This is a genomic window from Kribbella sp. NPDC002412, assembly GCF_053592935.1.
Genome location: NZ_JBSFBL010000060.1, coordinates 1 through 45,364, shown reverse-complemented (window position 1 = coordinate 45,364; position 45,364 = coordinate 1). Strand labels below are relative to the sequence as shown.

The following is a 45,364-nucleotide window of genomic DNA, read 5'->3' as shown; positions in this document are numbered from 1 at the left end:
ACCGCGCCGAGCAGCAGCAGTACGACGGCCACGGTGATCGTCGGCCCCGCCGGGGCGTGCGTCGCCAGGTGGGAGGCGAACTTCCGGTCCAGCTCGATGATGCGGGCGTGCACCTCCGGCGGCAGGTTCGGCGGGATCGGGTGGCCGCCGCTGAAGTCCCACGCCCGGTCTCCGTTGAAGAACGAGAGTTTCAGGCCCGAACCGATGTGGATCCCGTAGAGCTCGTCGGCGTACTTGTGCCCGAGTTGCCCGGTGACGAGTGCGCCGACGTCACAGCCGCCGGCGGCGTACCGGTCGTACCCGAGGACTTCGGTCATCAGCTCGTGCCAGACGTCGGCGATCTTCCAGAAGTTCATGTCCGGCCGCCCGGTAAGCGGGGTGGAGAAACCGAACCCGGGCAGCGACGGCACGATCACGTCGAACGCGTCGGCGGGATCACCGCCGTATGACGCGGGGTCGGCGAGCGGATCGATCACCTTCGACCAGTGCCAGAACGTCCACGGCCAGCCGTGACTCAGGATCAGCGGCGTCGGATCCGGGCCGACGCCGGGCTTGCGCATGAAGTGCACCGGTACGTCGGAGACGTCGACGCGGTACTGCTCGTAGGCGTTCATCGCCCGCTCCGCCGCGCGCCAGTCGTACCCGTCGGCCCAGTACTCCACGAGCGCTTGCAGGTCGGTACGACGTACGCCGTAGAAGCCGTCCTTGTTGCCCACGTCGAGCGGCCACTTGGTCGCGCGCAGCCGGTCGCGCAGGTCGTCGAGCACCTCGTCGGGCACGTGGATCGGGGTCTGTTCCAGATTCTTCATGGTTGCCTCAGGCATCCTCGGTGGCGATCTCGGCGGCGATCTCGGTCAGGCGGGTCAGGACCTGCATCGAGCCCGCGAGCACGGCGCGTTCGTCGTCGGTCAGCTGGTCGATGAGCCGGGTCAGCTCGGCGACCCGGTTCGCGTGCCGGGACCGGACGATGTCGCGGCCTTCCCGGGTGAGCGACAGCAGCATCGCGCGGCCGTCGGTGGGGTCCGGGCGGCGCGTGATCAGCCCGTCCTGCTCGAGCTTCCCGACCAGGCTGGTCAGCGCGGGCTGCTTGAGCTGCTCGGTCTTCAGGAGATCCGTCAGCCGCAGCGGCCCGCTCCGCGCCAGCGTGTGCAGCACGGACAGCGTCGAGAAGTTGAACCGCTGCACCGAGGGCAGCCGGATGAAGATCGTGTTGAAGTCCTCGATCACCGTCGTCAGCCGGTCGACGTCTACTGTCACCCGGTGAACTATATCAATTTTCGATGTTGTTCTGGTTGGTGAGGTCAGTTGCTGAGGGCGAGACCGGGGACGGCGATCGCGGGGTTGCCCGAGCGCAGGGTGAGAGTGGCGGCGGTCAGGCCTTCGGGCAGGTGGCCCTTGAAGGTGATCGTGCCGTGCTCGACGGCGCCGGCGGCGATCGAGTCCGGCCACTGGCTGCGGAAGCCGTCGGCCTTCAAGGAGTTCCCGTCCGCGCCGGTGAAGGCGGCCTGGCCGTCGAGGGGGAGTCTCAGCGGCTGATCGCTGCCGTTGCTGATCGCGACCTCGACCCGGGTGAAGTGGCTCGTGTACGTGACGTTCTCGACCGTGACGGTCACTCCGGCGCCGGTCCGGGCGACGGGTTTGATCAGGCGGTCCTCGCCCGACTCCTTGCCGGTCACGTAGGCGGCGGCGTACTCGACTCCTGCGGTGAGCGCGAACCCGCCGACGCCGACGGCGAGCAGTACGGCGCCGATCGCAACCAGCACCGGTACGTCGAGCCGGCCGGCGCGGGGGCGGTCCTCGGAGGCGATCGCGTCGAGCAAGGCGACGACCATGGCCGCGATCAGTGCGATCGCCGGTGGGACCAGCCAGCGCAGAGAGCCGCCGACGCCGTCCGCGAAGAACGTCGCGACCACGTTGATGACGAGGCCGAGCCCGAGTACGGCGGCCCCGACCAGGAGCGCACGTACCAGCCGCACACGGCCGACCGCCGACTCCTCGGTCGCTACCGGGCCACGCCGTACCGGCTGCTCCGGCTGGCGGGGCGTCGGGGCAGGCGTCGAAGACTGCTGCTGGTCGAACGCCGAATCCGGCCAGCCGGACGACTCGGACCAATTGGCCGGCCCACCTTCAGGCCGCACCAACGCCGGCCGCTTCCCCTCCGACCAAGGCGACCGAGCCGGCTCCGGATTGTCCGCCGAAGGATAAGCCGCCCAAGCCGCCCCGGACGCGTTCTCGTCGGCATCCACCCAACCGACCTGGACCCCGTCCTCCCACTCGTCCCGCGGCCCGGCCTCACCAGCCAGGTCATCCCAGAACGCAGCGTTCCCCTCACCAACAGACTCCGAGCCACCCTGCGCCAAGTTGCCAGAAGCCCCCACCCGCCCCGCGGCGGCACTACCCGCCCCGTCCCGAGCCGCCTCGCCAGCCGCATCCGCCGACCACGTCGTCCGCGGCGAGCCAGCCGCACCGACCGACGGCGCCGTGCCTGGTGCATCGGCCGCCCGGTGAGGTGCTGCTTCGGGGCTGTACCCCGCCTCACCCCGAGCCGCCGGGCCGCCTGCCTCGCCTCGGGCCGTCAGGCCACCTGACTCGCCTCGAGCCGCCAGGCCACCTGCCTCGCGCTGGGCTGACGCGCCTGCCTCGTCTCGTGCCGACGGGCCTACGACCCCGCCTTGCGGTTGGGCGCCCGGGACGTCGCCGTACGGCGGCATGCCGCCTTGCCCGGCTTGGGCCGGGGGCTGGCGCGGGGGAGCCGGGGTGTTGCCGGCAGCTAGACCGTCGGTGGATGCGTGGTCGGGCCGGGATGCAGCCGGCGGCGTCGACGAGGTGCCGCCTGCGGCCGGCGCGGTTTGAGCTGGGGGAGCTGCGCGTGGTGGTTCGGGTGGAGGAGCCGGGGTGTCGCCGCTCGCCAGGCCGCCCGCGGATGCGGACGTATCGGGGCGGGGTGTGGCGGGCGGGGTCGTCGAGGTACCGCCCGCGGTCGGCGGGAGTACGGAGGCACCGCCTGCGGCCAGGCCACCGGCGGGCGTCGTAGGTGCAGCGGGGACGCGAGCCGGCGTCGGTGCGGGAGCTGAGGACGCGGGGGTGGAGCGGGTGGTGGATTCGTGGAAGGTGAGGACTGAGCGGCCGATGTGGATTCGGTCGTTGTTGGTGAGGGCGGTGGGCGCGGCGAGGCGGCGGCCGTTGAGGGCCGTGCCGTTGCGGGACTCGTCGACGAGGGTCCACGTGCCGCCGGAACGGTTCAGGCGGGCGTGGATGCGGGAGATCTGGTCGTCCGACGGCAGCCTGATGTCGGCGTTCGAACCGCGGCCGATAGTGAACGTGTCGCCGTCGGCAGGCAGCGTCCACCGCTGCGAACCGAGCGACAGCGCGAATTCGGTTTCCACTAACACCCCACCCGGCAGCCAACCCGTCTGCGCGATTGTGCCTGCCCGACCCACACCAGGTCCAGACCGCCCCGCCCGCATGAGCCGCGTCACACCCAGATCCACCCCAACCCCCGCCTCACCCCCACCAAAAGTCACACCCAGATCACGCCCCAGCAGGACCAGCCCGCCGTCCGACACCCTCGCCAACACCCGCCGCCCGCCGCACGACGACTCCGAAGACCAGCAAGTCGTACGGCGGTCCTGCCGAGAGCAGCACGCCGTACGACGCCAGCATGCGACATGCACGTCGTACGCCAGTCCCGTCGAAGCCAGCGCCGTACGGCGATCCCCCGGCACCTGCACGCCGTACGACGCCAGCGTGCGACATGCACGCCGTTCGGCCGGCAGTCCCGTCGAAGACAGCAGCTCGTACGACGGCCGCGGGAGTGCAGTTGTCGGGTGGGAAGTGTGCGCGGTGAGGTGGTCGGGTGGGAGGTGGGGTGTTCCGTGAGGTCAGCGCCGTCCGGCGGCCTCGGGGTGAGGCCGCCGTACGCAGGTTCCAGGCGCCTGTTAGTTGAGGACCATCCGCGGCTCGCCGTTGAGTAGGCCGGGGCCCGAGATTGTGCAGGTGCCTCCTCGGTTTTGGGTGTAGGTCTGGCGTATGCAGGAGCGGGTGGCCAGTTGGGCCCAGTAGTTGGGGTGTAGGGATTCCTGGATGTAGTAGTTGGAGCCGACCGTTGTGACCGTGCGGATCTGGTTGACCCACTCGGTCTTGTCGACCGCGGTCGACTGGGTCCACGAGCTCAGCCCGACCTCCTCGTACAGCCCGACGCTCTTCTCGCACAGCCGCCGCCCGTTGAACGCCGACTGCAGCTCAAGCAATCGCGTGTTGCTCAACCCCGACTGGCTGATCGCCGCGCGGACCGTGTTGTTGATGGTGAGGAGGGCGGTGCTGTTCGCCCAGTCGGCGTCCGCGTTCCAGAAGCCGCAGCCGCCGACGCTCTGCCGCGTGAAACCGCTCTGCCCGTACCGGATCCCGCTGCCGGCCGGGATCGGCGACGGGTACGTCTGCACGAGCAGCGTCCACCCGTTGTCGGCGTACCCTGCGTTCCGCATCGCGGTCCGGACGTTCTGGAACGCAGCGGCGATCCGACCGCGTACGGCGGTCACGTTGGCGGTCGTGAAGTTCGCGACCACCGAGGAGTCGTCCTTGCAGTAGTCCGGGTTCCACGACGGCGACAGCAGGAAGTTGCTCACGCACTGCGTGACGATCGAGGCGAAGTTGAAGTCGTTGCCGCCGATCGACACGACCACTTGCCGCACGTTGTGGTTCCCGGCGAACTGCTGCAGCAGTTTCGCCTGGCCGAGATGCCCGGCGCCGTCGTCGTAGAAGTCGAGCCCGGGTTTGAAGTAGTCGCCGGTGCTGGTGGTCGTGCGGGCGCCCGAGCAGGCGAGGTTCAGACCGCCGACCCCGCCGCCGATGTACGCCTCGGCCGAGCGGCTGCGGTGGCAGCGTGGGATCACCTCGGCGGTGCCGCTCGCGTTGTCGTGGTAGGCGTGTGCGCCGAGCGCGTCCGCGGGTGCTTCGGAGTTGTTGGAGCTGCCGGCCCAGCGGCCGGCTTCACCCGAGATGTACGAGTCGCCGACGGTCACGACGTACGGCGTACCTGTCCCGGGTCCGTCGGCGTGCGCGGGGGTTGCGACCAGGCCAAGGCCGGCCATGGAGAGCACGAGAACTGCGGGCACCGAAAAAGAGCGGGGCGGAATCTTCACCGGAGGGCCTCTCTCGCCGGAGGTCGGTGACCGCCCGGACCCCCGTGCCGGCCACCGTGGCGAGAATGTACTCCCGGGTAACCACGAAAAGAAGACCGAGAGTGCTGACACCTTTGCGCACTGTCACGACCGTGTCAGCCGATGTGTGAAGATATTCTGCAGATGAAGCAGGTGCGTCGCGTCGTGGAGGACGAAGCCTCAGCCGCCGAGGTCAAGCGGGACCGGGTAGCGCTCCTCCCACCACGCCTTCCACCGCTGCTCGAGTGCGTCGCGGTCCACGTCGCCGTACAGGGAGAGGACCGCCATCGAAGCGCCGTCCGGTTTCTTCTCGTTCGGCGGGACGTGGCTGACGACCAGCAGTCCGTTGCCCCACCCGTCGACGGTCAGCCCGACCTGGTGGTCAGACGTGAACCACACCTGCCCCTTGGCCTGCTCGCCAACCAGATCCAGCTCGTACGGCGTCCCGGCCGGCCGCACTTCGATCCCCAGCTCCGTGATCGGTGAGCGGGCGCCGGCGCCCGAGTAGAACAGCGTCCGCCGCGGCTCGCCCGGGTGGATCTCGACCGCGAACCGGAGCTGGTTCATGAAGGTGATCCAGCCCTCGGTGATGTCGTCGTAGTACGCGTCCCACTCGGGGTTGGCGCCGTACGCCGCTCTGGTCAGCGTGATCCGCGATCCGCCCTCCACCGGCTCGATCACGAACTCGTCGCCGTTCCCGAGCGTCAGGACCGCATGCGCTGCGTCGGCCGTGACCTCGGTGAAGTAGATCAGGTCGATCTCCTCGTCGAGCCCGCCCTGGGTCCCCTCGTACTCCCAGCCGTGCCAGTGCCGGATCTTCTTCTTGTCCCGCAGCGCGTCCCAGACCGCCTCGACCGGCGCGGCCACGGTCACCACGATCCGGGGTCGTTCCTCACTCATGCCTTGTCTCCTTCGGTACGACGGGACGCCGGGTGGCCGCCCGCGATCAGCCGGTACGGGCGACCGCCCTCGCTGTCGAACTCCTCGACCGTCCGCCGGATCGCCTCGGTCAGCGCGTCGGTGAAGCGGTGCACGTCGCCGGGCGCGGCGAACCGCACCTCGGCCTCGAGCGTGAACGTCAGCAGTCGCTTGCCCTCGGCATCGGCCGCGGTCTGCATCCGGGCCACGTCCCGAACGGCGCCGGCGGCGACTTCCACCAGGTGCTCGGCGGCGTACTGGTCCTGGATGGTGCTGAACGCCCGGCCCATCACGCCCGGGTCGACGACCAGGGTCGCGGCGGACGCCCGCAGGATCCGCTCGGTGAACCCGCGCCGCCGGCGCTCCTCGACGAGCTCGACCAGGCCGGCCTTCTCCAGCTCCCGCAGGTGGTAGTTCACCCGCTGCCGGGGCAGGTCCAGCGCGGCCGCGAGCTGAGTCGCCGACGACGGCTCGCGGAGCAGGTCGAGCAGCTGCCGCCGGATCGGCGACAGCGCCATCCGGACCTTCTCCGGCTCCTCCACGTATCCGAGCACGCTCTCAGATTCCACTTGACAGGAAAATTTGTCAATAGGGCCGCGGACCGCCACCCCATCGCAATGCCGGCTCAAGCGGTGCGGGCACGCTCGGCGTGGGCAGGGCGGCGGGATTGTGATGGCCTGGACGTCCGGCGTGACAGCATGCGGGCATGGCGTTGGTCGGACCGCAGTTGCCGGTGGGGACCCAGGTGGTGATCCGGGTCGCCGCGCCCGACGACCACGGCGGTACGGCGCAACGCGGAGCGACCGGCCGGGTCGCCGGAGTCACGCCCGACGGCCGCTACACCGTGCGCCTCGCCGACGGCCGGGAGACCGTCGCTCGTCGCGACCAGCTCAGCCTGCGTACGGCGTACCAGGACGAAGCGATCGAGTTGGACCAGCCCGACGGCGACCGGCTCGTGCTCGACCACACCATCTACGCGGCGGTCGTCGGGTCCCGGGCGTTCGGCCTGGACACCGACGCGTCGGACACCGACACGCGCGGCGTGTACGTCGCCCCGACGGAGTCCTTCTGGTCGCTCGCCAAGCCGCCGACCCATGTCGACGGCCCGGAGCAGGAGTGGTTCTCGTGGGAGGTCGAGCGGTTCTGCGAGCTCGCGCTCAAGGCCAACCCGAACCTCCTCGAGGTGCTGCACTCGCCGCTCGTGGTCCGGCAGACGCCCCTCGGCGCGGAGCTGATCGAGCTGCGCGAGGCCTTCCTGTCGCAGCTCGCCTACCAGACGTACTCGGGCTATGTGCTCAGCCAGTTCAAGAAGCTGGAGGCGGATTTCCGCCGCGACGGCGCGCCGAAGTGGAAGCATGTCATGCACCTTCTCCGGTTGTTGCTCGCGGCCCGCGCTCTGTTGCTGGAGGCAAAGCTGGTCGTGGACGTCGGCCCGGACCGGGAGCGGCTGCTCGCGGTGAAGCGTGGTGAACTGTCCTGGGACGACGTCGAGCGCTGGCGGCTCGGGCTGCACGAGGAGCTCGACGACGCCTTGCAGAGAACGGTTCTCCCGGCGACACCGGACGTCGCGCGGGTCGATGCCTGGCTGAGGTCGGTCCGGAAGAGGAGTCTCGGTGACGCGTGACATGCGGCAGCTCGACTATGCCGAGCTGCGGGCCATCATGGGCGAGCAGCCGTACCGCTTGCTGTTCGCAACGGTCTCCGGCGCGCACCTGTACGGCTTCCCGTCGCGCGACTCCGACGTCGACCTGCGCGGCGTCCACGTCCTCCCGGCGGCCGAGGTGGTCGGTCTGCGGACCGGTCCGGAAACCCTGGACCGGACCTGGTTCGAGAACGAGGCCGAGGTCGATCTCGTCACCCACGACCTGGCGAAGTTCGCCCGGCTGATGCTGCGCCGCAACGGGTACGTGCTGGAGCAGGTGCTCTCCCCGCTGGTCGTCGTGAGCACTCCCGAGCACGACGAGCTCAAGGCGCTCGCCGCGGACTGCGTGACGAAGTGGCACGCCCACCACTACCGCGGCTTCGCGAACACGCAGTGGGACTTCTTCGAGAAGAAGTGCGAGCTCAAACCGCTGCTCTACACCTTCCGGGTGCTGCTCACCGGCATCAGCCTGATGCGGACCGGAGTCGTCCAGGCAGACCTGCGCGAACTGGTCGACCTGAGCGAGGCGCCGGCGTACCTGCCGGAACTGATGGCCGCCAAGGCCGAGGCCGAGCACGGCTCGTTGGAAGGGATGCCGGCGGAGCGGCTGGCCGAGGATGTCAGCAGGCTGCACGCGGCCCTCGGCGACGCCGAGGCCGCCAGCCGGTTGCCGGACCGGCCGTCGGCCGAGCCGGCGCTGCACGACTTCCTGGTGCGCGTGCGCCTCTCCGCCTGACTTCGGGGCGGATAACGGTTGCCCACCCTCTGGGATGACAACGCTGACGCGTCTAGGCTATTTACTTAACTTCGTGAAGCATTGACATCCGGGCTGGCGGGGTAAATAGTTCCGTCCTGAAATCAATCAGAAAGCAGAGTGAATCAACAGTGTCGAACATCGAGGTACTGCAGCTCCGGGCTGCCGGGGTCAGTCTGGTGCTGGACTGCTCGGGTCCCGCCCTTCCGTCCGTCCTGCACTGGGGCGCGGACCTGGGTGAGCTGACCGCGCAGGCTCTGCTGGATCTGCGGCGTGCGGCCGGCGCGGCTCAGGTCGGCAACGGCCTGGACGACAACCAGCCTGTCGCGATCGTGCCCGAGTACGCCACCGGCTGGTTCGGTCTGCCGGGCCTCAGCGGCCACCGCGACGGCCAGAACTTCTCCGCGGCCTTCCGCCTGACCAGCGTCGCCCAGACCGGCAACACCGTGCAGGCCGACGCTGTCGACGACGAGGCCGGCCTGGCGATCCGTCTCACCATCGAGCTGACCGACTCCGGCCTGGTCCGGGCGAAGGCGGACCTCACGAACACCGGTGCGACGCCGTACACGATGGATGGGCTCGTGCTCGCGCTGCCGGTCCCGACCGAGGCGACCGAGCTGCTCGACATGACCGGCCGGCACATCGGCGAGCGGCACCCGCAGCGGCACGCGTTCACCCAGGGCGCGCACATCCGCGACAACCGCCGTGGCCGCACCGGCGCCGACGCCACCCTCCTGCTGATCGCCGGCACCCCCGGCTTCGACTTCGGCACCGGCGAGATCTGGTCCGTCCACACCGCGTGGAGCGGCAACCACCGCTCCTACGCCGAGCGCGGCATGAGCGGGTACGGCGTCATCGGCGGCGGCGAGCTGCTGCTGCCCGGCGAGGGCCGCCTCGAAGCCGACGGCACCTACAGCTCGCCGTGGATCTACGGTTCGTACGGCGTCGGGCTCGACGAACTGTCGGCCCGTTTCCACGAGTTCCTCCGGGCCCGGGACAACCACCCGAAGACCGAGCGTCCCGTCGTACTGAACACCTGGGAAGCGGTCTACTTCGACCTCGACCTGGACAAGCTGAAGGCGCTCGCGGACGCGGCCGCCGAGGTCGGCGCCGAGCGGTTCGTGCTGGACGACGGCTGGTTCCGCGGCCGGCGCGACGACCACGCCGGGCTCGGCGACTGGTACGTCGACGAAGAGATCTGGCCGAAGGGCCTGCACCCGCTGGTCGACCACGTGAAGGGTCTCGGGCTGCAGTTCGGGCTCTGGGTCGAGCCGGAGATGGTGAACCCGGACTCCGACCTGGCCCGCGAGCACCCGGACTGGATCCTTGCCACCGGCCACCGGATGCCGCCGACCGCGCGGCACCAGCAGGGCCTGAACCTCGGCGTGCCGGCGGCGTACGACTACATCCTCGAGCGGCTCGACGCGCTGCTGACCGAGTACGACATCGCCTACCTGAAGTGGGACCACAACCGGGACTTCGTCGACGGCGGCAACCAGCTGACCGGCACGGCCGGCATCCACGCGCAGACGCTCGCGGTGTACCGGCTGATCGACGAGCTGAAGCGGCGGCACCCGGGCCTGGAGATCGAGTCGTGCTCGTCCGGCGGCGCCCGCGTCGACCTGGGCATCCTCGAGCGCACCGACCGGGTCTGGGGCAGTGACAGCAACGACGCGCTGGAGCGGCAGAAGATCCAGCGCTACACGCAGCTGCTGCTGCCGCCGGAGCTGATCGGCTGCCACGTCGGCCCGCCGCGGGCGCACACCACCGGCCGCACCCAGGTGCTGTCGTTCCGCGCGATCACCGCGCTGTTCGGCCACTTCGGGATCGAGTGGGACATCGCCTCGGCGAGCGCCGAGGAGCGCAAGGAGCTGGCCGGCTGGGTCGCCCTGCACAAGGAGCTGCGGCCGCTGCTGCACACCGGACGCGTGGTCCGCGCCGACCGCGGCCCGGACGACTTCCTGCTGCACGGCGTGGTGGCGCAGGACGGCTCACGGGCCGTCTACGCCGCCGTACAGCTGACGCAGTCGATCACCTCGGCCGTCGGCCGGGTCCGGCTGCCCGGGCTCGACCCGAACCGGACCTACCAGGTGCGCAAGACGGCGACACCCGGACCGGAGTCGCGCGCCGTCTCGTGGTGGACCGACGGCGGACAGGTCGAGCTGACCGGTGCAGCACTGGGCGCGGTCGGGGTGCAGATCCCGGCGCAGTGGCCCGAGAACGCGATGTTGCTGGATGTGACTGCGATCGACTAGCCGTCCAGGGCCTAGGCGATCGCCGATCGAGAAGGAGATCCCCGTGACCGCGACCACCAACGCACCACCTAGAAGCAGCAGACGAAATCACGGGGAGCAGGCTGCGCCGCCGCCCAGACGGCGCAGCCTGGGGGACCTGAAGGTCGCGATGATCTTCCTGGCTCCGGCGTCGCTCGGCTTCGTCGTGTTCTACATCTGGCCGACGCTGCGCGGCGCCTACCTGAGCTTCACCGAGTACAGCCTGCTGTCGGCGCCCGACTTCAACGGCCTGGCCAACTACGAGCGCATGGTGCAGGACAGCCTGTTCTGGAACGCGCTGGTGGTCACGGTCGAGTACGTCGTGATCAACATCGGAATCCAGACCGTGCTGGCGGTCGGGATCGCGATGCTGATGTACCGGCTGACCCAGTCGATCACGGTCCGGGCGGTGGTGCTGCTGCCGTACCTGGTCGCGAACGTGGTGGTCGCACTGGCCTGGTACTGGATGCTCGACTTCCAGGTCGGCATCGTGAACCGCGGCCTGACCTGGATCGGGGTCGACCCGGTCGCCTTCTTCGGCGAGTCGCAGTGGGCGATCCCGACGATCGCCGGGATCAACATCTGGCGGCACATGGGCTACACCGCGCTGCTGGTGTTCGCCGGGCTGCAGATGATCCCGAAGTACGTCTACGAGGCCGCCGAGGTGGACGGCTCGACCGAGTGGCGGACGTTCTGGCGGATCACGCTGCCGCTGCTGCGGCCCGTTCTGGTGATGGTCCTGGTGGTCACCATGATCGGCTCGTTCCAGATCTTCGACACCGTCGCGGTGACCACGGCCGGTGGCCCGATCAACGCGACCCGGGTCATCTACTACTACATCTACGAGCGGGCGTTCACCCGGTTCGACTTCGGGTACGCCTCCGCGATGGCGATGGTGCTGTTCGCCATCCTCGCGGTCGTCTCGCTGCTGCAGCTGCGGCTGCTCCGGGCGAAGGAGAGTGACCTGGCATGAGGAAGGATCTGAACGCCGGCCGGGTCGTCGCCTGGGCCTGCCTGGTCGTGCTGATGCTGGTCACGCTCTTCCCGTTCTACTGGATGCTGCGTACGGCGCTGTCCGACAACACCCAGCTCGCCGGGCACCCGAACTCGCTGCTCCCGGTCGAGACCACGCTCGGCGCCTTCAAGCGGGTGCTCGGGCTGTCCACGCTGGAGGAGGCCCAGGCGCAGGGTGGTTCCGGCGCCTCGGTGAACTTCTGGCTGTACCTGCGCAACTCGGTGATCGTGGCAACGGTCACCACGATCTGCCAGGTGTTCTTCAGCGCGATGGCGGCGTACGCGTTCGCCCGGCTGCGCTGGCCCGGCCGGGACAAGGTGTTCGCGTTGTTCCTGGCCGCGCTGATGGTGCCGCCGATCTTCACCACGCTGCCGAACTTCGCGCTGATCAAGAGCCTCGGGCTGCTGAACAGCTTCGCCGGCATCATCCTGCCGAGCGCGTTCATGACGCCGTTCGCGATCTTCTTCCTGCGCCAGTTCTTCCTCGGCATCAGCCGGGAGCTGGAGGAGGCGGCGATGATCGACGGCGCCGGGCACCGCAAGATCTTCTTCCGGCTGATCATCCCGATCAGCGCGGCGCCGATCAGCACGCTGGCGATCCTGACCTACATCAACTCCTGGAACGAGTACTTCTGGCCGTTGCTGGTCGGGCAGCAGGAGAACGTCCGGGTGCTGACGGTCGCGCTCGGCGTGTTCCGGTCGCAGACCCCGCAGGGCGGTCCGGACTGGGCCGGGCTGATGGCCGCCGCGCTGGTCGCGGCGCTGCCGATGATCGTGCTGTTCTGCGCGTTCGCCAGGAAGATCACCAACTCCATCGGTTTCTCCGGGATCAAGTGAGGTGTCTCCAATGACCATGACGAGACGCACGTTGCTCAAGGCGGGACTGGCCGGACTGGCGGCGTCGGCGGTGGCCGGGTGCAACAACGGCGCGGCCGCGCGCGGCGAGGGCGAGGTCATCTACTGGCTGTGGGACTCCGCCCAGCTGCCGATGTACACCGAGTGCGCGAAGGTGTTCCACGAGCAGAACCCGCAGTACACCGTGAAGATCGAGCAGTACGGCTGGAACGACTACTGGTCCAAGCTGGTGACCGGGTTCATCTCCGACACCGCGCCGGACGTGTTCACCGGGCACTCGTCGAAGTACCCGCTGTTCGCGGACAAGGGCCAGGTGCTGGCGATCGACGACTTCGTTGCCAAGGACAACGTCGACCTGAGCATCTACCAGAAGGGCCTGGCGGACCGCTGGATCGGCGCCGACGGCAAGCGGTACGGACTGCCGAAGGACTGGGACACCGAGGTCTACTTCTACAACAGCGCGTTCACCGAGCAGGCCGGGATCAGCGCCGAGCAGCTGAACTCGATGACCTGGAACCCGCGGGACGGCGGCACGTTCGAGGAGATCGTCCGCCGGCTGACGGTCGACTCCAAGGGCCGCCGCGGCGACCAGCCCGGGTTCGACAAGGACGACGTCAAGGTCTACGGGCTCGGGTATGCCGACGCCGGTGGTGGCGACGGCCAGACCAGCTGGAGCTGGTACGCCGCGATCAACGGGTGGAAGTACTCCGAGGGCGAGCCGTGGGGGACGAAGTTCTTCTACGGCGACCCGAAGTTCACCGAGACGATCGGGTGGTGGCGCGGCCTCATCACCAAGGGGTACATGCCGACGTACGCGCAGGCGAAGTCCGGCGTGGACGTGACCACGTCCTTCGGTGCGGGGAAGTACGCGATGACCCCGAACGGGTCCTGGATGCTCGCCACCTACGCCGGGCTGAAGCAGGTGAAGACCAAGCTGGCCCGGCTGCCGATCGGGCCGGTCGGCAAGCGGATGTCGATGATGAACGGGCTCGCGGACACCATCTGGGCCGGGACCACCCGGCGGGACGCGTCCTGGGCCTGGGTGAAGTTCCTCGGCTCCAAGACCGCGCAGGACATCGTCGCGAAGGCGGGCGTGGTGTTCCCGGCGGTGGCGGCGAGCATGCCGGCCGCCAAGGAGGCGTTCGCGAAGAACGGCTGGGACGTCACGCCGTTCCTGGAGCCGGTCGAGGCCGGTGACGTGTTCCCGTACCCGGCCAACCCGAACGCGGCGGACGTCACCGCGGTGATGACACCGGCGATGGACGCGGTGATGTCGTTCGAGGCCGAACCCAGCTCACTCACGAAGGCCAACGACGAGGTGAACAAGATCCTCTCGGCGAACGCCTGAGGGTTTTCCCGGGGCGGGCCTACGCCCGGGGGAGTACGTCGTACTGCGTCCGAGGGCGCAGCGTGCTCCTTCGGGGGTAGGTGAGGTGTCGCCGCCGAGGCGACGCGGTGAGGGTGCGGTCGAGGACAACCTTGGTGCAGTCGAAACAACTGCGAGCACCGAGGAGTGTCTGAGATGAACGACGAGAGGCCGGGCGGGCCGATCCGCATCGGCGACAAGGAACGCGAGGACGCGGTCAAGCGTCTGGGCGAGCACTACGAAGCCGGCCGGCTGACCGCCGAGGAGCACACCGAGCGCATCGGCCGAGCCCTCGAGGCGAAGACGGACGCCGACCTGACAGCCCTCTTCTCGGACCTCCCAGGCGGACACCGGGCCGGTGCCGAGACCGGCGAAGCCTGGGGCGGCCCTTGGGGCTGGACCAAGCCGCCGTGGACGGCGCCGGAGGGCGCGGCGCAGAGCGCCGGGCCGGGCGGTCCGGGGCGTCGCCCGCCGTGGGCGGCTCGGGGGCCGTTGGGGAAGGTGCCGTTCCCGCTGCTGATCGGGCTGCTGGCGATCGGGCTGGTCCTGTCCGTCGGCTGCGTGGTGGGTGGCGGGCACCCGCCGATCCTGCCGTTGCTGCTGATCGGGGCCGCGGTGTTGTTCGTGCGGAAGAGCCGGCAGGAGCGTCGGGCATGAGGACGGCCTACCGGGTTCTCAGCCTGGCCATCGCGATCGCCGTCGTCCTGCAGGTCGCGGCGATCGCGCTCGCCGGGTTCACGGTCTCGAAGGACGCCGGCGACGGCGTCGTGATCGGGGCGGACTACAGCAACTTCGGCCAGAGCTACCACAGCATCGCCGGCACGGCGATCGGCCTGGTCGCACTCCTCCTGCTGATCGTGTCCTTCCTGACCGACGTCCCGCGCGGCCGGTCGCTGGCCGGCATCATCGTCGCCCTGGTCGCGGTGCAGTTCGTCCTCGCGGTGGTGTCGTTCGGCATCCCGGCGCTCGGCGTCCTGCACGGCATCAACGGCCTGGCGATCGCCGGCGTCGCGGGTACGGCGGCCCGTCGCTCGACCGAGGTCTCGGCGCAGCAGCCGGCCAATGTCTAACCGGAGACGGCAGCTGATCGCCCTGGGGGTGACCCTGGCGGTGCTCGCACCGCTGGGGTACCTCTGGGCGACCAGCCTGGTCCCCAACGACTACTCGGCCATGGACATGGGGTACGCCGACTACGGCGGCGGACCCGCGTCGAGCGGACACGAGCACCACCACGGTGGGACGAACGTCGCCGACCTCACCGGACCGAAGACCGGCACCCCGGACGTCGACGTCACGCTGACCGCGCGGAAGACGAAGTTCCAGCTGGCCAGTGGTGAAGCCATGGACGGCTACACCCTCAACGGGACGTCACCCGGCCCCCTCATCCGGGCGAAGGTCGGCGACCTGGTCCAGGTGACGCTGGTGAACGACAACATCCCGGACGGCGCCACGCTGCACTGGCACGGGATCGATGTGCCGAACGCCGAGGACGGGGTGGCCGGCGTGACGCAGGACGCCGTACCGATCGGGCAGAAGCATGTGTACCGCTTCACGGCCGAGGAGGCGGGCACGTACTGGTACCACTCGCACCAGGTGTCGAGCGAGGAGGTCAAGGGCGGCCTGTTCGGCACGATCGTGATCGCGCCCGAGCAGCCTGGTGAGGTGATCGCGGCGATTCACACGTACGACGGGAAGCGGACGATCAACGGCCGGACGGGGACCCAGCAGGTCGACCTGCCCGTCGGCACGAAGGCTCGCGTGCGGGTGATCAACACCGACAACGCGATCCTGCGGGTCGGGCTGCTCGGGACGCCGTACAAGGTGGTCGCGGTCGACGGACGGGATGTGCACGGGCCGACGCCGGTCACCGCTGCCTTTCCGTTGGCGGCCGGAGCCCGAGTGGACCTCGAGGCTGTGGTGCCTGCCGGCGGCATGCGGTTGGTGGCGGGATCCTCGACGCTGTCGTTGGGGATCGGCGCCAACGCGCCGACCGGTGAGCTGCCGGGCGAGACCGTGGACTTGCTGACCTACGGCACCTCGGCGCCACTGGGGCTCGATCCGGCGCAGGCGGACCGGAAGTTCGAGTACCGGATCGGCCGCCGGCCCGGGTTCCTCGACGGGATGCCGGGGCTGTGGTGGACGATCAACGGGCACAAGTTCCCCGACGTGCCGATGTTCATGGTGGCCGAGGGGGACGTCGTGCGGATGACGATCTCGAACACCAGCGGCCAGGCGCATCCGATGCATCTCCACGGGCACCACGCGGTCGTGCTGTCCCGCAACGGTGTCGCGGCGACCGGTTCACCGTGGTGGGTCGACACGCTCGAGGTCGGTGACGACGAGACGTACGAGATCGCCTTCCTGGCCGACAACCCGGGCGTCTGGATGGACCACTGCCACAACCTGCCGCACGCGTCGGAAGGCCTGATGACGCACCTGATGTACGAAGGCGTCAGCACGCCGTACCGGATCGGCGGCCCGGCGCAGAACGAGCCGGAGTGATCAGGAGGCCTGTTCGCTGAGTCGTGTCGTGTTCGCCAGTTGCATCGCCGCGATCCGCGCGCACGCCGCGTCGATCGCGGCGCGCTGGGAGTGGTAGGAGCCACACCAGAACGGGTCGTCCGGCTGTGGGTCGAGCTCGTCGTCGACGTCGGCGTACCACTCGCCCGCCGTACGGAACACCCGTGCGTGCAAGTGCACCTCAACACCCAGATCGTTCACCGCAACACTCCTACGAGAGTGAGACCGTGTACGTCTCCAGGATGTGACGGCCGAGCCCGGGAACGGCCGAACGACACGCCTTTCAGGTGACCAGAACCGTGATCCGCTGCGCGGTGTTGTTGGCGAAGCCGCCGCGGTTCCAGTCCGCCTCGATCGGTTGCTCGCGGCCGCTGGCGTCGATGGCGCGGACGGTGATGACGTGCTCGCCGGGAGTGGCCTCCCAGTCGTGGCTGAACCCCCGCCAGGCCAGCTCGTCGTTGCCAGCGGCATCCAACTTCGCGGTCTCCCAGCTGACCCCGGCGTCCACGCTGATCTCGACCCGCTCGATCGGCGCCCAGCCGGACCAGGCCCGGCCGTGCAGCGTAACGGTGCCGGCGGCAACGAACCGGTGGCGGCTCATGAAGTCCGGGAAGCCGGGCGGGACCAGCAGCGCCCGCGGCTGGATCCGGGTCACCGGCTCACCGGGGTCGTCGGCGGTCTTCCTGATCCGGTACGCCACCGCGTTCTGGAAGCCGTCGAACTCGTGGTCGATCAGCTCGATCGAGCGCAGCCACTTCACACTCGCCATCCCGTACCACCCGGGTACGACGAGGCGCAGCGGATACCCGTGCTGCGGCGGCAACGGCTGACCGTTCATCTCCCAGGCAACGATCGCACCGGAGTCGATCGCCTCGGTGACCGACAGGCCACGCTGGTAGTCCTGCTCGACACCGCGCTCGACCCCGTGGTCCGCGCCGGTGAACACGACGTCCACGGCGTCCCCGCGGATCCCCGCCAGCCGCAACAGGTCGGACAGCAGCACGCCGGTCCATTCCGCCGTACCGACTGCCTCGTTCAGCCAGGGCTGGCTGATCGGCCGCGGCTGCAGGGCCGCGCGTCCGTTGCCGGCGCACTCCAAGGTGACCCGCACAGTACGGCGGCCCATCGCCCGCAGCCCGGTCAGCCCGAACGACAACGGTTGCTCGACGCACCCGTCGATGCTGAGCGACCAGGTGGTCGCGTTCGTTGCCGGGATGTCGTAGTGCACCAGGACGTAGTGCAGTCCGGGTGGTGTCACGTCGTACCGCAGGCCTTCGAGTGGCATGCCGTGGTTCCGCGCTGCCAGTTGCAGCTCGTCCGCGGTGATCCCCTCGCCGGTGTCCGCCAACCGCCCCCGCACGCTGAATTGCTCGATCGACATCGTGATCCCCTCCCCTTGGCCAACCCTATGCTGGGCGGAAGCTTCAGAGCCAGCCGTTGTCGACCGCGATACGCGCCGCCTCCGCCCGGGTGCGGGCGCCGGTCTTGCCTATCGCCGCCGAAAGGTGGTTCCGGACGGTGCCCTCGGACAGGTGGAGCTCCTTGGCGATATCGGCGACCGTCCCGCCCTCCAAGGCTGCCCGGAGTACGTCGGACTCCCGGGCGGTGAGCGGGCTCGTGCCGGCGACCAGCGTCTCCGCAGCCAGTGAGGGGTCGACCACGCGGAGGCCTTGGTGCACCCGCCGTACGGCGTCGGCCAGCTGGGCCGCGGGCGTGTCCTTGACGACGAATCCGGCCGCACCGGCCTCCATCGCCCGCCGCAGGTACCCGGGCCGCCCGAAGGTCGTGACCATCAGGATCCGCACCCCGGGTACGGCGCTGCGCAGCGCGGCGGCCGCCTCGATCCCGTCCAGCCCGGGCATCTCGACGTCGAGGAGCGCGACATCGGGCTTGGCCGCCCGCGCGGCCTCGATCACCTCGTCGCCGCGCCCGACCTCGGACACCACCTCGAGATCGGCTTCGAGATCCAGCAGCGCGGCCAGCGCCCCGCGAACCAGGGCCTGGTCGTCCGCGATCAGCAGTCGGATGGTCACGGGCCCACCCTGACAGCCAGCAGGAAGCCGCCGCCAGGCGCCTGGCCGACCTGCACACTCGCGCCGGCCTGGTCGGCCCGCTCCCGCAGTCCCATCAACCCGTGACCGGACGCGCCACCGCCAGGCGTCGGCCCTTTCCCGTCGTCCAGAACCTCGATCTGGTTGGCACTCAGCCGGATCGTGCAGCGCTTGGCGCCCGAGTGCCGTACGACGTTCGTCACGCCCTCTCGCACCACCCACGCGAACAGCTCGCGGTTCTCCTCCGGGACCTCGTCGACCGTGGTCGGCAGCTCGGCCCGGATCTCCGCCGCCCGCAACGCGGCCCGCGCGGACACCAGCTCACCAGCGAGGCTCAGCTCCCGATACCCCGCAACCGCAGCCCGTACGTCGGCCAGCGCCGCCCGCGCGAGGCTCTCCACGTCGGCCACCTCCGCGCTCGCGCGTTCGGGGTTCGCCGCGATCAGCCGCCCGGCCAGCTCGGCCTTGACCGTGATGACGGTCAGCGAGTGCCCGAGGATGTCGTGCAGATCGCGGGCGAACCGGTTCCGCTCCTCCTGGACGGCGAGCTCGGCCATGTCTTGCCGGGTCTTGGCGAGCTCCATACTGCGCTGGATCGCCCGCCGCATCCCGAAGACGGCCAGCGCCCCGAGGAAGATGGCGAACCCGTAGCTGTTGTCCGTCGTCCAGTCCGGCACGACCCGCATCGACAGCTCGGCGCCGACGAGGAGCACCAGCACGACGGCGACCCCGGCCCGCGCCTCCAGCGCCATCATCGCGACCGCGGCGATGTACACGCAGCAGGTCAGCGCCTTCTGGCCGGCTGATGGGATCAGCGCCAGCGTCAGCGCGAGCATCGCGCTCAGGTACGCGAACCGTTGCCAGGTCGCCAGCCCGCCCGCCAGCCCGATCCGCCGGACCCAACCGAAGAAGCCGAGGTACGAGAGGGCGAACAGGGCCAGTGTGACCAGACCGAACACCCGAGTCGCGCCCTGCTGGTCGAGGATCGCGTTCAACGGGCTGGACAGGTAGAACAGCCAGACCGCGGCAGCGATCCAGCCCCAGCGCCCCGGCCGGGTGTTGTCACGCAAGGCCAAGGCCTCGACCAGGGTTGGGGTCCGCGTCACATCAGTCACGCTAATGCACGAACCTCAGGCGCGTGCGGTGTCGGCCCGGAACCGGCGGAGCCCGATCAGACCGAGTACGACGGTCCACCCCAGCACCACGAGCAGGGCGTGCGTGTCCAGACCGCTCTGCGTCAGCGCGCTGCGGGAGGTCTGCCCGGTCCAGTACGCCGGAGTCAGCTGGGCGATGTGCTTCATCAGCGATGGCATCTGGTCAACTGGCAACCACAGCCCGCCAAAGGCCGCGATCAGCATCGTCGCCAGGCCCGTGATCGGCTGCACGCTGTCCGGCTTGGCGACGTACCCGATGACGAGGCCGAGAGCGGCGAACGGCAGCGCGCCGAGCCAGGACACCAGGGCGACCGTCGCCCACTGGCCGGCGTCCAGGTGGACGTGGCCGAAGATCATCCCGGACAGGAACACCACGAGCAGCGGGGGCAGCGCCAGCAGCAGCGACAGGATCACTTTGCTGGCCACGTAGGCCTGTGGCTTCAGCGGAGTGAGTCGCAGGGTGCGGTTCCAGCCGCCGTCGCGTTCGGCCGCGATGACGCCGCCGCTGCTCATCGCGGCGGACATCGAGCCGAACATCGCCATACTCACCATTACGTAGGCGACCGCGGAGATCCCGCCCTCGCTGGCGTCCTTCGGCAGCGTGACGCCGAAGATGACGAACAGCACCAGCGGCATCAGGATCGCGAAGATCAGCACCCGGCGGTTCCTCAGCGTGCGGCGGATGTCGAAGATCAGGTAGTCGCGGTTCATGCCAGGGTCTCCCGTTCAGATTTGACATGGCCGGCGATGGCGAGGACGGCGTCCTCGAGGTCGGCGGAGGTCACTTCGATGTCATGGGCCCGCGTGTTCGCGAGCAGGTAGCGCAAGGTGTCGTCGGAGTCGGCGCACTGCATCAGCACCACGTCGCCGCGGGTCTCCACGTTGCGAACGCCGGGCAGCGACGCGAGGGCCGCGAGGTCGGCGCCGGGCACGGTCGCCCGGATCCGGCGGCCGGACACGCTCGCCTTGATCTGCGCCGCGGTGCCGTCGGCAACGACCTTGCCGTTGCGCATCAGCACGACGCGGTCGGCGTACGCGTCGGCCTCCTCCAGGTAGTGCGTGGCGAACAGCACGGTCCGGCCGCGCGCGGTCTCGGCGTGCATCGACGCCCAGAAGTCCCGCCGGGCCTCCACGTCCATCCCGGTCGTCGGCTCGTCCAGCACGATGAGGTCCGGCTGGGGGATGATCGCCATCGCGAACCGCACCCGCTGCTTCTGGCCGCCGGACAGACCCTTCATCTTCCGGCCGGCCAGGTCGCCGATCCCGGCCCGGTCGAGCGCCTCGCCGACCGGCATCGGATCCTTGTGCAGGCCGGCCACCAGGTTGACCAGCTCGCCGACCTTCGCGTCCTCGATGATGCCGCCGCTCTGCAGCATCACCCCGACCTGCCCCTGCGCGATCGCGTCGACCGGCGTACCGCCGTACACCTGGACGCTGCCCTGGTCGGGCCGGACCAGCCCGAGCAGCATCTCGATCGTGGTCGACTTGCCGGCCCCGTTCGGACCCAGCAACGCCACCACCTCACCGGTCCGGATGCTCAGATCCACCCCGGCGACCGCCTGCACCGCCCCATACCTCTTGGTCACACCCCTCAGGCTGACCGCAGTCTGTGTCGTCATACCGAAAACCTTCGCCGGGTACGGCGTGGTGACCCTGGATCGAGCGTCACGACGTACCCATGACATCCGTCAGCCGGAGAACGCTCGGACAAGCTTCGGGGAAGGACAACGCTTCGCGGTGGCTGTTTTGTTGCCGCCTTCGGCGGGGGTGCGCGGCTCGGTGTGCGATCCGACGTGGTCGGCGCCGGAGGCACCTGGTCGACGTGGAAGGCAGAGCCAGCTACGCCGGCCGATCATGACGGACTGAAGTAGATGCTGAATGTGCAGGCGGAGCGTCGGGCGTTGGGCTGCCGTCCGGGGTGAGGTGAAGCGGGCCAGTCGCCGAGCGTGGGCCTCCCGGTGATCCGCATGCAGGATCGCGGCTGCGACGTGACTGCCGTCGACGGTGTGACGCTGTCCGACCGCCGGCCAGTGGAGTGCACGCCCCGGCGCTCCTGGGATTGCGGCCCGGGTTGGGTGGGAACGGCGGGGGTATGGGCGAGGTGCGGGTGCTGACCTGGAACGTGTGGTGGCGGTTCGGGCCGGTGTGGGTTGCGCGGCACGAGGTGATCGCGCAGACGTTGCGTGCGGCCGGGCCGGATGTCGTTGCGCTGCAGGAGGTTTGGGGGACGGGGGCAACGAACCAGGTGGCGGCGCTGGGCGCCGAGTTGGGGATGTTCGCGGCGTACGGCGGACCGTCGTACCCACCGGCCACGGACGTGGCGCGGGACCCGCGGGACGCCAGGGTGGAGGTGGGGATCGGGCTGCTGAGCCGATGGGAGATCACGGGCTGGCGGGTGGTGCGGATGCCGGCCCGCCATCGTGACTTCGATCCGGTGGCGGCGGTTGCCACGGTTGCGCATCCCGTTGCGCCGCTGCATGTCGTGGTGGGGTGCTTGGAGTACGACGCGGCGTACAACGATGACCGACTGGCGCAGGCCGGCTTGCTGGCTTCGTTGGCCACCGAACCGTCGCTGGATGGGCCGTTGCCGGTTGTGGTCGCCGGCGACCTGAACGCGCCGCCCTCGAGCCCGCTGCTGCGTCCCTTGACCGACCTCCTCACCGACGCCTGGGTGGCTGGTGATGGCGATCCAGATGCGGTGACAGCTCCTGCCGAGGCCGGGCCTGAGCTGCTCGGTCAGCGGATCGACCACATCTACTTCCGGCCGGGGATGTTCAACCGTCCGGTGTCGGTCACCGAGTGCGCGACTCTGGGGGATGCCGTCGACGGCATCACGGCGTCGGACCACCGTGCGGTGGCGTGCACGCTGCGGTTCTGAGCCGCCACCAGAGCTTGCGGCCGACACCGCGCTCGGCGAACCCGCCGACGCCGCGCTCGGCCGCACCGGTCGACGCCGCGCTCGGCCGCATCGGCCGACGCCGCGCTCGGCGCATCGGCCCACACTGCGCTCGGGCGCATCGGCCCACACTGCGCTCGGGCGCACCGGTCGACACTGCGCTCGGGCGCACCGGTCGACACTGCGCTCGGCCGCCCCGGTCGACTCGGCGCACCGATCGAGTCGGTGGGCCGCGAGCACACCTGGTTTCAACTGGCCCCACGCGCCAGGGGCTTCTCTTGCACTTTGTTCAAATGGGTTGGTATCGTACTTGAACTTAGTTCAATTCATGCTAGAGGGGTGGAGGATGGCGGTTTCGGTGGTTGTGGCGGCGGGGTTGCAGGTGCTCCTGGCGGGTGGGTTCGTGCTGCTGACCTGGGTTGCGCGGCGGGATGGGGACGCCGCCGAGCGGGCGGCGGAGGTGGAGGTGGTGCGGCAGGGGCACTCCGCCGGGGTGCTGGCCGCGCATCGCGTGCAGTTCAAGGAGAGCGCTCGGGAGGCCTTGTTTCCTTACGGAATCGCGGCGTGCCTGACCCTGGTCGCCGTACTCCTGCTGGCCGGCTACGCCCCGGCGCGCATCGCGTCCTACGTGCTGGCCGGCCTGGCGATCGTCGGCGGTGGCCTGGTGATGACGAGTCAGGTCTTCGCCGAGCAGGTGGTGCAGTCGGCGTTCCGCAAGTCAGCCGATCCCGGGGTGCACTCGCTCGACGGGCGCGCCGTGGTTGCAGCAGCCAGGACCGAGTTCCCGTCCTGGACCCGCGCCGTGCAACTGGCCCGGCTCCTCGTCGCGACCCTTGGCTCGGTCGCGGTGATCGTCCTGCTCTCCTTGCCGTCCGCCGACGCGCACTTCCGGTGAACCTATGCTCGATCGGGTGACCGCACCGGTGCCGCTTCGCCTCGATCGGATCCAGCGCGCTCTCGGTGCCAGGATCGTTGGTGTGGAACGCCGTACGGCGTTGAGCGGCGGCCAGGTCTCACCTACGGTCGAGCGAGTCACACTGATCACCGCGACCACCGCGAACACCGCGAACACCGCGAACACCGCGAACAACCCGTCCGCCGCGGGCGCCGCGAAGGCCGGGAAGGCCGGGAAGGCCGGGAAGGCCGGGAAGGCCGGGAAGGCCGGGAGTGCCCCTGCTGATCGACTGGGGCAGTGCCCGCATCGGCGCCGCTCTCCTCGACGTCACCTTGGCCGCCGGCCCCACCGGCCTGAACGCCTACCGCCAAGCCATCCCCGCGACGACCACCAGTTCGTCATCGGCACCACCTGGTCAACCGCTGTCAACGACGCCATGTTCCTCGGCGTCGCCGCCCAACGCTCCCCACAAACCGCCCTCCAAATGCTCACCCAAGCCGAAGCAGCCATCACCGCGCTAGGCAAGCACTTGGCAGTCAGCCCAACGAGCCACGCGGAACCACCCAAAGGTGAGGCTGCCCGGTGACGGCCGCAACCAGATGGAGCTTGCTACGGGAGTTGCTGCGCTCGACGGCATGCCTTGCGCATGACACCCGGGTTCTGGTCGTGCTGCTGGCATCGACCGTGTGTTGTCGCCGTTCGTGGCTTCGGCAGGCTTGCCGAGGCTCTCTGTCTCCACGCCAGCTTGCGCCAGTGCGTTGAGCCGCGATCCCAGTTCGCGGGCCGCCGGAGGCGGCTGGAAGGACAGCCGCCGCGAAGCGGTGTCCGATTGGTGCGACTCACCCGGTCGCTTGGTAGTCGCCCGGGTCGCGGTGGCTTCGAGCCCCGGGGTCCACAGGACGCGGCGCCAAGGTGGTTGCCCGTGGCTGCGGTGTGCGCGGGCCGCCGGAGGCGGCCTACAGGACAGCCGCGGCGGAGCGGTGTCCGATTTGTGGGGTGCTAGGGGGTGGTGCGGAGGGTGTTGAGGCCTTGCCAGAGGAGGTCTTGGAGGGTTCGGGCCACTTTTTGCGGCGTGGGTGGGGTGGGGGTGCGGCTGCGCCAGATGGCCAGGCGTTCGGTGGCGCCGGAGATGCTTTGGGCGACGATCTGGATCTCGTCCTCGTCGGGGGTGCGGCCGGGTGGGAGGTTCATCCGGACCATCGCGGCGATCAGTTCGATGAAGGCGGCGCGGACCTCGTCGGTGGCCGCGGCGGCGGGGCCGGCGGCCGGGCTCATGCCGAGCATGCCCTCGTCGATCAGCACCGACCACGCCTGCGGGTGGTCGTCCAGGAACTCGAACCAGGCGACGAACCCGGCGTACAGCGCGTCCTCGGCATCCGGCGCCGCCAGCACCGCGTCGGACACCGTGTCCAGTAACTGGGTCCGCAGTCGGGCCAGGCAGGCGAGGAACAGTCCGTCCTTGGAGCCGTAGTACTGGTAGATCAGCGGCTTCGACACCCCGACCGCGGCGGCGACGTCGTCCATCGACGTGCCCTGGTAGCCGCGTTCGCCGAAGATCCGCTCGGCCGCCTCGAGAATCTCGCGCTCCCGAGCGGCCCGGTCCCGACGCCGCTTGACCACCCCACCCGCAGGCTCGTCGGTCTGGGCAGAGGGCGTGGTGGAGGTCACTTGCGCAGTCTAACTGACTCCGAGTAACTTACTCCGAGTAAGTTCTTCTCGGCAGGCTGGAGGTCCCGATGGCGCAGCAGAGCACTCACCACCGGATCGTCGTGGTCGGGACCGGGTTCGCCGGGATCGGGATGGCCGTCCGCCTCAAGCAGGCCGGGTACGACGATTTCGTCGTACTGGAGCGGGCCGGCGACGTCGGCGGCACCTGGCGGGACAACACCTACCCGGGCTGCCGGTGTGACGTCCCGTCGCACCTGTACTCCTTCTCCTTCGCGCCGAACCCCGAGTGGTCGTCGACGTTCTCCCCGCAATCCGAGATCGAGGACTACCTCCGCGACGTCACCGACCGGTTCGGCGTCCGTCCGCACATCCGGTTCGGTCACGCGGTCGAGTCGTCGCGCTGGGAGGACGGTCAGTGGCGGATCCGCACCAGCCAAGGCGAGTTCACCGCGCAACTGCTGCTGTCGGGGATGGGTCCGCTCGCTGAGCCGTCGTACCCGAAACTGCCGGGGATCGAGTCCTTCGAGGGCGCGGTCTTCCACTCCGCGCGGTGGGACCACGACCTCGACCTCAGCGGCCGCAAGGTGGCGGTGATCGGGACGGGCGCGTCGTCGATCCAGTTCGTGCCGGCGATCCAGCCCGAGGTCGAGGAGTTGCACCTGTTCCAGCGCACGCCGCCGTGGGTGATGCCGCGGCCCGACCGCAAGATCACCGCGGCCGAGAAGGCGGTCTTCCGGCGGTTCCCCCTGGTCCAGAAGGCGATCCGGGCCGGCATCTACTGGGGCCGCGAGTCGCTGGTGCTCGGGTTCGCCAAGCTGCCGGCGATCATGAAGCAGGCGCAGAAGGTCGCCGAGAAGCACCTCGAGCACCAGATCCGCGACCCGCTGCTGCGGGCCAAGCTGACGCCGGACTTCACCCTCGGCTGTAAGCGGATCCTGATCTCCGACGACTACTACCCGGCGATCGCGCAGCCCAACGTGGAGGTGGTCACCGACCCCATCGCCGAGGTGACGCCGACCGGGATCGTCACCGCGGACGGCGTGAAGCACGAGGTCGACACGATCATCTACGGCACCGGCTTCCGGGTCACCGACCTGCCGGTGATGGACATGGTCTACGGCCGCGACGGGGTCTCATTGCGTGAGGCGTGGTCCGACGGCATGGCGGCCCACCTCGGTACGGCGGTCTCCGGCTTCCCCAACTTCTTCATGCTGATCGGCCCGAACACCGGTCTCGGCCACAGCTCGATGGTGTTCATGATCGAGTCCCAGATCGCCTACATCCTGGACGCGCTCAAGACGATGGACACCGACGGGCTGCGCGAGGTCGACGTCCGGCCGGAGGTGCAGCAGGCGTTCGTGGACGGTGTCCGGTCGTCGATGCGCAACACGGTCTGGACCCGCGGCGGCTGCACGAGTTGGTACCTCGACTCGGAGGGCCGCAACACCACGATCTGGCCGTCGTTCACGTTCCGGTTCCGGCAGCTGACCAGCAGCTTCGACGCGAACGAGTATCAGACTCTCGCTATGTGACATCGACCGTGTTACATTCGATCAGTCAGATAGCCCCGGCTGATCGGAGGCGGTGCCGTGGTGGAACTGCTGGTTCCGATGCACGGGATCGGCGGCCGCGGCGACCTGCCGGTGCCGCTGTGGCTGGCGGTGTACTCCGCCGGCGCCGCCGTGGCCGTGTCCTTCTTCGCGCTCGCCGCGTTCTGGTCGCGGCCGAAGTTCGACGCCGCCGGCGGTCGGCCGCTCGCCGCGCTGACGCGGATTGTCGACAATCGACTGACGCGCGCACTACTCAAGCTGGCCGGACTGGCCGCGCTCGCGCTCCTGCTCGGGGCCGCCTGGTTCGGTAGCAGCTCGCCGGCGCTCAACCCGGCGCCGACCTGGCTGTACGTCTGGATCTGGGTCGGCATCATCCCGCTCTCACTCGCGTGCGGCCCGATCTGGCGCCTCGCGAACCCGTTCCGCACGATCGCAGGCCTGGTACGGCGTACGTCGTACCAGCAACTGCCCGAGGGGATCGCCTACTGGCCCGCGGTCGCCGGGCTGACCGGCTTCCTCTGGCTGGAGCTCGCGTATCCGGACGGCTCGGATCCACTGGTCGTCGCGACCTTCGTCACCGGCTACGCAGTGCTGAATGTTGCCGCAGGCATCGTCTATGGACCGGCCTGGTTCCGGATCGGCGACACCTTCGAGGTGTACGGCGAGGTGCTGGCACGACTGAGCCCGCTCGGACGCGGCGCGGACGGCCGAATCGCCCTGCGGAACCCGCTGGCCGGCCTGGCTACGATGCCGCAGGAGCCGGGCATCGTCGGGTTGCTGTGCTTGCTGCTCGGATCGACAGCCTTCGACGGAATCTCTCGCTGGTCGGCGTGGACTCAGCTGACTGGCGATCTCGGTCGGACGCAGCACATCGCCGTACACACGCTGGGGCTGATCGTCTCGGTGGCGATCGTGTCGGTGCTTTTCGTCCTGGCGGCGCGGACGACCGGGGCGGCCCGCGTACGTCCGCGTGCGGTCGGGCGGGCCGGCCTGCCGGGTGCGTTCGTGCACTCGCTGGTGCCGATCGCGATCGGGTACGCGGTGGCGCACTACTTCTCGTTCGCGATGTTCCAGGGGCAGGAAGGCGTGCTGCTCGCGACCGATCCGTTCGGGCGCGGATGGGACCTACTGGGGACGAGCGGGACCCGGATCGGCTACGCGTTCCTGTCCACCGGGGTGATAGCGGGGGTCCAGATCGGTGCGATCGTGCTCGGACACGTACTTGGGGTCGTGTCCGCGCATGATCGCGCTGCCGAACTGTTCCAGCGCCGGCAGTTGCGACGGGCGCAGTACCCGATGCTGGCCGCGATGGTCGCGTTCACAGCCGGTGGGATCGCGTTGGTGACGGCCTCATGAGCGCCCTGCACATGGGCGGGATCCCCGAGACCGCGATGGTGCTCGGGCCGATCCTGCTGATCGTCGCGTTCGTCCGGATCGCCCGCCGCAACGAGGCGGCGCTGCCGGACGACGAGCACGACGACTGGGACGCGGACCTCGGTGACCTGCCGGCCTCCGCCACGGAGGGGCATCCGGAGGTCAGGCGGCCTGCAGGACGTACTGCTCGCTGACGCGGGTGGGAGTGCTGAGGGCGAACTCGGCCAGCTGGGTGCAGCCGGCGGCGAGCGCGGCGTGCAGCGTGGGCCACTGGTCGACGCACCAGTACGGGTCGTCGGGCTGGCGGTCGTTGTCGTCGTCGATGTCGGCGCACCAGCCGCCGGTGAAGGTGCGGTGGACGTGCAGTCGGAGCTTCATGGTCGGACGGGTTTCTCGGGCGACTGGTCGGGTGGGATCAGAACGGCAGCGGCCGGCCTGACGGGGTACGAAGGTCGAGCGTCTTCGTGGTGCGGCGGGTTCGCAGTGGTCTGCGGCGAAGCTGGATCTGTCGGCTCATCGTTCCGGTCCTGCCTGTGCGGGGTGTTGTGCTTGGTTAGAACAACATCCCAAGTCCTTGGTTCGGACACATGCGGAAAATTACCGATATCGGTACCTACCCAGCCCTTAGCCACCGCTAGGGGACCTCTGAGGGTCCCGAGAGGGTCAAGTCGCCCCCGGCTACAGCTCGAAGCGACCGGTGACTCGGAGTGCGGCGTCCGCGTGGTGACGCCCAGTGGTGTGAGCGACGGCTTCGAGGATCAGGGGTACGTCGGCCGGCTCGAGATTCTTGAGCTCCTTACCGAGCGCAACGGCGTGCTTGACGCCGTCGGCCAGCGCGCACGCAAGCCGGAGGATGCTGCCCGCGGCAGGCGGCGCGTCGGTGTCCTTGGCTGTCGCTGTGACCGCGTCCCAGTCGATCGTCGCGATCGAGCAGATGGTGCCGTCGGGGCTCCAGCCCTGGTCGTCGGCGGTGATGCAGGTTGCTCGGAAGTCCGCTCGCTCCAGCCAGTAGCGGTGGGTGATCAGCAGCTCGACGCCGGCCTCGACGTTCTCCATGCCGGCCGCCCAGCAGCGCAGCATCGGCGCAAGTTGCTCCGGCGTCAGTGTGGAGGTGTCCAGCTCCGCCATTGCACGAGGTCCTCTCCTGCCCTCCGTGACCTCGGAACCCCCAGTTCCGCCCGCACCCCGGTACCCGCCGCTATGCGGAGCCGGGTGAGGATGGGCCGGTGGAGGAGTTGCTGAAGGCCTGGGGAGTCCGCGCGTCCGATGTTCGGGCGGCGGGGGAGGGGACGAACAACACGACCTTCTTCGTCGGGGACGAGTTCGTACTGCGGATCCACCGCAACACGACCGTCCCGGACTACGAGCACGCCGTACTGCGGGCGCTCGACGGTCTGTCCTTCGCGGTGCCGGTGCCGGTCATCGCCGACGACGGGTCGACCGTCGTACGGCGTGAGGTCGGCGGCGAGCTGCTCACGGCCAGTCTGAGTCGGCGGATCCGGGGAGAGCATCCGCGGCGCGGTGACGTCGTATAGTCCGAGGCTTGTGGCGCGGCGCCGGCCGAGCTGGACGAGGCCCTCGCCCGCCTCGACCCCCAGACGCTGCCGTCGCGGAACGAGTGGGACGGCGACCTGACCAAGGTGCACCCGCGGGTCCCCGACCCGAACGAGCTGATCGCGAGCCTGGACGGCGCCGTACGGCGGGCGCAGGTGCAGCGGATCTTCGCCGCCGTGCAGCCGCAGCGCGACCTGCCGCGGAGCATCATCCACGCCGACTTCTTCCCGACCAACGTGCTGATGGACGGTTCACGGGTCACGGCGATCCTCGACTTCGAGGTCAGGCCGAGCAGCGCGCCGTGCCCGAGCTCCAACTGTTGCGTGAGGCAACGAGCTTGGTGCACTGGTACGGCCGCCGCCCCGACGGACTCACCACCGCGGCCGACATCAGCGCACGAGCTGACCGCCTCCTGCAATTCGAGCTCGAACCACGAACGGCCGCGAGAGAATCGTGATCGCCAACGAAGTCGCGGCCAGGAGGGTGATCGTCACCGCGGTCGGTACCACCTGGGCGAGACCGCCCGCAATCGCGGCCCCGATGCCCTGCCAGGTCATCCGCCCGGCCGATTCCACGCCCTGTACCTGACCGCGGACGGCATCGGGCGTGAGCTCGAGCAACTGCTCCTGCAGCGGCAGGGTGGCGGCGTACCCGGCACTCGCCACGAACACGGCCGCGGCCGTCACCACGATCGGCGGCTCGAAGACGAACAACAGGTACGGCGCTGCCAGCAGCAACCGCAGTGCGAAAGCGCTGCGCCGCCGCTGCTCGCCGGTGAGCACTTGCCCGACGGTCAGGTCGCCGAGAAGCATCCCGGCCGATCCCGCGGCCAGCAGAATCCCGGCCTGCGCCGGGAGGTAGGAGACGAAGAGCGCGACACAGCCGACGATCAGCCCGTTCGGCACCCACAGATTCAGCAGCACCGCCCGGCGACCAGGCGATGAGAGCAGTACGACGTTCGTCGACCACGTCTGCCGCAGACCGGGCCGCGGTGTCAGCCGGATCGAATGCTCGCGAACGGTCGCAGCCACGACGACCAGCCCGACCCCGGTCAGTGCTGTGGCGACGACCAGCACGCCGGTCGGATCCAGCACCCGCAGGAGTACGGCGCCGACGGCGTACCCGAGGATCGCCATGCCGCCCGAGGTGATGTTCATCAGCGAACGCGCCAGCGCGTAGGACTCGGCCGGGACCACCTCGGCGAGCAACCCCAACCGCGTCCCGGTCCCGAGCGATTGGAAGAACCCGACCACGAGGAGCAGCACGAACCGGACGGCCAAGGGCAGCCCGGGAACCGCCTGCGCAGCCACGCCCAGCAGCGAGACGCCTTGCAGTACGACGAGGGTCCGCCGCGGCCGGTGCCCGTCGGCGACCGACATCAGCGTGAGCGCACCGAGCACGGTCGCGAACGTCGCGCCGTACATGCTGACGGCGGTCAGGAACGGCGATCCGGTCTGAGCGTTGATCAAGGTGGCGAGGGCAAACCCCCAGAGCGTGCTGGCGGCAACCAATAGCGTGAAGCTGCCGTAGAGCCCGGCGAACTCGCGATGACTGAGCAATGAGCGGTAGGAAGGCATGAAAAAGCCTCCGAACGCGTGATCCGAAGGCCGACAACGTCATTTTACTACATCGCGTGGTTTGCCCGATGGGCACCGGGCGGGCATGAGAGCCAAAGTGCTGAGTACGGTTCTGCTCGGGCTCCTGCTGATGGTGATGCCGGTGAGCGCGGCGGCGCAGCCGGTCGCCGACCCGACGCCGAGTCCGACGCTCGGCTCGACCGAGTCGCCGAACCCGAACCCGCCGGGCGCCCAGGACGCGGACCCGGACGACTACACCGGCACGATCTGGGTCGTGATCGGTGCGGCGGTCATCGTGGTGATCGTCGCCGGCGGAACCTTCCTCCTGTTCCGGAGCCGCCGTCGGCCGGAGGACGCGTCAAACCAGTAGCCGAGCCAACGCCGTACGGCGGTCGGCATCCGGTGGGTCGATCGCCATCCGGCAGCGTCCGCCGGGGAGGCCCTGGAGGTCCAGCAGGTGCTTGATGTTCGCGATACTGCCGTCGACCGTCTTCACCGCTGATTGCACGGCTGGCTGGGCGGCGTAGCCGGTGAGCAGTTGGGCGAACAGCGCGGGGAGTGCACCGGCGTTGCCGGACACGATTCCGGTGCCGCCGGCAACCATGACCTCGGGGAGCTCGGCGTCGTTGCCCGACCAGACCTCGAATCCGGGCGGAGTCGCTTGCGCATATGCCCGTACGACGTCCGTCCCGGCGCCGCTGACCTTCACACCGACGATGCCGTCGATCGTCGCGATCCTGGTCAGCAACGACGGCGGCACGACCGTCCCCGCCAGCGCCGTGAACACATAGACATACACGTCCGCACCGTCCGCCGCCGCGGCGCAGCGCTCGAAGTGCTCGACAACCCGCTCGGGCCCAGCCGGGACGAAGTACGGCGTGATGACCGCCAGCCGCTCGGCTCCCCGCCGCCGCGCCTCGGCCGTCAACCGGACCGCCTGCCGGGTCGTCGCCGCCCCGACATGAGCGATCACCCGCGACGGACCAGCCACCTCCAGGGCAGCCGAGATCACCTCGAGCCGCTCACCATCGTCCAGCGCCGGGAACTCCCCGTTGGTCCCCGCCACGAACACCGCCGGCACCCCACCCCCGATCACATGCTCGACCAACGCCCGCGCACCCCCGAGATCGACAGCTTCAGACCGGTCAAAGGGCGTGGTCAACGCAGCGGCGATCATGCCAAACATCCTAATGCAATCGTTTGCGGCTAGGTAAGACACGACGACAAAGGGGTAGATGGCAAGGACGCGGTCTTCGGCCGCGGCTGTTCTTGTGGCCGCATCCGGCGGCGCCGAGCCGGGTTTGTTGTCGGAGGTGTTCGGCGACGGGGACGTGGCGCCGGCAACGGCCTGCGGCCGCGGTTGTCTTTGGTCGCCTTCGGCAGCGCGCTGAGGCGGCGGCGTAGGAGAGCGCAACGCCGGACCTGCTCGGGGGTAGAATGCTACCCTGGCAGGGTAGAAAGGTGGATCGATGAGTCTGAACATCAAGAACGAGGACACGCATCAGCTTGTGCGTGAGCTGGCGCGCCTGACGGGACAGTCCCAGACGGCTGCGGTGGACACCGCGGTTCGGGAACGTCTTGCCCGGGTGCGGCGTCTTCGCGGTGCCGGCCTCGCCGATCGGTTGCTGGCGATCGGTGCAGACACAGCCCATCGTCTGCCTGAGTCCTTGCGCACCGCGGAGCATGGAGACCTGCTGTACGACGAGAGCGGGCTGCCTCGGTGATCATCGACACCTCCGCACTGATCGCGATCCTGCGGGCGGAGCCGGATGCGGCTGACTTCGCCCAAGCGATCGAAGCTGCTCCCTCGCGGCGGATTTCGGCGGCCAACTTCCTGGAGGCGGCAGTCGTGATGGACAGTGCTAGGGACCCGGTGGTGAGCCGCCGGTTCGATGAGCTCGTCGCCGCCGCGGAGATTCTGGTCGAGCCGGTCACCGAGGCGCAGGCCCGTACAGCACGAGAGGCATATCGCGACTTCGGCAAGGGCAGTGGTCATCCGGCTGGACTCAACTTCGGCGATTGCTTCGCCTACGCACTGGCCAAAGATGCGGGCGAACCATTGCTGTTCAAGGGGCAGGACTTCATCCACACCGATCTCGCATCCGCGCTCACAACTCCCGAGGCAGGCTGAAGCCGGCAACCTTCGGCGGCTCGCTGAGCCAAGTTGTCGTTGGAGGTGATCGGTGAGGGTGACGTTCTTCGGACAACCGAATGGACACCGCCTTGAGCTGGTTGCCATGACTCGCACTCGGTGTCCGTCGTGTGCGTACGACGAACGCACCGCCATTGGTGTCGCTGTCCGCGACGGGCGTGCATGCATTTGTTCCGCGCCGATCGCGTGGGTGTGTGTGGTCGGTTGCGGCTCAAAAGATCTGTCGCCGCCGAAGACGGTGTCCGTTGCCCGTGCTCAGAAGCCGGTGATGGCGAGGTCGTCCAGGTCGTAGGTGAGGTTGTTGTGGACGGCGACCACGCCGGGGAGGTGGGCGACGGCGTAGCCGGCGTGTTCGGCGCGGCTGCGGAAGGTTAGGGACCCGTCCAGGACGACGACGCCGTGGTCGACCTGGATGGTGACCGGGGCCGGGGTCCGGGCGGGACGTTGGGTGTGTGGCAGGAGCAGCTCCTGGATCTCGGCTGCCAGGCTTTGGTCGGATCGTTGGTAGACGCTGAGCAGCTCACGCGCGGTCAGTACGCCGATCAGCCGCATGTCCTGGTCGACGACGCAGAGCAGGGGCTGCGTCGACGCGGCCAGCTGGGCTGCTGCTCGGCCGATCGGCGTGTCGCTATAGACCGCCGGAGCGGGCTGCATCAGCTCGCCCGCTGTTCGGGCTGCGGCCTGATGCCAACGAGCGCGTGCCTTGGCGCCGCCCAGGAGCGGCCGTGCGTCGTTGCCGCCGTGGAACTCCAGCTTCGCGACCAGAGCCTCGCCGGTCACCAGACCGACAGGATGGCCGTCGTCCACCACCGGCACTGCCCCAGCGTCACTGGCCAGCAACGCACAGACAACGTCCTTGAACACGGTCTCCCGTCGCACCGCTGCCACGGTGCGATTCATGACCCCCGCAACCCGAAGCTCCCCCATACCGCACACCCCTCAAGCACTTCGAGCGTACTCGCGCTACCCGGTGGAGGGGAGGGCCGATTTGGGGTCGAGTCCCAGCTCTTCGTAGGCGACGACCTCGATCTCGCGGGCCATCGCCTCGCGGAACGCGGCGACCAGGGCCTGGCCGGCCAGCGGGATGATGTTCTCGAGCGTGCGCTGGATCTCCGGCCAGCCCTCGGCGGGCAGGCCGGCGTCGGCGAACTCGCGCCACACGGTGCTGCGGAACAGCTCGACGTAGATCTTGGCGACCGCGTCGGCCTGGGTGAACAGCTTCGGCAGCATGTCGAAGATCGCCTGCATCGGGACGCCGAGCTTGATCACCTCGAGCCCGGTGCGGAGCAGGTCCGGGTTCGGGATCCGGAGCCGGCCGTCCTCCTGGCGCTCGGCGATCCCGAGCTCGACCAGCCGCGCGATCACCGCGGGGTCGTGCGGCACGCCCGCGCGCTCGGCCAGCTGGAACTCGTCCAGCACCTCAGGCTCCGCCGGGGTCCACGGGTTCACCAGCGTCTCGAACACGCCCAGCGCGAGCGCGCCGTCCGGCAGCTCGCTCATCATCCGCTCGACTGCGGCCAGCGTGTAGCCCTTGCCGAGCAGCTCGCGGACCAGCGTCAACCGCGCCACGTGGTCGGCGCCGTAGTATCCGGTCCGGCCGACCAGCCGGGGTGGCGGGATCAGGCCCCGTCCGGCGTACGCCCGCACGTTGCGGACCGTCATGCCCACCTTGGCGGCGAGCTGGTCGACGGTGAGCTCCTCGTCTCGTGCTTCCACGCTTGACAGTCTTCCAGACTCGACGTTACATAGGAGATGTAACATCGAGCATGGTGCATAGCCAATGTGAAGGAGCACCCCTGATGGCGATCCCGTTGGCGACCACCGGTACGGCGACGTTCGACCAGATCGCGATCGTCACCGGACTCGTCTCGTTGCTGTACGTCGCACTCGCCGTCCTGCTGTGGCGGGAACGGACCGGACGCGTCACGCTGGTAGGACGGCTTGCGGACACCATCGGGAGACTGGACGGAGTCCCCCGATGGGCCGCGCTGACGCCGTACCTGCACGCGATCTCGCTGCTCGCCTGTGCCTTCGGCGTGTGGTGGGACATCGCGGTGCACATCGCCCGCGGCCGCGACACCGGCCCGTTCGGCACACCGGCGCACTACCCGATCTTCTTCGGCATCCTCGGCGTGATCGTGTCCGGCGTACTGCCGATCGCGCTCGCCCGCAAGCCGCTGCCGGCCCGCACACTGAGGCTGACCAAGGGCTGGCGGATCCCGTGCAGCGCCGCGCTGGTCACCGTGTGCGGCACGTTCGCCCTGGTCGGTTTTCCGATGGACGACGTCTGGCACCGGCTGTTCGGCGAGGACGTCACGCTGTGGGGCCCGACGCACCTGCTGATGATCGGCGGCGTCGTGCTGTCGATCTTCGCCCGCCTGCTGGCCATCGCCGAGGTCGAGCAGTTGATGGGGCCGAACAAGCGCCGCCTTTTCCAGGAGCTCGTCTCGGTCGGCGCGCTGCTGATCGCGTGGGACCTGTTCAGCACCGAGTTCAACTACGGCGTGCCGCAGTTCCCGCTGATCCTGCACCCGATCCTGATCGCCTTCGGCGCCGCGCTCGCGTTCACTGTGCTGCGCGCCCGGCGCGGCCCGGGTACGACGTTCGCCGCGCTGGCGGTCTACCTTGTCATCCGCGGCGGGATCGCCTGGGCGGTGGACCAGCCGCTCGGCGGCATTCTCGGTCACTTCCCGCTGCTGATCGTCGAGGCGGTCCTGGTCGAGGCCGTCGCGCTTGCCCTGGGCAACAAGAACCGCTTCCGCCTCGGGATCGTCGCCGGCGCCTTGATCGGCTCGGTCGGCGTGGTCGCGGAGTACACCTGGAGCCACGTCTGGATGCCGATCCCGTGGCCGTCGTCGATGCTCCCGTCCGCGATCGGGTACGGCGTGGCGGCCGGCATCGGAGCCGGGATGGTCGGAGCTTGGCTCGCCACCCGGTACGCCGAAGTCGCCGGCGAAGAGCATGCGACGGGGATCCGGAACGTGCGCCCGGCCGCGGTCCGCCGTACGCATCAACTCGGGGCCGTCGGGCTGGCCGTCGTCCTGGGGACTGTGTTCTTCTGCGTGCCGCGGTCGGCTGATCCGGGTGTGTCCGCGACCGTGTCGTTGGAGCGGGTGGCCACGGGGGCCGAGCCGACGGCGTACGTCACGGTCGAGCTGGAGCCGGCCGACGCCGCCGAGGGTGCGCGCTGGTTCGAGGCGATGGCGTGGCAGGGCGGCGGGTTCGTCACGCACCGGATGACGAAGGTTGCTGACGGCACCTACCGGTCGACGGACGCGTTGCCGATGTACGGCAAGTGGAAGTCGATGATCCGGCTGCACCAGGGGCAGCGCGACCTGGTGTCGATGTGGGTGTACGCGCCGGCGGACGCCGCGATCGAGAAGCCGGCCGTGCAGGTCTCGGACGGCCAGACCGTCGAGTTCATCGACGAGCAGCAGGTGTTGCGGCGCGAGGAACGAACGGACGTGCCACGATGGATGTGGAACGGCGGCTACGCCCTGCTCGGCGTGGTCGGCCTGCTGGAGATCGCCGGGATCGCCTGGCTGGTCGGACGGGGCGCCCGCGGTGGCCGCCTGCGCTCCGCCCACCTCGCGGCCGGCGAACGGGAACGGGAGACTGCGTGACGATCCAGGCGGAACGGTCGGACGTGACCACGACCGACGGGCTCAGGCTGAACGTCGAGACGACCGGACCGGAGGACGCGCCGGTGACGGTCCTGCTCGTCCACGGCTGGACTTGCTCGACGCGGTCCTGGCACAACCAGGTCGAGGCGCTTCCACAGATCCTCGGGAAGGACGCCGTACGCGTGGTCACCTACGACCACCGCGGTCACGGCCGGTCGGACGCGGCGCCGGTCGGGTCGACGCGGATCGAGCAGCTGGCCGACGACCTCATGACCGTGCTGGACACGGTGGTCGGCGATGGCCCGGTCGTGTACGCCGGTCATTCGATGGGCGGGATGACGTTGATGGAGCTCGCGGACCAGCGCCCCGAGGTGTTCGGCTCCCGGATCAAGGCCGCGGCGTTGGTCAGTACGACGTCCGGCCAGGCCTCCTCTGGAGCGTTGGGCATCCCCAAGCGGTTCGACACGGCCGCCGTGGCCTTCGCGCCGCGGGCGGTGAACCTCGTCGGTGCGCGGGTCGAGCGCAAGGCGCTCCGCGCGGCTCAGGTCACCGCGGCGCGGAGCCGGCGGGCGTTCGAGTTGGCCGCCGCTCGGTTGCAGCGGCCGGCGCTCCGCCAGATGGTGTTCGGCAAGAAGGTGGATCCCGCCGAGGTGGACCTGTTTCTGGCGGATCTGGCCGTCGTGCCGGGACCGTCGTACGGCGGCTTCTTCGAGTCGATCCTGCAGCACGATCGCGGTCACGCGCTCAAGGTGCTTGCCGAGCTCCCGGTCGAGATCATGCACGGCACCCGCGACCGCCTGCTGCCACCGCGGCACGCCAACCGGATGGCGGCAGAGCTCCCCACCGCGCGCCTGTGGATGTACCCGGGCGCCGGCCACATGCTGATGCAGGAACGCCCCCGCGACGTCACCCACCGCCTCGCGTCCTTGGTCCGCAAGGTCAAGCCCTGGAGGTGACCCGGCGCAGGTGCGCTGTGCTCACGCGAACGATCAGTGCGATCCTGGCGTTTGTCCTGAGGGCGGTTTCTCCGTCCAGGCGACCTACGACCTGTCCATCAGAGGCACCCGTCGGCGGGGCGGCTGACTGAACGGTTACTTCAGCTGGCCACGGATGGCGCCGGCCGGGTAGGTCGCGTTGTGCACGTTGACGTAGTAGTTCTTCGGATCGGCGCTGATCGCGGCGGCCAGGTCGGCCGAGATGGTCCGGCAGCCGGATGTGTCGGGGCCGGGGACTCCGTCGGCGTTCAGGTCGATGACGATGTTTCCGGCGAAGGCCACATGGCGGGCTCCGACGTGCACGTGCGCGGCGGTCGGCGTTTCGATGTCCTGCCAGCTCAGAGTCCAGCAGAATGTCGTCCCTTCCAGGGTGTAGGTGAAGAAGCCGTGGCCGTCCGGATCGGCGGCTTGGGTCTCCTGACCGCCGCTCAGCGGTATCGCGGGCGCCGCGGCCGCGCTCGGGAGGCCGAGTCCCGCGGCCGCGAGGATGGTGGCTGTTGCGACGATGCTCGTACGTGCTGACATGGTTCCCCTCCTGGAATGAGGCTCCCTCACTCGGTACACGTATCAGAACCCGGATCGGTTCAACACAGCGAGAACCGCGTCACAGCCGGGCGGGCGGGACTCGCCTAGGGTGACGGCGTGCAGAATCTCCTGTCTGATGTGGTGGTCGTCGATCTGACCCGGGCGCTGGCCGGGCCGCACGCCGCGATGATGCTGGGTGATCTCGGCGCGCGGGTCATCAAGGTGGAGACCCCTGCGGGCGGTGACGACAGCCGGGGCTGGGGACCGCCGTTCGTCGAGGGCGAGTCGACGTACTATCTGTCGGCCAACCGGAACAAGGAGTCGGTGACGGCCGACCTGAAGTCGGACGACGGCAAGGACTTCCTGACCAAGCTGGTCCGGCGGGCCGACGTGCTGATCGAGAACTTCCGGCCCGGGGTGCTGGACCGGCTCGGGTTCTCGACCGAGCGGCTGCACGAGCTCAACCCAGGTCTGGTGATCCTGTCGATCACCGGGTTCGGCCACGACGGGCCGGACGGCGGCCGGGCCGGGTACGACCAGATCGCGCAGGGCGAGGGTGGCCTGATGAGCATCACCGGCGCGACCGAGCCGACGAAGGTCGGCGTGCCGATCGCGGACCTGCTGGCCGGGATGTACGGCGCCTACGGTGCGCTGGCCGCGTTGCACGAGCGGTCGATCACCGGCAAGGGTCGCGTGGTCCGGACCAGTCTGCTGGCCTCGGTGGTCGGGGTGCACGCGTTCCACGGGACGAAGTGGACGGTCGCGGGCGAACTGCCCGAGCGGGTCGGCAACCACCATGCCCAGATCGCGCCGTACGGGCTGTACCGGACCAAGGACGACATCGTCCAGGTCGCGGTCGGCAGTGAGGGCCAGTGGCGGACGTTCGCGCCGATCGTCGGGCTGGACCCGGCGGACGAGCGGTTCGCGGTGAACGCATCCAGGGTCGCGCACCGGTCCGAGCTCACGGCCTCGATCGAGGCCGCCTTCGCCACCGAGTCGGCGGACGTGTGGCTGGAAAGGCTTGCGGAGAAGGGGATTCCGGCCGGGAAGGTGCGTGACTTCCAGCAGGTCTACGAGTGGGAGCAGACGCTGTCGCAGGGCCTGCTGATCGATGTCGAGCACCCGACGCTCGGCAAGATCCAGCTGCCCGGCCCGCCGCTGCGCTTCGACGACCAGCCGTACGCCGGTGCCCGGGAGACCAACCTGCCGCCGCCACGATTGGGCGAGCACAACGAGTCGGTCAGAGCCTGGCTGGAGTCAGACTAGAAGACGCCCGTACGACGAGCTCCGGCCGGATCAGCGTCTTCCGCGGCCGTTCGGAGCCGCCGCTCTTCAGCCTCTGCATGAGCAGGTCGACGGCTGTGGTGCCGACCTCGGCGGCGGGGAGGCGGACGGTGGTGAGGGGTGTTTGCAGGTAGGCCGCGTACGGGTGGTCGCCGTACCCGGTGATCGCGACGTCGTCGGGGACGGCGAGACCGTGCTCGGCCAGCAGGCGGAGGAGGCCGAGGGCGAAGTAGTCGTTGCCGGTCACGATCGCGTCCGGATGACCATCACTCAGGAGGGTCTGGGCGAAGCGGTACGCCTCTTCCGGCTGCCAGGGGAGGGCGAGCGAGTCGTAGCGCTTGGTCGGGACGGCCCGGATCATGTCATCGGCGACCTTCAGGCCGGCGTCGGCCATCGCGCGGCGGAAGCCGGCCACCCGGTCAGCCGTGGTGGTGATCGGCAGGTCCTCCTCCAGCACGAGCAGCCGGCGGGCGCCGCCCGCGATCAGATGGCTGGTCGCCTCGTAGGCGCCGCGCTCGTTGTCGACCCCGACCATGTCGCAGTCGAGCTCGGGCACGTCACGGTTGACGAACACCAGCGGGATGCCGGTGTCGCGGACCCGGCGCCAGTGGTCCCACTCGGCTTGCACCGGCACGACCACGGCGCCGTCGACCGCGGACCGCAGCAACGCCTCGGTGGCGCGCTGCTCGTTCTCGGCTGACTCGTCGGTGACGAGCAGCAGCAGCGAGTACCCCTGGGCGCGGACCCGGAGCTCGATGCTGCTGATCAGCTGCGCGTAGAACGGGTTGGAGGGGTTGGTGATGACGAGGCCGAGCGTCATGGCCGAGCCGAGCACGAGCGACCGGGCCAGCGTGTTCGGCACGTAGCCGATCCGGGCCGCCTCGGCCTGCACGGCCGCGCGCGTCTTCGCACTGACGCTGTCCTTGTCGCCGAGCGCGCGCGACACCGTGTTCACCGACAGCCCGAGAGCCGTCGCGATGTCCCGCAACGTCGCCCGCCGCGCCTCTGTCATCCGCTAACCCCCAGTACGACCTTAAGCCTTCACGGCCAGGTGGATCCGCACCTGGACGGAGCCCTCGACCTTAGCGCGCAGCCGCAGCCAGTGGCCGAAGCCGGTGACCGGCCAGCTGATCAGCTCGCCTGGCTCGACCACGTGCTCGAAGTCGTCCAGGTCGCACCAGGTGATGCCGTCCGGTGAGACCTGGGTGACGTAGGTCGCCGTACCCTCGCCGCCGACGTGCTGGACGAACCAGCGAGCCTCGCCGGCCCAGGCGACCTCGTACGGCTCGGTGGCGAACCGGTTCTCGAAGGTGGTGTCGCGTTCCAGCACCGCCGTCATGGACTGTCGCATGGGCCTACCAATCAACCGAGATGAGGACGGAGTCGAGGAACAGGAAGTTCCGGACCTGGGAGTGGGTGCGCACCGAGAAGTAGAAGTTCAGCAGGTTCTCCAGCGTCTCGTAGCGCTCCTCGTACGGCGGCACCGGCACGTCGCGCATGTCCATCACCCGGTCGTTGACCTGGAGCTCCACGTTGCGGCGCTTGTCGGTGTCGACCAGCCAGCGCAGGTAGTGCCAGTTCACCTTGGTCGGGACCTCGTTGTAGCAGAGCTCCTGCGGCTCGCCGAACGGCTTCCAGTCCTCCGGGTTCGGCGCGGTGAAGTCGGCGGCGTACTCGAGCTTCACCTTGCCCTCGAAGTGCTCGCGCGGCGTCGGCTCGGGGACCATCGGCGCCACCCACTGCCGGGTGAAGTGGTTGTCCATGTCGGTGTTCTGGTACCGCGCGACCGTGTGGTAGCGCAGGCCGCCGTCACCGCACAGGTCGGTCGCGACGGTGAACGCGCCGAACTGCGCCTCGGACGGGTGGGTGTTGCCGTCCCACTGCACGTCGCCGAAGCTGTCCAGCTCGGCGCCGCCGCCGAGGGTCGCCTCGGACTTGAACGCGAAGTACGTCTCCAGCTGCACCAGGCCGCGGCCGCTCATCGTGAGCCGGCGGATGGCCACCGCGGTGTGGCCCTTGTGCGGCCGGGTGGCGAGCTTCAGCGCGTAGGTGCCGCTGAGGGCGCCGTGGGTGCCGATGTCGAAGAAGTTGCAGGCCGACAGCTGTGGCGGCCGGAAGTCGCGCATGTGGTCGTCGACCGTGCTGAGGTCGCCGCGGCCGTTGTAGTTGCCGAGCAACTCGCACCAGCCGTGCGTCCCGCTGTCGAACTCGTCGAACGCCAGGATGCGCGGCAACGGCGAGAACTTGGACAGACGGGGATCGGCGGCCAGCAGCGCGGCGCGCACGTCGGATGTCGTCACGCAAAGCCTCCCAGGGCGGATGAGGTGGATGGTCTGTGAAGTTAACGTTCACGGGAATTGGCCGTCAATCGGCCGTTTCGCCCTGAGCAACGCCGGTCTATTGACACGTAAATAACACGCTTCTACGGTGCATTAACGCTACCGTTAACGTTCACGGTGGCTCCTTGCTTTCCGCCTGAAACGAGGTCGCCATGCAGTCGCTGAGCCGCGCCCTGACCGTGCTGGCCGAGCTGAACCGCGAAGACCGGGCGTACGGCGTGACCGAGCTGGCCGTCACCGTGGGCCTGCACAAGAGCACCGTGCACCGGATCCTCGCCACGTTCTGCGAACACGGCCTGGCCAACCGCGTCGACGACCACCGGTACACCGCCGTCGACGGGCTGGCGGCGTTGCGACGTACGACGGAACGCCGTACCGGATCGTCGTTGGCCGACCTCGGCGGCCGCCTTGGCCGACTGGTCGTCCTCGCGAAGCCGCTGCCGAAGAGCGCGGGGACGGTGCTGCAGGTCGCCGCGGTCGCAGGCGCCGGTGGCTCGCACAGTGGCGGGCTCGGCGGCGCCGGCGGGTCGCCCGGCACTTTCCCCGTCCAGCCGGGGCACGCCGTGTCGCTCCGGCAGAGCGCCCTCGGTCGCGCCTACTTGTCCGCGCTTCCTACTGACCAGGTCACCGGCACACCGGATCTGCTCGACGCGTTGCAGCGCGTCCGGGTGAGTGGCTTCGCGCACAACGCCCGGCCGGTGGCGTCCCTGCCGCGGATGGTCGCCGTACCGGTGCTGGACAACGCGGGGCGGTGCGCGGGTGCGCTCGGTGCGGAGCTGATCCAGGCCGGTTCGATCGAGGAGGTACGGCGCGTGGTGTCGGTACTGCGGAGCGGCGTCTGATGGGGGCGTACGTCGTCCGGCGGGTGTTCTTCTCGCTGTTCGTGCTGTGGGGCGCGGTGACGATCATCTTCGTCGTCCTGCGACTGGTCCCCGGCGACCCGGCGTACATCATGCTCGGGCCCGACGCGGACCAGGCTCAGGTGGACGCGCTGCGGGCACAGCTCGGGCTCGACCACTCGCTGATCCAGCAGTACGCGACGTACCTGGCGAACGTCGTGCACCTGGACTTCGGGCAGTCGTTCCGGCTGAACGCGGACTCGATGAGCCTTGTCCTGCAACGGGTTCCGGCCACGATCCAGCTGGCCACCACCGCGCTGCTGCTGTCGCTGCTGATCGGGCTGCCGCTCGGTGTGATCGCGGCGCTGCGAGCGCACAGCTGGGTGGATCGGTCGATCTCCGTCTTCTCGCTGATGGGGCAGTCGACGCCGTCGTTCTGGCTCGGGATCGTGCTGATCCTGGTGTTCGCGCGGGGTCTGCACATGTTCCCGAGCGCGGGCTCGGGGACGTGGTCGCACCTCGTGCTGCCGACGATCACGCTGGCGCTGCCCTTCCTGGCGATCCTGGTGCGGCTCACCCGTAGCGGCCTGCTCGAGGTCGTGCACGAGGGCTACGTGCAGACCGCGCGGGCCAAGGGGCTCGGCGAGGGGATCGTGATCCTCGTCCACGCTCTGCGCAACGCGCTGATCCCGATCGTGACCGTGGTCGGCCTGCAGTTCGGCGCCTTGCTCGGCGGGACCGTGATCGTCGAGACCGTGTTCGCCTGGCCCGGCGTCGGGCGGCTGCTGATCGACTCGATCGGGCGTCGCGACTACGGCGTCGTCCAGGCCTCGATCTTGCTGGTGGCAACCATCTTCGTGGTGATCAATCTGCTCGTGGACCTGCTCTACGGCTTCCTGGACCCGCGGGTCCGTCTGGAGGGTGACTGAAGTGGCGGTCGACGTGACGACAGCGACGCTCCCGGTCGTGCGCAGCCGGCGCCGTACCCGGGCCGGCTCGGCGCGGATCCGGTTCGGTCTCGCGGTGATCGCGGTGTACGTCGTGGCCGCGATCATCGGGCCGTGGCTGGTCCGGTACAACCCGGTCGACACCCGGACGGCCGACCGGTTGCGGTCGCCGTTCAGCCGGCTGTCCGACGGGTCGTTCGCGATCTTCGGCACCGACCAGGTCGGCCAGGACCTGCTCGCCCAGATGTTGCAGGGGGCAAGGATCTCGATCGCGGTCGGGCTGGCGACGCTGGTGCTGGCCGGCGCCATCGGCGTGACGGTCGGGCTGGCGGCCGGGTACTTCGGCGGCTGGCTGGACGGTGTGCTGATGCGGCTGGCCGACATCCAGCTGGCGTTCCCCTCGATCCTGCTGGCGATCTTCATCGCCGCGCTGCTCGGTCCCTCGGTGGTGAACGTGGTGATCGTGCTCGCGGTGTCGAACTGGGTCACGTTCGCCCGGGTGGCGCGGGGTCAGGCGCTGGCGACGCGGCGGCGCGAGTTCGTCGACGCGTCGCGGACGCTGGGGGCGGGGACGTGGCGGTTGATCTCGCGGTGCGTGCTGCCCGCGTGCATCGCGCCGGTGCTGGTGGTGGCGACGGTCGAGATCGGGCACGTGATCCTGGCCGAGGCCTCGTTGAGCTTCCTCGGGCTGGGCACGCCGGCCAGTACGCCGAGCTGGGGCGTGACGATCGCGAACGGGCGCAACTACCTGGCCGACGCGTGGTGGATCTCGACCATCCCCGGGATCGCGCTCGCCTTCCTCGTGGTCTCGCTCGGCGTCTTAGGCGACGCGTTGCGCGACCGCTACGACCCGCGGTTGAGGAGTCTGTGATGAGTCTGCTGAGTGTCCGCGACCTGCGGGTCGAGTTCGCCACGTCGGGCGGAGTGGTGAAGGCGGTCGACGGTGCGTCCTTCGAGGTCGCTGCCGGTGAAACCGTTGCGCTCCTGGGGGAGTCAGGGAGTGGAAAGAGCGTCACCGCGCAGGCCGTGATGGGGATCGTGCCGCGGCCCGCGGGCCGGGTGGTTGGTGGGACCGTCTCGTACGACGGCCGGGATCTCCTTGCACCTGGTACGGCGAAGGGCCTGCGTGGACGCGAGATCGCGATGGTGTTCCAGGACCCGCTGAGCTCGCTGAACCCGGTGTTCCGGGTCGGGGCGCAGATCGGGGAGATGTTCCGGCGGCACCGGGGTGCGTCCCGGCGGGAGGCCCGGGCGGCCGCGCTGGACCTGATGAAGCGGGTCGGGATCCCGGCGGCGTCGAAGCGGCTGGACGACTACCCGCACCAGTTCTCCGGCGGGATGCGGCAGCGGGTGATGATCGCGATGGCGCTCGCGTTGTCGCCGCGGCTGCTGATCGCGGACGAGCCGACGACCGCGCTCGACGTCACCGTGCAGGCGCAG

Annotated in this window: 49 protein-coding genes and 1 pseudogene; 26 read left to right on the top strand and 24 right to left on the bottom strand. The window is 69.4% G+C overall.

Annotation, left to right across the window (positions count from 1 at the left end; translation table 11 throughout):
• The 7 genes from ACWCOV_RS34720 to ACWCOV_RS34690 all read right to left on the bottom strand — a co-directional run.
• A partial coding sequence (locus ACWCOV_RS34720; protein WP_449833599.1) for an epoxide hydrolase family protein occupies positions 1 to 809 on the bottom strand: 809 nt, incomplete at its 3' end.
• 7 nt (positions 810 to 816) lie between these two features.
• A complete protein-coding gene (locus ACWCOV_RS34715; RefSeq protein WP_449833598.1) occupies positions 817 to 1,257 on the bottom strand; it encodes a MarR family transcriptional regulator in 441 nt (146 codons plus the stop codon).
• Between the two features lie 44 nt (positions 1,258 to 1,301).
• Positions 1,302 to 3,386, bottom strand: coding sequence for an FHA domain-containing protein (locus ACWCOV_RS34710; protein WP_449833597.1), 2,085 nt, complete (start codon positions 3,384 to 3,386; stop codon positions 1,302 to 1,304).
• A 145-nt stretch (positions 3,387 to 3,531) separates the two neighbouring features.
• Positions 3,532 to 3,756, bottom strand: coding sequence for a hypothetical protein (locus ACWCOV_RS34705; RefSeq protein ID WP_449833596.1), 225 nt, complete (start codon positions 3,754 to 3,756; stop codon positions 3,532 to 3,534).
• Between the two features lie 182 nt (positions 3,757 to 3,938).
• Entirely contained in the window at positions 3,939 to 5,114 is a 1,176-nt protein-coding gene (locus ACWCOV_RS34700) for a hypothetical protein (RefSeq protein ID WP_449833595.1), read from the bottom strand.
• Positions 5,115 to 5,339: 225 nt separating this feature from the next.
• A complete protein-coding gene (locus ACWCOV_RS34695; RefSeq protein ID WP_449833594.1) occupies positions 5,340 to 6,059 on the bottom strand; it encodes an SRPBCC family protein in 720 nt (239 codons plus the stop codon).
• On the bottom strand, positions 6,056 to 6,631 hold the full coding sequence (locus tag ACWCOV_RS34690; protein WP_449833593.1) for an ArsR/SmtB family transcription factor: 576 nt from the start codon (positions 6,629 to 6,631) through the stop codon (positions 6,056 to 6,058). Before ACWCOV_RS34690 ends, ACWCOV_RS34695 begins: the two co-directional genes overlap by 4 nt.
• A 152-nt stretch (positions 6,632 to 6,783) precedes the next feature.
• On the opposite strand from ACWCOV_RS34690, the gene ACWCOV_RS34685 reads away from it, so the two are divergent.
• The 9 genes from ACWCOV_RS34685 to ACWCOV_RS34645 all read left to right on the top strand — a co-directional run bounded on the left by ACWCOV_RS34685 (position 6,784) and on the right by ACWCOV_RS34645 (position 16,483).
• Positions 6,784 to 7,701 carry a nucleotidyltransferase domain-containing protein gene (locus ACWCOV_RS34685; RefSeq protein WP_449833592.1) on the top strand — a complete coding sequence of 306 codons (918 nt, stop codon included), beginning with the start codon at positions 6,784 to 6,786 and terminating at the stop codon, positions 7,699 to 7,701.
• Positions 7,691 to 8,455, top strand: a complete 765-nt coding sequence (locus ACWCOV_RS34680; protein ID WP_449833591.1) for a nucleotidyltransferase domain-containing protein — start codon at positions 7,691 to 7,693, stop codon at positions 8,453 to 8,455. The genes ACWCOV_RS34685 and ACWCOV_RS34680 overlap by 11 nt, the downstream gene beginning before the upstream one ends.
• A 149-nt stretch (positions 8,456 to 8,604) precedes the next feature.
• A complete protein-coding gene (locus ACWCOV_RS34675; RefSeq protein WP_449833590.1) occupies positions 8,605 to 10,728 on the top strand; it encodes an alpha-galactosidase in 2,124 nt (707 codons plus the stop codon).
• A 43-nt stretch (positions 10,729 to 10,771) separates the two neighbouring features.
• A complete protein-coding gene (locus ACWCOV_RS34670; protein WP_449833589.1) occupies positions 10,772 to 11,719 on the top strand; it encodes a carbohydrate ABC transporter permease in 948 nt (315 codons plus the stop codon).
• The gene (locus tag ACWCOV_RS34665) at positions 11,716 to 12,597 is read left to right on the top strand and encodes a carbohydrate ABC transporter permease (protein WP_449833588.1); all 882 of its coding nucleotides are present in this window, start codon (positions 11,716 to 11,718) and stop codon (positions 12,595 to 12,597) included. The genes ACWCOV_RS34670 and ACWCOV_RS34665 overlap by 4 nt, the downstream gene beginning before the upstream one ends.
• Positions 12,598 to 12,607: 10 nt before the next feature.
• The gene (locus ACWCOV_RS34660) at positions 12,608 to 13,963 is read left to right on the top strand and encodes an ABC transporter substrate-binding protein (RefSeq protein ID WP_449833587.1); all 1,356 of its coding nucleotides are present in this window, start codon (positions 12,608 to 12,610) and stop codon (positions 13,961 to 13,963) included.
• A gap of 174 nt (positions 13,964 to 14,137) precedes the next feature.
• Positions 14,138 to 14,638, top strand: a complete 501-nt coding sequence (locus tag ACWCOV_RS34655) for a DUF1707 SHOCT-like domain-containing protein (protein WP_449833586.1) — start codon at positions 14,138 to 14,140, stop codon at positions 14,636 to 14,638.
• The gene (locus tag ACWCOV_RS34650; RefSeq protein ID WP_449833585.1) at positions 14,635 to 15,051 is read left to right on the top strand and encodes a hypothetical protein; all 417 of its coding nucleotides are present in this window, start codon (positions 14,635 to 14,637) and stop codon (positions 15,049 to 15,051) included. The genes ACWCOV_RS34655 and ACWCOV_RS34650 overlap by 4 nt, the downstream gene beginning before the upstream one ends.
• Positions 15,044 to 16,483, top strand: a complete 1,440-nt coding sequence (locus tag ACWCOV_RS34645; RefSeq protein WP_449833584.1) for a multicopper oxidase family protein — start codon at positions 15,044 to 15,046, stop codon at positions 16,481 to 16,483. The genes ACWCOV_RS34650 and ACWCOV_RS34645 overlap by 8 nt, the downstream gene beginning before the upstream one ends.
• Here the strand turns inward: ACWCOV_RS34645 and ACWCOV_RS34640 are convergent, their stop codons facing one another.
• From ACWCOV_RS34640 to ACWCOV_RS34615, 6 genes are all read right to left on the bottom strand, one after another.
• Positions 16,484 to 16,702, bottom strand: a complete 219-nt coding sequence (locus ACWCOV_RS34640; RefSeq protein WP_449833583.1) for a hypothetical protein — start codon at positions 16,700 to 16,702, stop codon at positions 16,484 to 16,486.
• A gap of 82 nt (positions 16,703 to 16,784) precedes the next feature.
• Positions 16,785 to 17,882, bottom strand: coding sequence for a sulfite oxidase (locus ACWCOV_RS34635; RefSeq protein ID WP_449833582.1), 1,098 nt, complete (start codon positions 17,880 to 17,882; stop codon positions 16,785 to 16,787).
• Positions 17,883 to 17,925: 43 nt separating this feature from the next.
• Positions 17,926 to 18,534, bottom strand: coding sequence for a response regulator transcription factor (locus tag ACWCOV_RS34630; protein WP_449833581.1), 609 nt, complete (start codon positions 18,532 to 18,534; stop codon positions 17,926 to 17,928).
• Positions 18,531 to 19,667, bottom strand: a complete 1,137-nt coding sequence (locus ACWCOV_RS34625) for a sensor histidine kinase (protein ID WP_449833580.1) — start codon at positions 19,665 to 19,667, stop codon at positions 18,531 to 18,533. The genes ACWCOV_RS34630 and ACWCOV_RS34625 overlap by 4 nt, the downstream gene beginning before the upstream one ends.
• A 15-nt stretch (positions 19,668 to 19,682) precedes the next feature.
• Positions 19,683 to 20,417, bottom strand: coding sequence for an ABC transporter permease (locus ACWCOV_RS34620; protein ID WP_449833579.1), 735 nt, complete (start codon positions 20,415 to 20,417; stop codon positions 19,683 to 19,685).
• Complete coding sequence (locus tag ACWCOV_RS34615; protein ID WP_449833578.1) at positions 20,414 to 21,325, bottom strand: ABC transporter ATP-binding protein; 912 nt, start codon at positions 21,323 to 21,325, stop codon at positions 20,414 to 20,416. Before ACWCOV_RS34615 ends, ACWCOV_RS34620 begins: the two co-directional genes overlap by 4 nt.
• A 473-nt stretch (positions 21,326 to 21,798) precedes the next feature.
• Here ACWCOV_RS34615 and ACWCOV_RS34610 point away from each other — a divergent pair, with 473 nt between their 5' ends.
• From ACWCOV_RS34610 to ACWCOV_RS34600, 3 genes are all read left to right on the top strand, one after another.
• Entirely contained in the window at positions 21,799 to 22,584 is a 786-nt protein-coding gene (locus ACWCOV_RS34610) for an endonuclease/exonuclease/phosphatase family protein (protein WP_449833577.1), read from the top strand.
• A gap of 364 nt (positions 22,585 to 22,948) precedes the next feature.
• Positions 22,949 to 23,497 carry a hypothetical protein gene (locus ACWCOV_RS34605; protein ID WP_449833576.1) on the top strand — a complete coding sequence of 183 codons (549 nt, stop codon included), beginning with the start codon at positions 22,949 to 22,951 and terminating at the stop codon, positions 23,495 to 23,497.
• A gap of 16 nt (positions 23,498 to 23,513) precedes the next feature.
• Entirely contained in the window at positions 23,514 to 24,083 is a 570-nt protein-coding gene (locus ACWCOV_RS34600) for a hypothetical protein (protein ID WP_449833575.1), read from the top strand.
• A gap of 413 nt (positions 24,084 to 24,496) precedes the next feature.
• On the opposite strand, the gene ACWCOV_RS34595 is transcribed toward ACWCOV_RS34600, so the two are convergent.
• Complete coding sequence (locus ACWCOV_RS34595; RefSeq protein ID WP_449833574.1) at positions 24,497 to 25,165, bottom strand: TetR/AcrR family transcriptional regulator; 669 nt, start codon at positions 25,163 to 25,165, stop codon at positions 24,497 to 24,499.
• A gap of 68 nt (positions 25,166 to 25,233) precedes the next feature.
• Here ACWCOV_RS34595 and ACWCOV_RS34590 point away from each other — a divergent pair, with 68 nt between their 5' ends.
• Genes ACWCOV_RS34590 through ACWCOV_RS34580 form a run of 3 tightly spaced genes read left to right on the top strand, consistent with a single transcriptional unit; the run spans position 25,234 to position 28,283 of the window.
• On the top strand, positions 25,234 to 26,697 hold the full coding sequence (locus tag ACWCOV_RS34590; RefSeq protein WP_449833573.1) for a flavin-containing monooxygenase: 1,464 nt from the start codon (positions 25,234 to 25,236) through the stop codon (positions 26,695 to 26,697).
• 60 nt (positions 26,698 to 26,757) lie between these two features.
• Positions 26,758 to 28,071, top strand: coding sequence for a hypothetical protein (locus ACWCOV_RS34585; protein WP_449833572.1), 1,314 nt, complete (start codon positions 26,758 to 26,760; stop codon positions 28,069 to 28,071).
• On the top strand, positions 28,068 to 28,283 hold the full coding sequence (locus ACWCOV_RS34580) for a hypothetical protein (RefSeq protein ID WP_449833571.1): 216 nt from the start codon (positions 28,068 to 28,070) through the stop codon (positions 28,281 to 28,283). The genes ACWCOV_RS34585 and ACWCOV_RS34580 overlap by 4 nt, the downstream gene beginning before the upstream one ends.
• On the opposite strand, the gene ACWCOV_RS34575 is transcribed toward ACWCOV_RS34580, so the two are convergent.
• Together ACWCOV_RS34575 and ACWCOV_RS34570 are read right to left on the bottom strand one after the other, a co-directional pair.
• Positions 28,252 to 28,467: a hypothetical protein gene (locus tag ACWCOV_RS34575; protein WP_449833570.1), complete on the bottom strand. Its 216-nt coding sequence runs from the start codon at positions 28,465 to 28,467 to the stop codon at positions 28,252 to 28,254. The two genes, ACWCOV_RS34580 and ACWCOV_RS34575, sit on opposite strands and share 32 nt — an antisense overlap.
• Before the next feature lie 300 nt (positions 28,468 to 28,767).
• Positions 28,768 to 29,217, bottom strand: a complete 450-nt coding sequence (locus ACWCOV_RS34570; protein WP_449833569.1) for a hypothetical protein — start codon at positions 29,215 to 29,217, stop codon at positions 28,768 to 28,770.
• Between the two features lie 98 nt (positions 29,218 to 29,315).
• On the opposite strand from ACWCOV_RS34570, the pseudogene ACWCOV_RS34565 reads away from it, so the two are divergent.
• A pseudogene (locus tag ACWCOV_RS34565) lies at positions 29,316 to 29,912 on the top strand (phosphotransferase enzyme family protein); the annotation flags it as partial.
• A gap of 120 nt (positions 29,913 to 30,032) precedes the next feature.
• On the opposite strand, the gene ACWCOV_RS34560 reads toward ACWCOV_RS34565, so the two are convergent.
• Positions 30,033 to 31,220 (bottom strand): MFS transporter, encoded by a 1,188-nt coding sequence (locus tag ACWCOV_RS34560; protein WP_449833568.1) that lies wholly within the window; start codon positions 31,218 to 31,220, stop codon positions 30,033 to 30,035.
• An 85-nt stretch (positions 31,221 to 31,305) separates the two neighbouring features.
• Between ACWCOV_RS34560 and ACWCOV_RS34555 the strand changes: the two genes are divergently transcribed.
• The gene (locus tag ACWCOV_RS34555) at positions 31,306 to 31,590 is read left to right on the top strand and encodes a hypothetical protein (protein ID WP_449833567.1); all 285 of its coding nucleotides are present in this window, start codon (positions 31,306 to 31,308) and stop codon (positions 31,588 to 31,590) included.
• Here ACWCOV_RS34555 and ACWCOV_RS34550 read toward each other — a convergent pair.
• Positions 31,579 to 32,397 carry a dihydrodipicolinate synthase family protein gene (locus ACWCOV_RS34550; RefSeq protein ID WP_449833566.1) on the bottom strand — a complete coding sequence of 273 codons (819 nt, stop codon included), beginning with the start codon at positions 32,395 to 32,397 and terminating at the stop codon, positions 31,579 to 31,581. The genes ACWCOV_RS34555 and ACWCOV_RS34550 overlap by 12 nt on opposite strands.
• Positions 32,398 to 32,689: 292 nt before the next feature.
• On the opposite strand from ACWCOV_RS34550, the gene ACWCOV_RS34545 reads away from it, so the two are divergent.
• Both ACWCOV_RS34545 and ACWCOV_RS34540 read left to right on the top strand, forming a co-directional pair.
• The gene (locus tag ACWCOV_RS34545; protein ID WP_449833565.1) at positions 32,690 to 32,944 is read left to right on the top strand and encodes a type II toxin-antitoxin system VapB family antitoxin; all 255 of its coding nucleotides are present in this window, start codon (positions 32,690 to 32,692) and stop codon (positions 32,942 to 32,944) included.
• Positions 32,941 to 33,351, top strand: coding sequence for a type II toxin-antitoxin system VapC family toxin (locus ACWCOV_RS34540; protein WP_449833564.1), 411 nt, complete (start codon positions 32,941 to 32,943; stop codon positions 33,349 to 33,351). The genes ACWCOV_RS34545 and ACWCOV_RS34540 overlap by 4 nt, the downstream gene beginning before the upstream one ends.
• A gap of 276 nt (positions 33,352 to 33,627) precedes the next feature.
• On the opposite strand, the gene ACWCOV_RS34535 is transcribed toward ACWCOV_RS34540, so the two are convergent.
• Positions 33,628 to 34,272: a CBS domain-containing protein gene (locus ACWCOV_RS34535; RefSeq protein WP_449833563.1), complete on the bottom strand. Its 645-nt coding sequence runs from the start codon at positions 34,270 to 34,272 to the stop codon at positions 33,628 to 33,630.
• A gap of 63 nt (positions 34,273 to 34,335) precedes the next feature.
• Positions 34,336 to 35,088 carry a MerR family transcriptional regulator gene (locus ACWCOV_RS34530; RefSeq protein WP_449833562.1) on the bottom strand — a complete coding sequence of 251 codons (753 nt, stop codon included), beginning with the start codon at positions 35,086 to 35,088 and terminating at the stop codon, positions 34,336 to 34,338.
• Positions 35,089 to 35,171: 83 nt separating this feature from the next.
• Between ACWCOV_RS34530 and ACWCOV_RS34525 the strand changes: the two genes are divergently transcribed.
• Both ACWCOV_RS34525 and ACWCOV_RS34520 read left to right on the top strand, forming a co-directional pair.
• Complete coding sequence (locus tag ACWCOV_RS34525) at positions 35,172 to 36,995, top strand: hypothetical protein (RefSeq protein ID WP_449833561.1); 1,824 nt, start codon at positions 35,172 to 35,174, stop codon at positions 36,993 to 36,995.
• Positions 36,992 to 37,951, top strand: coding sequence for an alpha/beta fold hydrolase (locus tag ACWCOV_RS34520; protein WP_449833560.1), 960 nt, complete (start codon positions 36,992 to 36,994; stop codon positions 37,949 to 37,951). The genes ACWCOV_RS34525 and ACWCOV_RS34520 overlap by 4 nt, the downstream gene beginning before the upstream one ends.
• 135 nt (positions 37,952 to 38,086) lie before the next feature.
• Here ACWCOV_RS34520 and ACWCOV_RS34515 read toward each other — a convergent pair whose 3' ends face one another.
• On the bottom strand, positions 38,087 to 38,515 hold the full coding sequence (locus ACWCOV_RS34515; protein WP_449833559.1) for a CHRD domain-containing protein: 429 nt from the start codon (positions 38,513 to 38,515) through the stop codon (positions 38,087 to 38,089).
• A gap of 117 nt (positions 38,516 to 38,632) precedes the next feature.
• On the opposite strand from ACWCOV_RS34515, the gene ACWCOV_RS34510 reads away from it, so the two are divergent.
• The gene (locus ACWCOV_RS34510; RefSeq protein WP_449833558.1) at positions 38,633 to 39,781 is read left to right on the top strand and encodes a CaiB/BaiF CoA transferase family protein; all 1,149 of its coding nucleotides are present in this window, start codon (positions 38,633 to 38,635) and stop codon (positions 39,779 to 39,781) included.
• On the opposite strand, the gene ACWCOV_RS34505 is transcribed toward ACWCOV_RS34510, so the two are convergent.
• From ACWCOV_RS34505 to ACWCOV_RS34495, 3 genes are read right to left on the bottom strand one after another with little or no spacing between them, the layout of a single operon-like run.
• The gene (locus ACWCOV_RS34505) at positions 39,756 to 40,811 is read right to left on the bottom strand and encodes a LacI family DNA-binding transcriptional regulator (RefSeq protein ID WP_449833557.1); all 1,056 of its coding nucleotides are present in this window, start codon (positions 40,809 to 40,811) and stop codon (positions 39,756 to 39,758) included. The two genes, ACWCOV_RS34510 and ACWCOV_RS34505, sit on opposite strands and share 26 nt — an antisense overlap.
• A 21-nt stretch (positions 40,812 to 40,832) precedes the next feature.
• A complete protein-coding gene (locus ACWCOV_RS34500) occupies positions 40,833 to 41,150 on the bottom strand; it encodes a hypothetical protein (protein ID WP_449833556.1) in 318 nt (105 codons plus the stop codon).
• Between the two features lie 4 nt (positions 41,151 to 41,154).
• Positions 41,155 to 42,099 carry a DUF6772 family protein gene (locus ACWCOV_RS34495; RefSeq protein ID WP_449833555.1) on the bottom strand — a complete coding sequence of 315 codons (945 nt, stop codon included), beginning with the start codon at positions 42,097 to 42,099 and terminating at the stop codon, positions 41,155 to 41,157.
• A gap of 191 nt (positions 42,100 to 42,290) precedes the next feature.
• On the opposite strand from ACWCOV_RS34495, the gene ACWCOV_RS34490 reads away from it, so the two are divergent.
• The 4 genes from ACWCOV_RS34490 to ACWCOV_RS34475 all read left to right on the top strand — a co-directional run.
• On the top strand, positions 42,291 to 42,980 hold the full coding sequence (locus ACWCOV_RS34490; RefSeq protein ID WP_449833554.1) for a helix-turn-helix domain-containing protein: 690 nt from the start codon (positions 42,291 to 42,293) through the stop codon (positions 42,978 to 42,980).
• A complete protein-coding gene (gene nikB, locus ACWCOV_RS34485; RefSeq protein ID WP_449833553.1) occupies positions 42,980 to 43,906 on the top strand; it encodes a nickel ABC transporter permease in 927 nt (308 codons plus the stop codon). The genes ACWCOV_RS34490 and nikB overlap by 1 nt, the downstream gene beginning before the upstream one ends.
• A gap of 1 nt (position 43,907) precedes the next feature.
• Positions 43,908 to 44,795: an ABC transporter permease gene (locus ACWCOV_RS34480; protein ID WP_449833552.1), complete on the top strand. Its 888-nt coding sequence runs from the start codon at positions 43,908 to 43,910 to the stop codon at positions 44,793 to 44,795.
• A partial coding sequence (locus ACWCOV_RS34475; protein ID WP_449833551.1) for an ABC transporter ATP-binding protein occupies positions 44,795 to 45,364 on the top strand: 570 nt, incomplete at its 3' end. The genes ACWCOV_RS34480 and ACWCOV_RS34475, both read left to right, overlap by 1 nt.

Excerpts from the sequence above, each read along its gene's own strand:
- ACWCOV_RS34535 (WP_449833563.1), bottom strand. The coding sequence starts at position 34,272 with ATGAATCGCACCGTGGCAGCGGTGCGACGGGAGACCGTGTTCAAGGAC.
- ACWCOV_RS34550 (WP_449833566.1), bottom strand. The coding sequence starts at position 32,397 with ATGATCGCCGCTGCGTTGACCACGCCCTTTGACCGGTCTGAAGCTGTC.
- ACWCOV_RS34570 (WP_449833569.1), bottom strand. The coding sequence starts at position 29,217 with ATGGCGGAGCTGGACACCTCCACACTGACGCCGGAGCAACTTGCGCCG.
- nikB (WP_449833553.1), top strand. The coding sequence starts at position 42,980 with ATGGGGGCGTACGTCGTCCGGCGGGTGTTCTTCTCGCTGTTCGTGCTG.
- ACWCOV_RS34685 (WP_449833592.1), top strand. The coding sequence starts at position 6,784 with ATGGCGTTGGTCGGACCGCAGTTGCCGGTGGGGACCCAGGTGGTGATC.
- ACWCOV_RS34655 (WP_449833586.1), top strand. The coding sequence starts at position 14,138 with ATGAACGACGAGAGGCCGGGCGGGCCGATCCGCATCGGCGACAAGGAA.
- ACWCOV_RS34575 (WP_449833570.1), bottom strand. The coding sequence starts at position 28,467 with ATGAAGCTCCGACTGCACGTCCACCGCACCTTCACCGGCGGCTGGTGC.
- ACWCOV_RS34635 (WP_449833582.1), bottom strand. The coding sequence starts at position 17,882 with ATGTCGATCGAGCAATTCAGCGTGCGGGGGCGGTTGGCGGACACCGGC.
- ACWCOV_RS34665 (WP_449833588.1), top strand. The coding sequence starts at position 11,716 with ATGAGGAAGGATCTGAACGCCGGCCGGGTCGTCGCCTGGGCCTGCCTG.
- ACWCOV_RS34620 (WP_449833579.1), bottom strand. The coding sequence starts at position 20,417 with ATGAACCGCGACTACCTGATCTTCGACATCCGCCGCACGCTGAGGAAC.
- ACWCOV_RS34660 (WP_449833587.1), top strand. The coding sequence starts at position 12,608 with ATGACCATGACGAGACGCACGTTGCTCAAGGCGGGACTGGCCGGACTG.
- ACWCOV_RS34610 (WP_449833577.1), top strand. The coding sequence starts at position 21,799 with ATGGGCGAGGTGCGGGTGCTGACCTGGAACGTGTGGTGGCGGTTCGGG.
- ACWCOV_RS34515 (WP_449833559.1), bottom strand. The coding sequence starts at position 38,515 with ATGTCAGCACGTACGAGCATCGTCGCAACAGCCACCATCCTCGCGGCC.
- ACWCOV_RS34490 (WP_449833554.1), top strand. The coding sequence starts at position 42,291 with ATGCAGTCGCTGAGCCGCGCCCTGACCGTGCTGGCCGAGCTGAACCGC.
- ACWCOV_RS34645 (WP_449833584.1), top strand. The coding sequence starts at position 15,044 with ATGTCTAACCGGAGACGGCAGCTGATCGCCCTGGGGGTGACCCTGGCG.
- ACWCOV_RS34505 (WP_449833557.1), bottom strand. The coding sequence starts at position 40,811 with ATGACAGAGGCGCGGCGGGCGACGTTGCGGGACATCGCGACGGCTCTC.
- ACWCOV_RS34615 (WP_449833578.1), bottom strand. The coding sequence starts at position 21,325 with ATGACGACACAGACTGCGGTCAGCCTGAGGGGTGTGACCAAGAGGTAT.
- ACWCOV_RS34500 (WP_449833556.1), bottom strand. The coding sequence starts at position 41,150 with ATGCGACAGTCCATGACGGCGGTGCTGGAACGCGACACCACCTTCGAG.
- ACWCOV_RS34590 (WP_449833573.1), top strand. The coding sequence starts at position 25,234 with ATGGCGCAGCAGAGCACTCACCACCGGATCGTCGTGGTCGGGACCGGG.
- ACWCOV_RS34605 (WP_449833576.1), top strand. The coding sequence starts at position 22,949 with ATGGCGGTTTCGGTGGTTGTGGCGGCGGGGTTGCAGGTGCTCCTGGCG.
- ACWCOV_RS34555 (WP_449833567.1), top strand. The coding sequence starts at position 31,306 with ATGAGAGCCAAAGTGCTGAGTACGGTTCTGCTCGGGCTCCTGCTGATG.
- ACWCOV_RS34580 (WP_449833571.1), top strand. The coding sequence starts at position 28,068 with ATGAGCGCCCTGCACATGGGCGGGATCCCCGAGACCGCGATGGTGCTC.
- ACWCOV_RS34525 (WP_449833561.1), top strand. The coding sequence starts at position 35,172 with ATGGCGATCCCGTTGGCGACCACCGGTACGGCGACGTTCGACCAGATC.
- ACWCOV_RS34650 (WP_449833585.1), top strand. The coding sequence starts at position 14,635 with ATGAGGACGGCCTACCGGGTTCTCAGCCTGGCCATCGCGATCGCCGTC.
- ACWCOV_RS34705 (WP_449833596.1), bottom strand. The coding sequence starts at position 3,756 with ATGTCGCACGCTGGCGTCGTACGGCGTGCAGGTGCCGGGGGATCGCCG.
- ACWCOV_RS34695 (WP_449833594.1), bottom strand. The coding sequence starts at position 6,059 with ATGAGTGAGGAACGACCCCGGATCGTGGTGACCGTGGCCGCGCCGGTC.
- ACWCOV_RS34560 (WP_449833568.1), bottom strand. The coding sequence starts at position 31,220 with ATGCCTTCCTACCGCTCATTGCTCAGTCATCGCGAGTTCGCCGGGCTC.
- ACWCOV_RS34545 (WP_449833565.1), top strand. The coding sequence starts at position 32,690 with ATGAGTCTGAACATCAAGAACGAGGACACGCATCAGCTTGTGCGTGAG.